We start from the raw sequence: 45,723 nt of genomic DNA, 5'->3' as shown, positions 1-45,723 counted from the left end.
GCGAAGACCGATCCGAAGTCACCGATCGCCGGGATGCCGATTCTCGAAGCGTACAAGGCGCGAACGATCATCGTGAACAAGCGGTCGATGGCGGCGGGTTACGCCGGTCTCGACAACGAACTGTTCTATATGGACAAGACGATGATGGTGTTCGGCGATGCGAAGAAGGTCGTCGAAGACATGATGAAAGCCGCATCCTGATTTCAACCCAGAACCCACAAACATCCTTCCGAACGGAGACTCAAAGAACATGCATGCACTCGTCATTCACGCACCGCGCGATCTACGCATCGAAGAAGTCGCGACGCCCACGCCGGAAGCCGATCAACTTCTCGTGCGAGTTCGCACGGGCGGCATCTGCGGCTCAGACCTGCATTACTTCAATCACGGGGGCTTCGGCACGGTGCGCATCAAGGAGCCGATGGTGCTGGGCCATGAAGTGGCCGGCGTGGTCGCTGGCCTGGGGACATCGGTGAGCGATGTCCCCATCGGCACGCGCGTCGCCATTAGCCCGAGCCGACCATGTGGACAGTGCGAGTATTGTCAGCAAGGGTTGCAGAACCATTGCCTTGACATGCGTTACTACGGCAGTGCCATGCGCACGCCCCATGTCCAGGGTGCATTCCAACAGGAAGTGGTCATCGACAGGTCGCAAGCATACCCGGTTGACGATACACTCTCTGACGCTGAAGCGGCGATGGCAGAGCCGCTGTCCGTCGCGCTGCACGCCGTCCGTCGCGCGGGACCATTGCTCGGCAAGCGGGTGCTCGTCACCGGTTGTGGCCCGATCGGCGCCTTGATCGTCGCCGCCGCACGACGCGCTGGCGCGGCCCACATCGTCGCGACCGATGTGAGCGCCCTGCCCCTCGACAGCGCGCGCAAGGTCGGCGCCGACGACGTCTTCAACGTGATGGACACGCCCGACGCGCTGCAGCCGTACGCGAAGAACAAGGGCAGCTTCGACGTGCTCTTCGAAGCGAGCGGCAACGCCGCCGCCTTACGCACGGCGCTCGACGTGATCAAACCGCGCGGGGTGATCGTTCAGGTCGGCCTTGGCGGCGACGCGCCCCTGCCGATGAACACGATCGTCGCAAAGGAGCTCGATCTGCGCGGCGCATTTCGCTTTCACGAAGAATTCGCGATGGCAGTCGAGTTGCTCAACAAGGGGCTCGTCGATGTGAAGCCGCTCATCACCGGAGTCTTTTCCTATCGCGATTCGCTTCAGGCCTTCCTTCAAGCCGGTGACAGATCCAAGGCAATGAAGGTACTGATCGATTTCTCCTAGCGTCGAGGTGCCGCTTGACTTGCGCCTTGCGATATACCGACTGACAGGGGAAGCGACATCGCTGCCCTCTTGCTCACAACCGGCACCGTGCCCCGTCTATGGCCTAATCTCGCGAGCCGTCATGAGAGCCTTGCTCGCCGCTCACATTGTCTGGACCAGGACGAAGAGCTTTAATACGTTAAGCAGTAGCACGCTGTCAGACGACGAACTGACCCTATTCGATGGCGCAGCCGAGTGGAACTCCCTCCGCTGCTAATTGCGTGGCTTCGGACGCGAAATAATGCGGTCGGCTAGAACTGACCGCGCGTGAGCTATCCACCTGTTACAGCGCTTGCTTCATGCGTTTGCTTCATGCGTTTGCTTCTTTCGACCAGTTGGCGAACCACTTGCGGACTAGGTCATATTGCGTCGTTGCGTAATGTCGCTGTGCCTCGCTGAGAACATCGGCTTCGTTGAAGTGAATTGAGTATTCCTTATCGCCATTGAGAGCCATCAAATATTTGTAATACGGGACCAAGTCGGTTCCTTCATCGAACGTGGGAAGTTCGGCAAGCGCGTATTCCAACTGCGCGCCCGGCAACGCGCAGCAATGCCGCCGGTAACGGCCTTGCGGAACAAGTCGACCAATAGCAGGACTTCACGAGGCAGAGCATAGCCGAACCCGTGATAATGGATTACGCGAGCATTACGTTGCGCTATGACAGCACGGCCGTCAGCGCCACCAGCCCATATTCGGCCAGATGGCGCAGGCGCTCAGCTTAGACATGCGCCGCGAACGTTCCCGTGTTCCGGGATGAACGATACCAAACCCAACGCGTCCGAGTACCCCGCATTACCCGCGCCATCTGCCCTTGCCTACGCCTGGCGGCCGAAAGACAAGCCGCCGATTTTGCTTCAATCTCGTGCTGATTTTGAATTTCCAACCGGCACCATTGACCGCTCCGCTTTGGCCAGTCTCGCATCGGCCAACGTCTGTGCCCGAATCCGTCGATATTCCCGCGCGTCGACGGGCAAGGCACCTGGCTTACCCAGATCGTTCAGGTGCATCCGGTACGTTTCCCGCGCGCTCAGCGCCGCGAGCGCCGCAACGATCGTCGCCACAAACGTGATGGCGCCTATTGTGAGCGGAACGTTGCCCGACCCTCCCGGGGGTGCCACGGCGACAAACAGCGCCGGTAGCAACGCCGCGATGGTGATCCCGATGTTATGCCCGATCGCCACCCCCGTGACCCGATTGCGAGTACGGAACAACTCGGGATAGAAACTCGGGAAGATAGCATTGAACCCCTGGTAGGCGACGCCCCACATCAGCAGTGCCATGATGATCGCCAATGGCGTGCTATGGATGCTGATGGAATAGAGATAGCCGAACGAAAGCAGACCGGAGCCGAGTGCACCGACGACAGCGGGGAGCCTGCGGCCAATTCTGTCCGACAGATTACCGACATATGGAATCAGAATTACTGCCAGGATGTTACCGAGCACCGGAATCCACAGGTAGACGTCCGCATGGAAGCCGATTCCGTAGGCAGGCTGCACCGCATACGCCGCACCGAAGATCGTCGCCACCACCGGAATCACGGTTGTTAATGACATGCAGGCAACGCGCAAAATATTCGCCCAACTGTCGGCGAAGGCATGGATGATTGGCGATTTGGCAATCTCGCCATGCTGATCTTCTTCGACAAATGCCGGTGTTTCATCGACATCGCGTCGAATGAAATAACCCGCGATGATGATAAAGAAACTCAGGAGGAAGGGTATGCGCCAGCCCCAAACAGTGAACGCGTCCGTCGGGATGTAGTGCGCGAGCGGCAAGAAAACCGCCGCAGCCAGAATCTGGCCCGCTTGCACACCCTGCAGCGTGAAGCTCGCGAAGAAGCCACGCCGGCCGAACGGGGCGTGCTCCAGAACCATTGAGCTTGCACCCGCAATTTCTCCGGCCACCGCGAAGCCTTGAATGAGGCGCATGGCGACCAAACCGATCGGTGCCCACAGGCCCACCTGTTCATAGGTGGGCAGCAGGCCGACGGCCATGGTCGAAAAGCCCATCATGAACATACAGAGAATCAGCACGTACTTGCGCCCGTGCGTGTCACCCAAGTGACCGAGCACGAGCGCCCCGATCGGACGCGCCACATAGCCGACACCGTAGGTCGCCAGCGACGCGATGATGGCGATCTTGGGATCGCTTTTCGAAAAAAAGATCTGCGGGAAGATCAATGATGCTGCAGTGGCGTAGATGAAGAAGTCGTAATACTCCAGCATCGAGCCGATCCAACCGCTGGCGGCGGCTCTCTTCGACTGGTGCCTGCCTTTCGGCTCGTTATTCTTTCGGGTGGCCATGTGTGTCTCCAGGTTGATAGGCCGCTGCCCCCGTACCGTCGCTAGTTTGCCGTGGAAGACGGTTAGCGCGATCGCGAGATGACGTCAGTAGTGCGTATGGCCTGTGTGATAACGATCGGTTTCGAGCAGCGAGCATCTGCTCAGCTTTCCTGCTGGCTTTAGCTAGCCTCCATCCCGGAATAGGTCCGTCAATTTTCCTAGTTTCGAACCCACCGGATAGTTACTTAAGGCTCATTCTATGCCCAGTTTGGCAATCGATCAAAGAGGGTTTTCCCGCCTGCTGCTACGCGACGCTGGGGCCTTTCCCGCCTTGGCAGAGGTGCGCCCGAACGTTATGCCGGAGCGATGAGTCCCAGAAATGCCGCCATCGCTTCGACGGAATTCTCGAGCAAGTAACGGCCGGGGTGCACGGCAAGGCCACGCGCCTTCGCGTTTTCCAGAAGGCGTGTTTCTGCTGGTTTCATGATCAGGTCAGCGATGACGGCGTGTGGAGCGGCCTCGGCGAGATCGATCGGCACGGGGTCGTCGGGACGCATCCCGCACGGCGTCGCATTGACGACAAGATCATGCTTCGCTTGCGCACACGCCTGGCTTTCGCCGATGACCGCTTCGCTCCCGCGCGCCCGCAATGCCCCCGCAAGCCGCTGCAACGACGTCGCATTGGTGTCGAAGAGATCGAGCGAGGCGATGCCTGCATCGATCAACGCATGCGCCACCGCCACGCCCGCTCCGCCGGTACCGACGATCAGTGCGGACTTACCGCGCACGATGTGTGCGCGCCCTTGCAAACCCTTGACGAAGCCGACACCATCGAACATGGCGCCCGTCCACGACCCATCGGCTTCAAGGCGCAGACAGTTGACCGCGCCCGTTTGCTGCGCCGCGTCCGATAATTGCGTCGCATACGCGGTCGCATGCAGTTTGTGCGGCACCGTTATAACCACGCCGGCAAGGTTGGCTGCGCCGCGCAGCCCTTCGAGGACCCTCCCGAGGTTGCTTGCCGGCACATGAAACGGTACGAGCACCGCGTTCACGCCGTGCCGTTCGAACAAGGCATTGAAGAGTTGCGGGGATTTCGCCTGTGCAATGGGATCGCCGAGAATCGCGACGATCCGTGTTTCCCCATCTATGCGTGTCACTGCCGGTGTCCTTTGCTGGTGGTGATGCGCTCGATCAGTCGCTGCACGCGCAGCGCGTCGTCGCCAGTTAGCAATGGAGCGCGATCCTCACGAATGGCGGCGAAAAAGTCCTTCAACAGATCGCGATGGGCCGTGTGCGCAAAGTCCATGGGCTTCGCACCAAAGCCGGACGACGAAGGGTCACTGAAGTCATCCACACGGCCGTCTTGGAAGAACACGCGCAGGTGTCCGCCATCGAGCACCGCCGTTGCGTTTGCGCCAATCAACTCAATGCGTTCAGGAAACCCGGGAAACGCCGCCGTCGTCGCGAGGACTTGACCGGCAGCACCGCTCTCGAACGTGAGTGCGGCGCTCGCGAAGTCTTCCGCTTCCATCGAATGCAGCGTGGTCGTGGCGGTTGCCGCTACGACCGAGGACACGTCGCCCGCCAGCCACATCAGGATGTCGAGTGAGTGAATGGCCTGCGTCATCAATACGCCGCCACCGTCGCGTGCATACGTGCCGCGGCCGGGCTCATCGTAGTAGGACTGCGGTCGCCACCAGCGCAGATCGACACCCGCATAGGCGAGTGGCCCGAGTGCGCCACTCTTGGCCAACGCCGCGAGCCGCTGGACAGCGGGACGGAAGCGGTTCTGGAAGACGACGCCGAGATTCACGCCGGCCTCTCGACAGACCTGGACCGCCCGTTGCGCGCGAGCTATCGATATATCAAGCGGCTTTTCGAGCAGTACATGCTTGCGTGCGGCAGCGGCCTTTTCGACGAGTTCGAGATGCGTATGCGGCGGAGTGAGCACCAGAACGCCATCGACGCTCGAGTCGCTCAACACGGCGTCGATGGACTTACCAACAGGAAAGCCGTAGGTGCTGGCGAAGCGCTCAATCCGTTCTGGCGAACGACCGACCACGCCTACCACGTCTACTTCGTTACTGAGTTCGCTCAGGGCAAGTGCGTGAGGCGTGGCTGCGAGGCCGGCGCCAACGATTGCGATTCGGGGTTTGCGCATCCGTGTGTGCCCTCGAAGACGATCGTTCAGATGAGCGCTGTCAACTCGGGAACTGCTTGGAACAGATCCTGAGCCAGACCATAGTCCGCCACGCTGAAAATCGGCGCTTCCAGGTCCTTGTTGATCGCGACGATCACCTTGCTGTCCTTCATGCCGGCCAGATGCTGGATCGCGCCCGAGATGCCGACGGCCAGATACAACTGCGGCGCGACGATCTTGCCGGTTTGACCGACCTGATAGTCATTCGGAACAAAGCCCGCATCGACTGCGGCGCGCGACGCGCCCAAGGCCGCGCCGAGCTTGTCGGCCAGCGGTTCGAGCACCTTCGTGTAGTTCTCCCCGTTGCCGAGTCCCCGGCCACCCGACACAATGATTTTTGCACTCGTCAATTCCGGTCGATCGGTTTGCGTCAGCTCACGGCTCACGAACTGCGAGATGCCCGCGTCGCCCGGCGCGTTAACCGTCTCTACCGTTGCGTTGCCGCCTTCGGCCGCTGCCGCTTCAAATCCGGTCGCGCGCACCGTGATCACCTTGACCGGATCGGACGATTGCACCGTAGCGATCGCGTTTCCCGCGTAGATCGAACGTTCAAAGGTGTCCCCGCTGTTCACCGCCGTGATATCGCTGATCTGCGCGACGTCCAGATGAGCAGCGATACGCGGAGCGATGTTTTTGCCGTACGCAGTAGCGGGCGCCACGATGTGGGAGTAGTCCTTCGCCGGATCTTGCACCAGCGTCAGCACCGTACCCTCCACGTTTTCTGCCAATCCTTCGGCAAGTTGCGGCGCGTCGGCGAACAATACTTTCGTTACACCCGCAATCTTTGCGGCCGCCTCGGCCGCGCCACGTGCATCGTGGCCCGCCACCAGAACGTGAACGTCCTGTTCGCTGAACGTCGCGATCATCGCAGCAGCGGCCACTGTGTTGAGCGTCGCCGCTTTGATCGACGCGTTGTCATGTTCCGCAATCACCAGAATCGTCATTTTGTGCGTCTCCCTACAGGACCTTGGCTTCGACTTTGAGCTTCTCGACGAGCGTCTTTACGTCCGGCACGAGCACGCCGGCGGAGCGCTTTGGCGGCTCGGCGACTTTCAGCGTTTTCAGACGCGGCGCAACGTCGACATCGAGATCAGCGGGTTTTAACGTCTCAAGCGGCTTTTTCTTCGCCTTCATGATGTTGGGCAACGTCACGTAGCGCGGCTCGTTCAGGCGCAGATCGGCGGTTACCACCGCCGGCAACGTCAGCGACAGCGTTTCAGCGCCCCCATCAACTTCACGCGAGACCGTTGCCTTGCCATCCGCCACCACGACCTTCGAGGCAAACGTTGCTTGCGGCAAGCCGGCCAAAGCGGCCACCATCTGACCGGTTTGATTCGAATCGTCGTCGATGGCCTGCTTGCCAAGGATCACAAGCCCAGGTTGCTCTCTGTCGATCAACGCCTTCAAAATCTTCGCGACCGCCAGCGGCTGCAATTCGTCGGCCGACTCAACCAGAATCGCGCGGTCCGCGCCGATGGCGAGCGCGGTGCGCAGCGTCTCCTGACATTGCGTCACGCCGCAGGACACCGCAACGACCTCAGTCGCCACGCCCGCCTCGCGCAAGCGCACAGCTTCTTCAACAGCGATTTCATCAAACGGATTCATCGACATCTTCACGTTCGCGATATCAACGCCGCTGCCATCCGACTTCACGCGCACCTTGACGTTGTAGTCGACAACCCTCTTTACCGTCACCAGAATCTTCATGTGCAAACCCTTCCTTCAACAATAGCCCGCGCGATACGGGCCGGATCGAAACTCACTTGATGACCAGCACCTTCGAACGATCGAAAGCAACGGTCACCGCGACGATCAGAATCAGCCCGAACACGATCTGCTGTGCGAACACGCTGATGCCGACGAACGTCATGCCCACACGCGCCACCGACACAAGAAGCGCGCCCACCAGCGTCCTGCCGATACCACCGGCGCCACCCGTCAACGCCGTGCCGCCGACGATCACGGCAGCGATGGCCGGAAGCAGAAATTGGTCCGCCAGCGTGGGTGAGCCGCTTCCCAGCCGCCCCGCCATCACGACCCCCGCCAGCCCCGCGAAGAACGACGACGTTCCGAACACGAGGCATTTGGTCACCGACACGCGCACGCCCGATGCAATCGCCGCCGGTTCGCCTGCGCCAATCGCATCGGTTTGACGGCCGAAGACTGTCGAGCGATGCAGGAACACGCAGAAGGCGAACACCGCGATGCCTAGCAAGATTTCGTGCGGCACGCCGAACGAAGAGCCGGTGGTCCAGCCCAGCGACGCGTTGCGCATCTCATCGCTGATACCGATCGAGCGGGTGCCTGAAAGCGTCAACGCCGCCGCCGATGCAATTCCGCCCACCGCCAACGTCGCGATGAACGACGGAATCCGCAGCAAGGTTTGGATCACGCCCGAGAGCAGACCAATGCCGAACGACGCCGCGAGCGCGACGACAGCCGCTATCGCCCCATAACGCGGCAGCAACATTGCGACAATGACGCTCGACAACGACGCCACCGCCTGCAGGGAGAGATCGATACTGCCGAGCAACACGACGAACGTCGTGCCGGCGGCCATGATGAAAAGCGTCGAACTGTCGGCGAGCAGGCCGAGTTGCGTCGACGGTGCAAGGAAGCTCGGCTGTGCGACTTCAATGAGCACGTACAGCACGATGAGAGCGAGGAAGGGCGCGTTGTCGCGCAGCTTCGTCGCGATGGATGCGTTCAGTTGTGGCATGTTGACCTCAGACCATGTGTTCGACGATCTCGACCTGCGAGGGTTTGCGACCCACTTCGCAAGGGAGAATTCTCTCAGCGCGGCCGTCACGCATGACCATCACGCGATGACTGAGCCCCAGAATCTCTTCGAGCGTGTCACCCGTCAGCACCACAGCGACGCCTTCCGCTGTCAGTTCGCGGATGAGCTGATAGACCTCTTCCTTCGCGCCGACATCGAGACCGCGCGTCGGGTGATCGAGCACGAGAATTCGGCTGCCTGCGAAGCGCCACTTGGCGAGCACGACCTTTTGCTGATTCCCGCCCGAGAGATTGCGGCACGATGCGTCGGGCCCCGGCGTTTTGATGTGCAAGCGCTGGATCCAGTCGTTGGCGAGCGCGCGTTCGCTTGCCTTGCGCACCACGCCGGCACGGCTGACTGCGCCGAGACGAGGCAGCGTAAGATTTTGCGCGACGCTCATCTGCGTGACGAGTCCTTCGATCTTGCGTTCACGCGGAACGTATCCGATGCCGAGTGAAACCGCGTGATTCGCCTGCGGCTTGAGTCGCGTGTTTCCCACCATCACTTCGCCGCGATCGAGACTTTCCAGGCCCGCAATCACCCGGCACAGTTCCTCGCGCCCGGACCCGACCACGCCCGCCACGCCGAACACCTCGCCGCAGTGGACGTCGAAGGAAACGTCGTTGAGCACATGACCAAGCGTTGCGTTTCGCACCGACAGCGCCACTTCCGCGCGGCACGGCTTCTGCAGATTCTCGCGGTAATACTCGCTGTGCAGCGAGCGGCCGACCATCAGCTCATGAAGCTTCGCCACTGACGCCATTCCCGAAGCCATCTCGGATACGACCTTCCCGTCCTTCATCACATACACGCGATCGCTCAGCGACAGCAATTCATCGAGCCGATGCGAAACGAACACGAATGACGCGCGCGACTTCAACTCACGCACGAGGCCGAACAAAATCTCGATCTCCCCGGCTTCGAGCACGGACGTGGGCTCGTCGAGCAGGATGATCGGCGTGCCGCCGGTGCGGCTCGCGAGCGACAACGCTCGCGCGAGTTCCACCATCTGCCGCTGGCCGAACGACATGTCCTCGCACAGCGTCAGTGGATCGACGTCCAGATGCACCGTGGCAAGCTCCTTCTTCGCCGCGCGCTTGAGCTTCGTCCAGTTCACCCGCCCGAACGTGACGAACTCTTCCTCGCGCCCGAGAAACAGGTTCTCCGCAACCGTCAGGTTGGGCAGGATCGACTGCTCCTGATAGACCATCGCGATGCCTTTGGACGTCGCGTCGCGCGGATTGCGGATCACGAGAGGCTTGCCGCCGAGCTCGATGTCGCCGGTGTCCTGGCGATATGCGCCGGTCAAAAGCTTCATCAGCGTGGACTTACCCGCGCCGTTCTCGCCGATCAAGCCGACGATTTCATTCGGACGGACTTCGATCGATACATTGTCCAGCGCAAGCACGCCCGGGAAGCGCTTGGTGACGTTCTTGAGTGAAAGCATGTCTGTTCTCCTCACGCTCACTTGACGATACGCCGGCGCGAGCGATTCAGCGCGAGCGTCACGGCGGCGATGATCAACACGCCCTGGATGCCCTGCTGCACATAGGGCGGGACACCGAGCAGCACCATGCCATTGCCGAGCACGATCACGATCAGCGTGCCGATCAGCGTGTTCATTGGGGTGCCGTTGCCGCCTGCAAGCGACGTTCCGCCCACCACGATCGCGGTGATCGCAACGAAGAGCTGGCCGTCGGCGATACGCGCATGCCCCTGGCCGAACTGCGCCACGGCGAGGATGCCCGCAACGCCATAGAAAGCTCCGGCCAGCGAAAATATCGCAATGCGCACGCGCGAAACCCGCACGCCGCTCAGTCGCGCCAGATCCTCGCCGCCGCCGATCGCCAGCGTGTGACGGCCGAGGAGCGTGTGCTTGTAGACGAACCAGGCGACGCCGAGCATCAACACCGCGATCCAGACGGACAGCGGCAACCCCAGATAACGCGTGATCGAGATGGCACGTAGCGAAGCGTCGCTCACACGGATCGTGTTCCCCGACAGCCAAGCGGTCCCGATCCCCGTTGCGACAAAGCCGATCGCCAGCGTCGTGATGAACGAAGGAATGCGCAGGAACACGTGCAGCACGCCGTTGACGAGGCCCAGTATCGCGCCAGCGGCCAGGGCCAAGGCCAGCACCCAGAGGCCGAAGTGGTTGTCGTTATACGAGTTCTCGACCAGCGTCGACACCGCGATCGCCGCAACCGCGACGATCCCTTCGGCCGACAAATCGATGCTTCCCAGTTGAATGACAAATGCGGCACCGAGTGCGATCGTGAGCGGAATCGCGGCACCTACCGCGATCCGCGACAGGTTCATTGGATCGAAGAAGTCGTGGTTGAGCGCGCCGATGCAAAGACCGAGCGCCACCAATACGAGCAACGGTGCAAAACGCCGCACGAGTGCTTGCTTCGATACGATTGGAGTCCCGGTTGTTCTTCTGGATGTGGCCTGCCGAGTGGGCGCTGCGGTCAGCTTGTTCATCGATACACCACAGGACCCGCGACGCGGGCATAGAGGTTGTTCCAATCGGCGTTGGGCGCGCTCGCGCGCTTCATGACGTCCTGGATGTTCGCTTTGGTCACGAACGTGGCCTTGCAATACGACTCGCGGCGGTCCTTCGGCAGCGTCGCCACATCGATCTTTTTCTGCTTCGCCTGCAGACCCATCGACAGGCCGATACCGCCGAGCCAATACGGGTCCCAATCGACCGACGCGATCAGCTCACCCGCCTTGATCGCGCTGAGTCCGGGCGGCGTGCCATCCATGCCGGTGACCGGCATCTGGCCCGCCAGGCCTTCCGCGCGCAGCGCCTCGATCGCGCCGAGCGCCATGTCGTCGTTCGCGGCCCACACGCCCTTGATCTTCGCGTTGAAGCGCGTCATCCAGGCCTGCATGATCGGGAACGCCTTCTGCGAATTCCAGTCGGCGACCTGGAAGTCAAGCAACTGGATGTCGGGGAACTTCTTCAGCGCTGCGTCGAGACCGGCTTTGCGCTCGATTGCCGGCACGTTGCTGAAAATGCCGCCGAGCGCAACCACGCCGCCCTTGCCGCCCATCGCCTTGAACAGTTGCGTCGCGGCTTCCTCGCCGTAGGCCACGCCGTCATAGGAAAGATGCGCGACATAGCTCGGGTTGTGGTCCCACGGATGCAGGTCTTTCGGCTTGTTCCAGATCGTGGTGACGAACGCGCCCGCCTTCGAGCACGCTTCGACGATCACGCGGGCGTCGGCGGAATCGTTCGGATCGACGTTGAGCACGAGGTTGCCGTTGGTCCTTTGCAGCAGCGCACGAATATCGGCGATGCCCTTCTCCGAGCTTCCTTCGGTCGTCAGCGGCACGTACGGCAGGCCCACGCTCGTCGCGAAGGCTTGCGCACCCTTGTTAAAGGCCGCGTGATACGGGTTGGTGAGCGAGCGGAAGGAGCAGGCGAGCGTGGTCTGGTCCGCGCCGAGCGACAGGCGCGAGAGACCGCCGCCGGCCACGGCAAATGCCGCGCCCGCGCCAAGCTTGATGAAGTCACGACGTGAAAAGGCCGGGCAGTGTTCTTGTCTGGACATGGTGTCTCCTGCAATGAGCGGGCTATCGCCCTTGTTGGTTAATAAATATGCAGATAGTTACTATTTCAACGAGGCTTGCATTGCCGGGCGATCCTTGGCGTGCCCCTCGCGCCGGTCTTACGCTGCGGTCGTGGTGGGGTCGCGCACCACTCGACCTGAATAGCTGGCCAACTGGCCGGCAACCGGCGTCTGACTCGCCACGCGCCCGCGAATCAGGTCGGCCGCTTTCTCTGCGATCATCAACGTCGGTGCATTGGTGTTCGAGCTGACGATACGCGGCATGACGGAAGAATCCGCGACGCGCAGCCCTTCGATACCGCGCACCCGCAACTGCGGATCGACCACCGACATCTCGTCGACACCCATCTTGCAAGTGCCGACCGGGTGATAGCCGGTGCGTCCGTACTGCTGCGCGTACTCCTCGTATTGCGCCTGCGTGCGCACGGTAGTTCCCGGGAAATGCTCGCACTTGATGTACTTGGAGAGCGCGTGCTGGCTCATGATTTCGCGGCTTTGGCGAATGCCTTCCACCGCTACCTTCAGGTCATACGGATCGCGAATGTAGGCGGGATCGATGATGGGCGCATCGGCGGGATCGGCGCTGTTGAGCGTGACGCTGCCACGGCTCTTCGGGCGCAGGAAGTAGGAGTTGAGCGTGCACCCTGAGCCGGAAAGAACCGGCGGCACACCAGCCTCGACCCCGGCGCCGGGCAGGAAGTGAAATTGCAGGTCGGGGGTCGGCACGCTGCTGTCCGAGTACCAGAACGCCCCACCCTCGGCAATGTTCGACGTAACCGGTCCCTTGTTAAACATTTTGTATTCAAGGCCGGCGAGTAACATTAGGTGCTTCTTCGCGTACTTGTCGAGGCTGTAGGGGCCGTTCAGTTCGTACACGATATCGATGTCGAAATGATCCTGCAGATTCTCTCCAACGCCATTGAGCACATGCAAGGGCTTGACACCCGCGCGTTCGAGATCGATTGCGCGACCGATGCCGGAGAGCATCAGCAGCTTGGGCGAGCCGATCGCGCCGGCCGTCACGATCACTTCGCGCTCGGCCCGTGCAACCTCAACGTTCGAGCGCACATTCTGATCAGCGAATTCAACGCCCACCGCGCGTCCATTTTCCATCACGATGCGCGACACCAGACAGTTCGTCTTGACGGTCAGGTTGCTGCGCGAGCGCGCCTCACGAAGATAGCCGACCGCCGCGCTGCAACGGCGTCCGCCACGCTGCGTGACCTGATAAACCCCGACGCCCTCTTGCTGCGCGCCGTTGAAATCGTTGTTGTAGGGCAAGCCCGCTTCCTGGCCAGCCAGCACGAAGGCTTTGGTAACTTCATTGACGCTGATGAGATCCGATACGCCGAGCGGTCCGCCCACGCCGTGATATTCGTTGCACAAGCGCTCGTTGTCTTCCATCCGGCGCAGATAAGGCAGCACGCCCTCGCGAAAGCCCCAACCGGTGCAGCCGTCGCGCTCCCAACCGTCATAGTCTTCCGGCTGGCCGCGGGTATAGACCATCGCATTGATCGAGCCGCCGCCGCCGAGCACGCGGCCCTGCGCGAACGGAATCTGCCGGCGTTGCGTTTCCGGGGCCGCCGCCGTGCGATAGCCCCAAGTCAACGGCCCGCCCGTCATCTTGAAGAAGCCGACCGGCATATGGATGTAGGGATTGGTGTCGGCGGGTCCAGCCTCAAGTAACAGTACCCGGTTGCTGGCGTCTTCGCTCAGACGCGCGGCCAGCGCACATCCCGCCGCGCCACCGCCCACAATCACATAGTCATACATTGCTGTCTCCGGTTCTTCGTTCCATCGCCTGCTTTGCGTAGGCAGGCTTTTCCTGCGGCTCTTTGTGGCCGCTTCGTTGAAAGTAAATTGCTTTACGCGATCCAGCGCGGTCGGTTGCCGAGTTGGACATGCACCGACTTGAGTTCCGTGTATTCCTCGACGCCATAGCGCCCTGTCTCGCGGCCGATCCCCGATTGCTTGACGCCGCCAATTGGCAGCTCAGGGCCCCCAGTGATCGTGCAATTGACCCAGATGCGCCCGGCCTGCACGTCGCGCAGGCTCTTGAACGCGCCCTGCAAATCGCGCGTCCAGATGCTCGCGGCGAGCCCGTAAGGCACGCCATTCGCAAGTTGGATCGCCTGATCGAAGGTGTCGAACGCAGTAACCGAGAGGACCGGCCCAAAAATTTCTTCCTGCGCGAGCGTGCTGCCGGGTTGCACGTTGCGAAACACCGTCGGTTGAATAAAGTAGCGCTCGCCTTCGCTGCTTGTAGTGCCGCCGCAGACGAGCTGAGCGCCGTCGCGCGTGCCGGCGTCGATGAAGCCACGAATCTTCTCGAATTGACGCGCCTCGACGATCGCGCCGACGTGATTCGACGCATCGAGCGGGTCGCCGACGCGCACCTTCGCGAGCACCGCCTGGACACGCTCGACGAGTTCCTGCTCGACCGAGCGGTGCACGACGAGCCGGCTGCCCGACACGCAGCACTGGCCCGCATTGAACGCAATCCCGAAGGCGATGGCATCGGCAGCATCGTCAAGATCGGCGTCGGCGAAGACGATCTGCGGATTCTTTCCGCCCAACTCCAGCCCGACCTTCTTCATGTTGCCGCCGGCGGCAGTCAGGACCGAGCGGCCGACCGGCGTCGAGCCAGTGAACGAGATCATGTCGACGTCCATGTGTTCCGCGAGCGCCTGGCCGACCACCGAGCCGAGCCCCGTCACCACGTTGACGACGCCATCGGGCAGGCCCGCTTCGGTCAGCAGTGCGGCGAGCTTGAGCGTTGTGCTGGACGTGAGCTCCGCGGGCTTGACAACCACCGTGCATCCCGCCGCGAGGGCAAACGGCAGGCGCTCCGACAGGATGAAGAACGGAAAATTCCACGGCGTGACGATGCCCACCACGCCGACCGGCTGCCGCACGACCAGCCCGAACATATCGGGGCCGAGCGTGTCGTGCGAGTCGCCGTGCACGACACGGGCGAGGCCCGCGGCGTATTCCCAGATGCCTGCTGCCGCGGTGACTTCGCCGCGCGACTGGCCGATGGGCTTGCCACTTTCGAGCGTCTCGAGATAGGCGAGCGTTTCAACGTTGTCGCGGATCAGTTGTGCTGCCTTGAGCAGCACCGTCGCGCGTTGCTCGCCCGTGAGCCGCGACCAGCGGCCGTCATCGAATGCGCGCCGGGCCGATGCGACCGCGAGGTCTAGGTCGCTACTCGACGCCCGCGTCGTGGCAGTTACCGGAACGCCATGGCCGGGACTCTTGCGTGCCACCCACTCGCTATTCGCGCCAGCATAGTCCTTGCCGTCGATGAACATCGGCGTGCGCAACGGCTGGGTGGGTAGGCGCAGCGCGGCTGCCAGTTCGCTCAAATCCGTCATCCCTGTCTCCAAAAAAACAATTCTTTACGGTCGACGCTTAGAACCCGTTATGTATCGAGCTCAACGCGCTTGATCTGTATCAAGCCTTTTATCCACCATACAGTTACTTACTGACGCGGTATTTTTTTATTTAAAGTCAGTGACATGGCATGCGATACGTCGCATATTCTCAACAGCGTTGCCGTTCCGAATCAAGGCTTCATTCTGCACCACCCGGTTACTTCCTGGCAACTATTTTTTGGTTTATAGTTACCTCCATGGCGTCGGCGAGATTGACGTCCCGTTCCCCCTCTTTTTTCGACGACCCTATGCCCCCAGAAGCAATCCCACAAAGTCGCGCATCAAAGCCCGCCGACGCGGCAGTCACGCGCCAGCCGAGGCAGCGAGATCCGGAGGTCACGCGCGCTCGCATCCTCGAGGCCGCGAAGAAAGAATTCGCGAAGCTCGGTCTCGCCGGTGCCCGCGTGGAAGCGATTGCGACCCGCTCCAAAGCCAACAAGCGGATGATCTATCACTACTTCGGCAGCAAGGAGGAGCTGTTCGTCGCAGTGCTCGAGGACGCCTACGCCGATATCCGTTCCGCCGAACAGAAGCTGAACCTCGATCACTTGTCGCCCGAGGACGCGATCGTCGCGCTCACCACGCATACCTGGAACTACTACCTGCGAAACCCCGAATTCATGACGCTCGTGAACAGCGAGAATCTTCATAAGGCACGCCACGTCAAGAAGTCTCAGCGGTTTCACGAACTGCACAAAGGGTTCATCTCCATGCTGCAGGGCATACTTGATCGCGGCGTCGAAGCAGGCGTATTTCGAAGCGGCGTCGATGCACGGCAACTGCACATCACCATGGCTGCAATCGGCTACTACTATCTGACGAACCGCTTCACGAGCGGTGTGATCTTCGACATCGACTTCATGGACAAAGCCGCCCTGAAAAGCCGTCTCGACTTCAACATCGACACCATCCTGCGGCTCGTACGTCCCTGATATCCACGGCGCATGGAAGGAAGCGTGGACCACTCCACGCGCCGCGGTTTCAGACCACCTTTTCCTGAGTCGGGGACGCGCTTGGCTGGGTTCTCGCGAGCAACGCTTCATCGACGAGCGGGCGGAATGCCATGCGCGCGAGTACGTCTCGCTCGACATCGACTCCCTCCGCAACCTCGATCAGACGTACTCCGTCTGCCTCCAGGCGAAACACCGCGCGCTCGGTCACGTACAGCACTTCCTGCTTCGAGCGCCGCGCCTGCTCGCCGCTGAAAGTGATGTGCCGCACCCGCTCGACGAGCTTCGGCACGCTCCCCGCCGAGACGATATTCAGACGCGTTCCAACTTGTTCGACCTCCAGCCCCTTCGCCTCGAAGCTGCCGCAAAACACGATCTTGCGTGCACCCTGCGTGATGTCGATGAAGCCGCCCGGCCCCACCACCGTCGCACCAAGCTTCGACACGTTGATGTTGCCCTCGCCGTCCATTTCGCCCATGCCGAGGAACGAGACGTCGACACCGCCACCGCTATAGAAATCGAACTGATCGACGCTTGAGAGGATCGCGTCGGCGTTGCGCGCGGTACCGAACATCGGACCGTCGAGCATTGCGCCGTTGTGGATGCCCTGCTCGACCGAGCCCCAGAACGTGCCGAGCCGTCCTTGTTCCGCCAGCAAGGCAGGGATGCCGCCGGGAATGCCGAAACCGAAATTCGCCGACTGCCCCTCATGCAATTCGATCGCTGCCCGCGCGGCGATGATGCGGCGAATACCCGTCGGCACTTCATAAAAGCCTTCACCGATTGTGCATAGCGACTCGCCGCTCAACGCCGGGTCGTAGTCCGATACGGCGGATTGGACCTGATCGGGCGTATCCACGAGCGTATCGACAAGAATTCCTGGAATCCGCACGAGGCGCGCGGGCACATAGCCCTTGGGTTCGCGTTCCTTCACCTGCACGATCACGCGGCCGCCGCAGTTGTGCGCTGCGAGTGCGGCGGCATAGACGTCGAGATCGGCCGGTTCGCGGCGCAGCGTGACATTGCCGCTCTCATCCGCCGACGAGCCGCGCAGAATCGCAAAATCGACCTTGAACGGCTTGTAGCGCAGATATTCGCGCCCATCCAATTCGACCAGTTCGACCAGGTCCTCGGTAGCGCGCTCGTTGATCTTGCCGCCATCGATACGCGGATCGACGAACGTGCGCAGGCCCACGTGTGTAACAAGTCCAGGCCGGCCGGCACCGATTTCCCGCAGCAGCGTGGAGATCGCGCCAGCGGGAAAGCTATAGGCTTCGAAGGCGTTTTCCTTTGCCAGTTTCTGCATCGCAGGCGCCCAGCTCCAGTGCCCGCCGATCACGCGCTTCACCATGCCCGGATGGGCAAAACGGCCCAGTCCGCTGCCTTTCGCGTCACCGATGCCGAGTGCGTGTACCACGGTCAGATCACGCGGATAACCGGTCTCGAGGAAACGCTGCTCCAGCTTCGCAAGCACAGCATCCGCTTCCAGCAAGCCGCCTCCGGAACCCGCCAGCGCGATGGTTGCACCGTCGAAAATCTGCTCGACCGCATCTGCAGCCGCCGTCCATTTGCTCACACTACCCTCCGTTCTGATCGGCCGCAAACCCATTGACAGCGGCCATTCATTGGTTTTAAATAACCCACCAGATGGTTACATGCTGCGAATGTTGGCATACGAAACCTCTGAATTCAAGGCCTATTGCGTGGCGCTCGGGTTTACCTGAACCGGCGTGTTGAACCGCAAAAATCAGGTATGACGATTACATACGGAGACAGCATGAGACTCTCGGAAACCCACGAGCAGATCCGCGATACGACGCGGCGTTTTGCGCAGGAAGTGATCCGCCCCCTGGCCGAGGAACTGGATCGCGAGGAGCGCTTTCCTTCCGAGATTTACAAGCAGATGGGCGAACTCGGCTTGTTCGGCATCACGGTGCCTGAGGCATTCGGCGGCGCCGGGCTCGATGTCACTGCTTATGCGCTCGTGATGGAAGAGTTATCGCGCGGCTACGCGTCGGTGGCGGACCAGTGCGGCCTGCTCGAGCTGGTCGGCACGTTGCTCAGCGTGCACGGCTCCGGCGAGCAGCGCGCGAAATACATGGAACCGCTGCTGCGCGCCGAATTGCGGCCGGCATACTGCATCACCGAATCGGATGCGGGTACCGATGTGTCCGGCATTCGCACCACCGCAACGCGCACCGCCGAAGGATGGGAACTCAGCGGCGCGAAGCTCTGGATCCACAACGCACCGGTCGCGGATCTCGCCTTCGTGCTCGCGCGCACCGACCCGACAGCCGGCAAGCGCGGCATGAGCATCTTCATCGTCGACTGTCATCTGCCGGGCGTATCGAAGGGTCCGAAGGAACACAAGATGGGGCAGCGTGCATCGCAGGTCGGCGAACTGCATTTCGACCGCGTGAAGCTCCCGCATGACGCCTTGCTCGGTCAAGAAGGCCGAGGCTTTCACATTATGATGAGCGCGCTCGACAAGGGCCGCGTAGGCATCGCCGCGCTGGCCGTCGGGATCGCGCAGGCAGGTCTCGAAGCCGCGCTCGAGTATGCGCAGACTCGAAAGCAGTTCGGCAGCCACATCGCCGATTTCCAGGGAGTCCAATGGATGCTCGCCGACATGGCGAAGGACATTCAGGCCGCGCGCCTGCTCGTGCACGACGCGGCTGAACGACTCGAAACCGGCGACCGCGCGAGCATCGCCTGCTCGATGGCGAAGTGCTTCGCCGGCGACACGGCGGTCAAGCACAGCGCCAACGCGGTACAGATTTTCGGTGGCAGCGGCTACATTCGCGGCTACGAAGTCGAGCGTCTTTACCGCGATGCGAAGATCACACAGATCTATGAAGGCACGAACCAGATCCAGCGCACGATCATCGCCCGTGACCTGATCGCCAATGGAGCGCAGTTATGAGCGGCCGCCCCGTTGCACTCGTCACCGGCAGCCGGCGCGGCATCGGGCGGGCGATTGCGGTCGAACTCGGCCGCGCTGGCTTCGACGTCGCATTGACAGACGCGGTGGCGTCCGACGAGCTCGACCAGGCGGTCGCCGAAGTCGAACAGACCGGCGCCCATGGAATTGCGGTCGTCTCCGATCTCGCCGATATTGGCTCGCATCAGGTCACGCTGCTCGATATCGAAGCTCGGCTCGGCGGCCCGATCGATTGCCTCGTGAACAACGCGGGCGTATCGGTAATGTCGCGAGGCGATCTGCTCGACGTGACGCCCGAAAGTTTCGACCGCTGCATCGCCGTGAATACGCGCGGCACGTTCTTTCTGACCCAGACGTTCGCCAAACACTTTCTCGGCCGCACGCAAGCCAGCATCGCGCCTCACCCGAGCGTCATCACGATTACGTCATCGAACGCGGTCGCCGCGTCGCCTTTGCGCGGCGAATACTGCGTGTCGAAGGCAGGCCTCTCAATGGCGAACACGCTGTTTGCGCTGCGCCTCGCCGAGAACGGCGTCGGCGTTTATGAAGTGCAACCCGGCCTGATCGAAACCGAGATGACCGCGCCGTCCCGCGCGCGTTACGACGCCCAGATGGAACAGGGTCTCACGGCCATCAGGCGCTGGGGCACGCCTCAGGAAGTCGCGACCGCCGTGCGTACGCTCGCGACCGGCGGCCTTCCGTACAGCGCCGGACAGGCTATCCGTGTCGACGGCGGCCTTCTCGTAACCAAATACTGACCAGACATATGAACTCGACAATCAAGCTGCCGACGGCCCTCGGCACGATGGACAGCTATCGCCTGCAAGGCACGCCGCTCGACGTTCGCGCGCCTGCTCGGCCGTTCAACCGCATCGCCTACTCGGCTGCTCACGTCGTGGCAGATCCGCTTCGCGCCGGCGAACTGAACACGCCTCCCGCCATCGACTGGGAACGCACGCTCGAATACCGCCGCTACCTCATCAAGCAGGGTCTCGGCATTGCTGAAGCGATGGACACTGCGCAACGCGGCATGGGCCTGCCGTGGCACAGCGCGCTCGAATTGATCACGCGCACGGTCGGAGGCACACGCGATATTCCTGGCGCATCGATCGCATCGGGCTGCGGGACGGATCACGTTGCACTCAGCGCGATCACGAACTGCGACCAGGTGATCCGCGCCTACGCCGCGCAGCTGGAGGCCGTGCAACGCGTCGGCGGACGCGTCATTCTGATGGCAAGCCGCGCACTCGCTCGTGTCGCTCGTTCCCCGGACGACTACCGCCGCGTCTATCGCGAAGTGCTCGCGATGTGCGATCAGCCGGTGATCCTGCACTGGCTCGGTGAGATGTTCGATCCTGAACTTGCGGGCTACTGGGGTGTGTCGGACTATGAAAGCGCGGCGCAGGTTTGTCTCGACGTAATCAGCACGAGCGTCGATCGCGTGGAAGGCATCAAGATCTCGCTGCTCGACGACTCCAAGGAAATCTCGTTCCGTCGACAACTCCCGCCCACGGTGAAGATGTATACAGGCGATGACTTCAACTACCCATCGCTCATCGCGGGAGATGAAGCAGGCTATTCGCACGCGCTGCTCGGCATCTTCGATGCGATCGCGCCGGCAGCATCGCAGGCCCTTGATGCGCTCGCCAGCGACGACCTCGAAACGTTCAATGCGCTGCTGGCACCGACGGTGCCGCTGTCGCGCCACATCTTCCGTGCGCCGACGCAGTACTACAAGACCGGCGTCGTGTTCCTCGCCTATCTGAACGGTTTTCAGGATCACTTCTTCATGCTCGGCGGCCACCATGGCATGCGCCCGCCTGCCTATCTCGCGGATGTCTTTCGTCTTGCCGATCAGGCAGGTCTGCTACGCGATCCCGACGACGCCATCGGCCGCGTGCGCAAGGTCATGGCGGTGCTCGGCTGCGGCGCGTGATCATGTCCCATTCGAACGCACCCGTGCGGCATATCGTGCTGTGTCGCTTTCGTAACGACGTCGCGGCCTCGAAACGGCTCGTGTTCTTTGAACAGATCAGACGCCTCACGGAAATTCCAGGCATCGCGTTCGCGAACTTCCAGTGCGGCGGCAATATCTCTCCCGAAGGATTCGGCATGGATTTCGCCGATGGCTTCATGATGGACTTCGAGAGCCGGGACGCATGCTTCGCTTATCTCGCGCATCCCACCCATCGCGCAATCGGCGAGCGGCTCATCGAGGCACTCGAAGGCGGCGTTCGAGGGTTGCTCGTCTTCGACATCACACTGGACAATCATGAGAAACCTGAAGGGAAAACTCGACCTGTGCTCCATCAACACCGCGACGCTCGGCCATCGCGAAGCGCTGAGCACTACGATTGACCGCATCGCGGCCGCAGGATTCGGCGGTATCGCGCCGTGGCGTCACGAGGTGGAAAACGCGAACGTCGCCGACGTAGAAAAACAGATTCGGGCGCTCGGCCTGAGGGTGACAGGCTATTGCCGTTCGACCTATCTGCCGTCGACCAACCGGGCGCAATTCGCCGCGAACATCGACGCGAACAAGTCGGCATTGCGCGATGCCGCAATCCTCGGCGCGTGCGCTTTCGTCATGGTGGTCGGCGGCCTGCCCAAAGGCAGCCGTGACCTCGATGGCGCGCGCGCTCAGGTCATCGAGGGAATCGGCGAACTGCTCGAGACCGCGCGCGATTGTGGCGTGCCGCTCGCGCTCGAACCGCTTCATCCGATGTACACGGCGGACCGCGCCGTGCTCAACACGCTTGCGCAGGCGCTAGACATCTGCGCCGAACTCGATCCCGGCCACGCCGGTCATCTCGGTGTCGCGGTCGATGTCTATCACTGCTGGTGGGACCCCGCGCTGCGCGCGTCGATCGAGCGGGCAGGACAGGACGAACGCCTGCTCGCTTTTCATGTGTGCGACTGGCTGCGCGACACACGCGATCTGCTGCTGGATCGCGGCATGATGGGCGATGGCGTCGTCGATCTCCCGGACATCCGGCGGAGCGTCGAGCAAGCGGGTTATGACGGTCTGGTCGAAGTCGAGATATTTTCAAAAGAGAACTGGTGGCGCCGCGATCCGGGCGAAGTGCTGCGCATATGCGCAGATCGCCTGCAAACGGTGTGTTGAACTTCAAGGAAAACACGATGCGTGACAAGATCCGCTGGGGCGTGCTTGGCGCCGCGAGAATCGCCGACCATTTCGTGGTACCTGCCATCCAGCGTTCGGCGAATGGCCGTGTGACGTGCGTCGCCGCCCGGGACCGTGAGCGCGCAGCCGCGTTCGCCGCACGGCATGACATCGCGGCAACCCATGCAAGTTACGAAGAAGTCGTCGCAAGTGATGATGTCGATGCCGTATACATTCCTTTGCCGACGGCCAGTCACTTTGAGTGGTGCCGGAAGGCGCTTCTTGCCGGCAAGCACGTGCTGTGCGAAAAGCCGATCGCGATGACCGCCTCACAGGTTCATGAGTTGATCGCGCTGCGGGACGCGACCGGTTTGATCTGCGGCGAGGCCTTCATGGTTGCGCACCATCCGCAGTGGGCATTTGTGAGAACGCGCATCGCAGACGGGACACTCGGCGAATTGCAGCGCGTGGAAGGGTCCTTCACTTATTTCAACGATGATCCGCGCGCGCTCAAGAACGATCTGGCGCTGGGCGGTGGAGGTGTGCGTGACATCGGCGTATATCCGGTGGTCACGACGCGCATCGCGACCGGTCTGGAGCCTGTCGCGATCCACGCCGACATCACCATCGATCCGCGCTTTGGCACGGACAAGCTGGCAGTCTGCGAACTGACATTTCCGGGCTTCGATCTTCACTTTTACTGCGGCACTCAACTCTCCCGCCGTCAGCAGATGATCTTCCATGGTTCGAAAGGCTGGCTCTCGCTGGATGCGCCGTTTAACCCCGGCGTGTACGCCGACGCAAGAGTTCACATTCGTTCGGATCACACGGGAAAAATCGAAACCATCGAGTTCGGAAACGCCGATCAGTATCAGTCGATGGTGGAAAACTTCAGTGCGGCGGTGCTTGGGCCAGATAAATCTATCGTATTTGCGCTCGAGAATTCGCTGGGCAACCAGCTTGTCATCGATGAGGTGCTGTCTCATGCCAGCCGCTAGCGCGACCGCAAAGAAGAAGGCCACGTCGATGATCGATGTTCAGCAACTTCGCGAAACCCGCGCGCTGGCGGCGGCTGGCGCCAACGCGGAGGACGCGTCCTTATGGCGATGGTTTTCGGCCCTGATGGACGGTGGCAAGATTCGCTGGTGTCTCTCGGACGAGGGATGGCTCGTCAGCGTCAACCATCGGCATGTGGCGACCGCCTCGTCTTTCGATGAAGCCATTCGCATCGCAAAGGCAAGATCCAGTTTTTCGCTCATATGATGACCTCGACCCAGACCCCGAAATGACCACAGATACGGCCTTTCATTGCGACAAGCTCGTGCGGTTCCAGCACTGCGACCCCGCGGGTATCGTGTTCTATCCGCAATACTTCGTCCTGTTCCATGAGGTACTCGAAGACTGGTTCAACCATGGACTGGGCGTCGACTACGCGCGCTTTATCGGCACGGAGAGACTGGGCATTCCGACGGTGCGCATTGGGGCGGATTTCGTGGCACCGAGCAAACATGGCGAGACGCTCCGGTTCGCTCTGGAGGTCCGCGAGATCGGAAGGAGTTCGATCAAGCTCGGTCTGACGGCTGCCGTGGACAATGAACTGCGCGCGAAGATCGAGCAGACGGTGGTGCTGTTTTCGCTTGAACGTCGGGCTAGGGTCGCATTGCCAGAAGAGTTGCGGCAGCAAATGATGCGGTTTGCGGCTCAAGAAGTCGGCCCTTCGTAACCTCTATCTGAAGCCTTGACGAGGGCAGACTCCAGAGGCTGATCGTGCGCCGATGAGAGGCCGCTCACGAACGCGTCGAGGCGCGCGCGTGCGGCGCGGGATTGTCGATCGCGTGCAGCCGGTTGGGATCGGCGGTGGGGACGTTTCTGTTGCCTATCGGCATTGCGCAGGCCGGCGTGCAAATGACGATGCTCGCGCTCGCAGCCGTGCTGCTCGTCGGGATGCTGGTCTCGATTGCCTGGGCGCCGGAAACGAAGCATTTGACGTTGAATCAGGCGAGCGGCGGCTGATCGTCCGTTACGGCTGCGCGCCCTTCGCCCCTTCGGCGCGCAGCCATTCCGCAAACGCCTGCACGCTATCCGCGCTCGCGAACGACGGCGCGATATCCAGCCAGTAGCCATACGGCCCGGTCAATTCCACCGGCGACAGCAAGACCAGCGCGCCATGGTGCAATTCATCGGCGATCATGTTGCGATCGACGACCGCCAGCCCCGAGCCCGCGGGCGCCGCATGAATCGCCTGATGGAGCGTCGAGAACTCGATGCCGTTTTCGGCGAACGCGAGCGGCAATCCCGCCGCATCGAGCCAATTGGGCCACAACGTGAGACGCGCGCCGTTGTGCAGCACATGCAGCGCAGGCAGCCGTTCGCAGCGCTTCGACGGACTGCCCCGCGAACTTCATCGCGCCGACGAGCACATGCCGCTCGATGAACAGCAACTCCGACCGATGATCCGCCCGCGCCTCGTAACCGAAGCGAATGGCGCATTGACGGTCATCGGTGGCGTCGGTGCGCACGGATAGATCGATGTCGGGCACCGCCTCCATCAGCGAGCCGAGTCGCGGCGACAGCCAGCGGGTCGCGAACGTCGGCGGCGCGCTCACGGTCAGGCGCTTGCGCTCGCTGCGCTGCACGGTGGAAAGGGATCGGGTCACGCGCTCGATCGAATCGAACGCCTCGGACAGACACGCAAGCAGTTCCGCGCCCTGCTTCGTCAGGCGGATGCCTTTGTGATCGCGATCGAAAAGCTTCGTGCCGAGCGCATCCCGAGCAGCCGAATCTGTCGGCTCACCGCGCCCGGCGTCACGCACAGCGCCGCCGCCGACTTGTTGAAGCTCATATGGCGCGCGCTTTCCTCGAAGAAGCGCAACGCGGTCAAGGACGGCAATCGCCGCACGACCTTTTCCCCTATTTCCGCGCACCCTGTCTGCCGCCCTCTTTCTCGATCTCGGCGCGCAGCCACTCGCGAAAGAGCGCGACTTGCGGCGCATCGTCCTGGCCGGTCCGCGTGACGAGCCAATAGGACTGATGCCCGTCCACCTCGACATCGACGATCGGCACGAGCGTGCCCTGCTGCAACTCCGGCGCGATCATGTGACGATCGGCAATCGTGACGCCGAGGCCGTCGACGGCGGCACGGATCGCGTGATCGAGCAGATCGAACTCATAGCCGCCGCGCGTATCGACGTCATCGATATTCGCGGCCTTGAGCCAGTGCTGCCATGTGAGATAGCGTTGATCACTGGCCGCGAGCACATGCAGCAGCGTGTATTCGTTGAGATCGATGCTGGATGTATCGCGCCCGCCGATCAGCGCGGGCGAGCATACGGCGATATGCCGCTCGTTCATCAGCAACTGATTGTCGAGGCCGTCCCATTCGCCGTTGCCGAAGCGAATCGCGCAATCGAGCGCGCCGGATTCGACGAGATCGTCCTTGCGGCGCGTAGTCAGCGAGAGTTCGAGGTCCGGCGCGGCGGCGCGCAACGATTGCAGACGCGGCATCAGCCAGCGGCTCGCGAACGTGGGCGGCGCGTTGATGCGCAGCCGCGTCAGATGCGTTCTTTCCTGAATGCTGCGCACCGTCAGCTCGATGCGGTCGAACGACATTCTGAGCGCCTGCAACAAGAGCCGCCCCGTCGCGGACAACTCCAGATGATGATGCCGGCGCAACAGCAGCGTCTCGCCGAGCTGCGTTTCGAGCTGGCGCACCTGGCGGCTCACCGCGCTTTGCGTCACATGCAGCATCTCCGCGGCGCGCGTGAAACTGCCGGTATGTCCGGCGACTTCGAAGGCCCTCAGCGCGTTCAGGGCCGGCATCTTTCGCTTCAAATCGGTCTCCTTTCCTTGCGTTTCGACGCGGTCATTGAACACGCATCGACGCCGGAACATGCCGCTCTAAAGGCGACATTTTACGGATCGAGGCAAATTATGCCGCTTCGGGACGCGAGGGAATGTGATCCCTCGCGTCCCTTGCGGTCAGGCAATCGCGGCAGGCTCCGTCGGCGCCGGGATTTGTTCGACGACCGTGCGGGCGTCGTCGAGGATCATGTCGGCGCCTTTTTCGGCGACCATCATTACCGGCGCATTGAGATTGCCCGAGGTGATATTGGGAAAAATCGACGCATCGACGATTCGCAGTCCCTGCACGCCATGCACGCGCAAACGCTCGTTGACGACCGCCGTGCGTTCGTCCGGACCCATCGCGCAGGAACCGCACAGATGGTAGATCGAGCCCGACTGCTCGCGGAAGTAATCGAGCAGATCGGCGTCGCTCTTCACATCCGGTCCCGGCGAAATTTCTTCTGCGGTGATCGCGCGCAGTGCCGCCGAGTTCATGATCTTGCGCACGAGCTTGCTGCCCTGCACCGCCTCGCGGATGTCCTTCGGCGTCGTCAGCGCGTTGATGCTGATCTTCGCAGCGTCTTCGACGCGGCCGGATGCGATCTCGATCGATCCGCGGCTCGTCGGCCGGCACGGGTTGAAGCACAGCAGAAAGCCCGAGTACGGCTCGGGTTCGAGCTGCGCCTTGCTGCTCTTCGGAATGCGATACGAGAGCGGATTGAAGTAAAGCTGGAGGTTCGGCTGCGCCTCGTCCTCATCGCCCTTGAAGAAGCCGCCCGACTGATTCACGCTCATCGACAGCGGTCCCTTGCGCGAAGTCAGATAACGCATCGCGGCCTTGACCTTGCCGAAGAGCGAGCCGAGCTCGTCGTTCAGCGTCTCGACCGTCGCGCGATAGTAGAAGCTCACGCACAGATGATCTTGCAGATTCCTGCCGACGGCCGGCAATTCATGCACGAGCGGGATGCCGTGCCGCGCGAGCAACGCGGCGTCGCCGAGACCGGAGAGCTGCATCAGCTTCGGCGAATCGACCGCGCCCGCCGACAGTATCACTTCGCGCTTCGCACGGAATTGCAGCGCTTCGCCCTTGCGCGACGCCATCACGCCCGTTGCACGCTTGCCGTCGAACAGCACGCGGCTCACGCTCACATTGCGCTCCACGCGCAGGTTCTTGCGCCCGAGCGCCGGATGCAGATACTCGAAGCTGCTCGACGAACGCTCGCCTTTGCGCGCGTTGATGTCGTAGATGGTCGCGCCTTCGCAGTCCGCGCCGTTGATATCGCCGGTGACGGGATAGCCCGCCTGCCGCGCGCCTTCGAGGAACGTGCCGCAGATGGCATGCGCGCCGTCTTTCATCGACGAAACCGCGATCTTGCCGCGCGCGCCGTGATAAGGCGTGTCGCCGGCCCAGTGCGATTCGAGGCGGCGGAAATACGGCAACACGTCGCGATAGCTCCAACCTGCGTTGCCCGCGCGCTCCCAGTCGTCGAAATCGTGCGGCTGGCCGCGCACGTAGATCATCGCGTTGATCGAGCCGGAACCGCCTTGCACCTTGCCGCGCGGACAGTACAACGGACGGTTCTTCAGTTCCGCTTCCGGCTCGCTGTAGTACATCCAGTTGTATTCGGGGTTGTAATAGGTCTTCGTGAAACCGACCGGAACCTTGAACCAGAACGAATCGTCCGCGCCGCCCGCTTCCAGCAGCAGCACCGAATGCTCGCCGGACTCGGTCAAGCGATCCGCGAGAATGCAGCCCGCCGACCCGGCGCCCACGATGATGTAATCGAATTCCATGCTCTTCATGCCTTTGCCCTGCGTTCAGCCCTTCGCGGGCGCGAGATCCTTCACGTCGGCGGGCTTCGCCGCCATCTGCAAGTGCAGGCGCTCGCCCGTGTACGGCGTATGCGCGCGCACGACATCCATGTTCAGTTCGACGCCCAGGCCCGGCTCCGTCGACGGAATGATGTAGCCGTCTTCCCAGCGGATCTTCGACTTGAGCACCTCGGCGTGAAAGCCGTCCCACGTGCCGATGCTTTCCTGAATCAGGAAGTTCGGCGAGCAGGCGGCGATCTGGATGCTCGCGGCCGCGCCGACCGGACCGTTGTAGAGATGCGGCGCGATTTGCGCGTAGTACACCTCGGCGAGACTCGCGATCTTCTTCGCTTCGAGCAGTCCGCCCACGCGCCCGACGTTGAACTGCAGAATCGACGCCGCGCGCGCTTCGAGCAACCTGAAGAACTCGTACTTCGTCGTGAGACGCTCGCCCGCGGCGATCGGAATGCAGGTCTTCCCGGCGACTTGCGCCATCGCGCCTTCCTGTCCCGGCGGAACCGGTTCTTCGAACCATAGCGGATCGAACTTTTCGAGGCGTTGCGCGAGACGGATCGCCGACGACGGCACCATCTGCCCGTGCGTGCCGAACAGCAGATCGGCCTTGCTGCCGACAGCCTCGCGCACCTTGCGGCAGAACGTCTCGCAGCGGTCCATCACTTCGAGCGAAAGCTGATGGCCGGAATACGCGGTGTAGGGTCCGGCCGGATCGAACTTCACCGCCGTGAAGCCGAGCGCGACGTTATGCGCGGCGCATTCGGCGGCGAGATCGGGATCGTCGTAGTCGTATTCGCCGCGGCTGTTCATCGGATAGAGATATGTGTACGAACGCAGGCGCTCGTGCACGCGGCCGCCGAGCAGCTCGTAGACCGGCTTGCCCGCCGCCTTGCCGATGATGTCCCAGCACGCCATTTCCAGGCCGCTCACGACGCCCATCATCGTGAGATCGGGGCGCTGCGTGAAGCCGCTCGAATACGCCTCGCGATAGAAGCGCTCGACATGATGCGGATCGTGGCCGAGCAGATAGCGTTCGAACACGTCTTCGATGACCGGCGTCATCGCCTTCGGATGAAACGTCGCCGAATAAATCTCGCCGACGCCCTCGATGCCGCACGCGGTGCGCAGCTTCACGAAAATCCAGTACATGCCGCCGACATGCGGCGGCGGCACCGCGACGATATGCGTTTCCAGCGCGGCGATCTTCATTGTTGCGCTCCCAGTTTGTTCAGTCGATGTTTGAAGACGAGCCCGGCCACGCCGCCCAGCGCGGACATGCACGCGATGTAGCCGAAGTACAGCTGATAGCCGTGCGCGCCCGGAAAGTTCTGCGTGAGATAACCGTTGATGAGCGGCAGCACGGCATCGGGCGAATAGCCGATCATCGAAACGAGGCCGATTGCGAGGCCCATCGTTTCGGCGGGCACCTTGCATTCATCGAGCAGCGACCAGTAGAGGCCGCGAATCGCGTACGTCATCACGCCGATGAACAGCACGATCACCGCGATGAGCCCGTGACTGCCGATCGACGGCGCCGCCATCAATACGAGCAGCGCGCCAGCCGCCGCGAACAGCGCGAACACGAGCACGGACGTCTTCGAGAAACGGTCGCCGAGAAAGCCGCCGCCGATCCCGCCGATCGGGCGCATCCACAGCTTGGCCGTCGTGATGAAGCCCGCCGCGACCACCGACAAGCCGATCTCCTTCTCATGCAGATACGCGGAAAAGCTGTACGTCGCCCAGAACACCTGATAGCCGCAGAATACGATGGCCGAAAGCAGCCACAGTTGCGGGTTCTTCAAGAGCACGGCGAGATCGCGAAACACGTTGCGCTTGTCTCGCGCGCCTTGCACGGGCCGCGCGCCTTGCGGATCGCGCACGAGGCCGAGCACCACGCCGAGCCCGATGCACAGGAACGCGTACATGTAGACGACGAGCCGGAAACCCGCGACCGTCGATCCGCCGCGCGTTTGCGTCATCCACGCGAAGAGACCGATCGCGAACGTCGCGAGCAGCGCTTCGATCAGGCCGCGGCCGCCGTCGAGAAAGCCGAAGAAGCGGCCTTGCTCGTCGGCGGCGGCGATCATCTGCACGCGCTTGATGATCGCCGCCCAGAACGTGAGACCCGTCGTCAGACCCCATCCGCCGAAAATCGCGATCAGCGAACCGAACGACGGCGCCGTGGAATACCACAACCCGAGCGCGCCCGTCGCGATCAGCGAAAAGCTGATGAGCACGCGCGGCGCGACGCGATCCGCGAGCCAGCCGCTCGGCAGATAGCAGACAAGGAAGATCGTGCCGAGCGCGGAGTACAGATAGCCCAGTTGCGCTTCGCTGATGTGAAAGACTTCAAGCATCGTCGGCTGATAGATCTGCCGAAGATACAGAAGCGGATAGATGGCGCCGGCGGCGATCACGAGCAGCGCGAGCTGGACATAGCGATCGGCGCGCGTGCTTTCAAGCCGCGCGCTCACGCTTTGACCGGATTGAGCGGGATTCGATGACACAGGTGTGCTCCTAAAAGGGCAGCGGCGCGCGGCATGCGGATGCCGCGCGGCTGAACCTTCAATATGTTTTTGTTGAGGGGAAGCGGTTGCGGCCAGCAGCGGCCGCGAGAATCAGTACTTCATGACGACGAGACGCGTCTGCGTGAATTCGAGCATGCCGTGCTTGCCGTCGTCGCCGCCGATGCCGGAACGCTTCCAGCCGGCGTGGAAGCCCTGATAAGGATCGGCGGGCGTGCGGTTGATGTAGAGCTCGCCTGCTTCGATCGCGTTGGCGACCTTCATCGCCGTGCGGTAGTTCTCGGTATAGAGCACCGACGAGAGGCCGAACTGGTGATCGTTGGCCATCGCGAGCGCTTCGTCGATGGTCGCGTACCTGAGCACCGCGAGCACGGGGCCGAAAGTCTCTTCCTGCACGATCTCCATGTCCTGACGGCAGTTCGAGAGCAGCGTCGGCGGATAGAAGAACCCCTTGCGATTCGGCACTTCGCCGCCGGTTTCGAGCGTGGCGCCCGCTTCGATCGCGCGGCGGACCATCGCGTGAATGCCGTCGCGCGACGCCTTGTTCACGAGCGGCCCCATGTTGCTCGCATCCTCGCTGCGATCGCCGATGCGCTTCGCCCTCATCTGCTCGCGCAACATGCCGACGAACGCATCGTGGACGCTTTCGTGCACATAGACGCGCTCGATCGCCGTGCAGAGCTGACCGCTATGCGTGAGCTTCGATGCGACGAGCTCGCGCGCGGCCTTTTGCAGATCGGCGTCCGGCTCGACGATCGCGGGCGTCTTGCCGCCGAGTTCGAGCGACGGTTTCGCGATGTTGGCCTTGCAGTAGTCGAGCACCTTGCGGCCCGCGTCGACGCTGCCCGTCAACGTGATCATGCCGACCTTCGGATGCGTGCAGACGGCTTCGGCCGTCGCGTGTTCCATCGCAAGAATGTTGACGACGCCCGGCGGCAGCGCCGCGCGCTCGACGGCGTGCGCCAGCTCGAACGCAGACAGCGGCGTGTTGTTGCTCGGACGAACGACGACCGTGTTGCCCGCGATCAGCGCCGGCGCGATCTTGCGCATCAGCGTATAGATCGGGAAGTTGAACGGGATCAGGCACGCGACGACGCCGATCGGCTCACGATGCAGCACGAGATTCTCGTCGGGCGTATCGCTCGGAATGACTTCGCCTTCGATGCGGCGCGCCCATTCCGCGTGATAGCGCGTGATCTGCGCGGCGTAGACGGCTTCGTTGGTCGCATCGGTCAGGCTCTTGCCGGACTCCGCCGCGAGCGCCGCGCCGATTTCGGCGGAGGCTTGCTCGATGGCGTCCGCGAGACGCTGCATGTGCGCGCCGCGCTCGGCGGCGGGCGTCACGCGCCACAGACGCTGCGCATCCGCGGCCTGTTCGACGGCCAGAAGCGCCTGCTCGCGTGGCGCGTTGTGGACGTGCCCGATCACCTCTTCGTTCGCGGGATTCAGGATGGCGGCGACGTGATCGCTCACGGGCTCGATGAAACGTCCGTTCACAAAATTGCGTGCTGGCTTCATGTCTTGGCGGGTTCGTTGATCGCTCTGCGTCGTGCCGTACGGTTGCCGGGTTTTTCAGGCAACCGCCGCGACAAGGCAACGCATGTGCGGCTCATTCTTTCGCGCCTCGCGCTGCAACGACAAGCGAAGAATTTTCTGGAAGAACATTCAGAAAACTCGCGCTCGCTGTTCGACTAAATCCTTTTGCAGCCTTACTTCCATCGCGCACAATCCGTCGCTCGCGGTCCCGTCCGCATCGATGGTTGGGACTTCTTGACGATAAGTAAAAGACTTGAGACTTTCATGAGAATCAAAGCAATTTCCCTGGCCGCGCTCGCGTGCATCACGACTTCAGCGCATGCTCAAAGCAGCGTCACGCTGTACGGCATCCTCGACGAAGGCTTCGATTACACGAGCAACGTCGGCGGCAATCATGTCTATGAACTCACGAGCGGCTATGCGGCGGGCAGCCGCTGGGGCATGCGCGGCGTCGAGGATCTCGGCGGCGGCGCGAAGGCGGTGTTCCAGCTCGAAAGCGGCGTGAACCTGAGCAACGGCGCGGCGGGGCAAGGCGGACGCATGTTCGGCCGTCAGGCCTATGTGGGCGTGAGCGACGACCGTTTCGGCTCGATCAAGGTCGGCCGCCAGTACGATTCCGTGGTCGACTATCTCGCGCCGACGACAGCCAACGGCAACTGGGCCGGCTATCTCTTCGCGCATCCGTTCGACAACGACAACACCGACAACTCGTTTCGCGTCAACAACACGGTCAAGTATGCGAGCCCGGCGCTCGAGGGCTTGCGCTTCGGCGGCACGTACAGCTTCAGCAACGACACGAACTTCGCGGGCAACCGGCAGTACAGCGTCGGGGCTTCGTATGCGAACGGCGGCTTGCTGGTCGGCGCAGCTTATCTGCACGCCGACGGCACGGGATCGGATGCGAACGGCGCGATCGCGACGAACGACGCGAGCTTCATCGCCCGGCGCATGCAGATTTTCGGCGCGGGCGTGAACTACACGTTCGGCAACGCGACTGCGGGATTCGCGTACACAAACTCGAGTTATCGCGATCCGTCGACGAACGGTTATATCGGCGTGCCGCTCGCATCGGCGGGGAACACGTTGAAGAACCTGAAGTATCAGAACTTCGAAGTGAACGGGAAGTATCAGTTCACACCGGCCTTCTTCGTCGGCGCGCAGTACGTGTATTCGATCGAGACGTACGACTCGACCGCGGGCACCGCGAAGCCGCGCATCCATTCGGCCGGGTTGATGGCGGATTACTTCCTCTCGAAGCGCACCGACGTGTACTTGCAGGGCGCGTATCAGAAGATCGCCGGCAAGTCGACCGATTCCGTGATGGATCAGGCGTTCGTTCCGGGCACGCAGGGCTTGTCGTCGAATTCGAAGCAGTTCGTCGCGCGGGTCGCGTTGCGGCACGCGTTCTGACGTTCGGGCGGACAATCGCTCCGCGCGGGTTCGTCGTGACCGGCACGCTATGAACGGTTTCGTTCGAGGAATGCTCCTGGCACATGCAGCCCGCATGAGGACATACGCGAGGCGCATGTCGGGCGCGGGCGCGGCGTGCTATCGTCGATGCGTCCTTCCGATGGGTCATCTCGATGCCGCCATCATGAGTCAAGTCCGCTATCCCCTCGGACCCGATGACCGGGTGCATCTGTTGTGCTGGCTCACGTGCGGACTGCTCGGCGCGTATTACATCGAAGGCGACTGGCCCGATACGTCGTTTCAGGTGCGCACGGCGCATCGCTGGCTCGACCGGCATCATCGCGCGGCGGAGTGGATCGAGACCGCGCGGCTGTCGGCGGCGGCGCAGGCGCTCGCGGCGCGCGTCTCGACGACGCTCGACGCGGATGCCTCGCGCGGCGACATCGAGCGGATTCTCGAAGCCGAGGATCTCGACTACGACTGCGCGCTCGTGCAGCGCATCTATCACGAGTGCCGGATCGCATTGACGAACCGGCGCAAGCCTTCGCACTAGCGATCAATTTTCATGCCGGGCCGCGCATGTGCCCCGAAGCGTCTTGCGTTCGGGCATGCGCATTTTTTCGCCCGGCACGAATGTGCGGAACCCCACATTGGCGGACATGGCGCGGAGCTAACATCGGCGCGCCTGCTCGCACGTCGATGTTCGCGCCTCCCGGCCGCCTTGAATCGCCGGACTGAAAAGCGGCTACACCGTCAGCGGCCAAAAACGATGAAAACAATCGACACTGACCGGAGGTCGCCATGCAGCGCAGCATTCGTCCGCTCCTTCCTCGTACCCGGATTCGTCGCGCGCGTTTGCGGCCGCTCGCGATGCTCGTGCCGCTCGTCGCGGGCCTGACCTGCGCAAGTCTCGCCTGCGCCGCGCCGCCCTTGCCGGGCGGTGGCCAGTTCGTCGCGGGTAGCGGCGCGATCAGCGGCGGCGGCCGGGCGCTCACGATCAATCAGACGACGACGCGCGGCGTCATCGACTGGAACAGCTTCTCGATCGGCAGCGGACGGCAGGTCACGTTCAACAACGGAACCGGCGCGACGCTCAATCGCGTGACCGGCGGCGATGCATCGGTGATCCTCGGGCAGCTCAACGCAACGGGCGGCGTGTATCTCGTCAATCCGCAGGGCGTGCTCGTCGGACCGGGCGGGGTCGTCGCGACGGGCGGGCGCTTCGTCGCGTCGGCGCTCGATATCGGCAACGACGCGTTCATGCAAGGCGGCCCGCTCACGCTTTCGGGCGGCGGCGACGGCATGGTCATCAATCTCGGCAAGATCGGATCGAGCGGCGGCGACGTGTTCCTCGTGTCGCGCACGGCGGCGGTGAACGGCGGCAGCGTCAGCGCGCCGCAGGGCACGGCGGAAATCGCGGCCGGCAATCAGGTGCTTCTGCAGGACGCGTCGGGCGGACAGCAGGTTTTCGTGCAGGCGGGCAGCGGCGGCACGGCGATGAACGGCGGCATGATCCAGGCGGCGCAGGCCAATCTCCAGGCCGCCGACGGCAACGTGTATGCGCTCGCGGGCAACAACACCGCGATTCGCGCGACCGGCACCGCGACGCGCGACGGCCACGTATGGCTCGTCGCAGACCAGGGCACGGTGCATGCGAACGGCGCGATCGTCGCGGTGAATGCTAACGGCAGCGGCGGCACGGTCGAGACGCGCGCGAACACGCTCGACCTCGCGGGCGCGAACGTGCAGGCGCGCACCTGGAAGGTCGGCGCGCCGACCGTCACGGTCGATCAGGCAAACGCGGATTCGCTCGCCCGCAGTTTGAGCAACGGCACATCGGTCGATGTCGAAGCCAGCGGCGGCGATCTGACCGTGGGCGGCAACGTGCGGTGGAACGGCAATGCATCGCTCACGCTCGGCGCGGCGCATGGCGTGGCGATCGGCGCGGGCGCGACCATCGGCAACACGGGCAACGGCAATCTCACGTTGCGCGCGGATTCGGGCGGCATCGACAACGGCGGCAGCGTGACGAACGGCGGCACGATCGACTGGTCGAAGAGCGGCGGCATCGTCAGCGCGCTCTACGACATGAACGGCAGCTATGCGCCGGGCACGCTGCTCACGAACAGCGGATGGACTGCCGCGCCGTATAGCGGCCTCGTCACGCAGGCGACCGCGTACAAGCTCGTGAACACGCTCGCCGATTTGTCCAATGTGTCGAAAGACCTCGCGGGCGACTATGCGCTCGGCAAGGATATCGACGCGAGCGCGACCGCCTATCCGAACTACTTCACGGCGATCGGCGCGACGCAGACACCGTTCACCGGCCAGTTTGACGGCTTCGGCCACACGATCGACAAGCTCGCGACGGTGGCGAACGTCAACGACGACCGCTACGGCTTGTTCGGCGTGATCGGCGCGAGCGGCGTCGTGCGCAATCTGAATCTCACCAACGCGAGCACGGGCGATTATTCGTCGGGCGCGTTCGGCTTGCTCGCGGGTCAGAACGACGGTCTCGTCACCTACGTCAACACGACCGGCGGCGTCGGGCAGAACGGCTTCGGCGGCGCGGGCGCGGGCGGGCTCGTCGGCGTGAACAACGGGATCATCGAACGGTCGTCGAGCACGGCGGATGTCGGCTATCAGATTCCCGCGGGCGGGCTCGTGGGCGTGAACAACGGGACCATCGCGCAATCGTTCGCGACCGGCGCGACTCAGGCCGGGACGCACGGCGAGACGGGCGGGCTCGTCGCGTTCAACAACGGACTGATCACCCAGTCGTACGCGACGGGCAGCGTGGGCGGCTTCGGCGGCGGCGGAATCGTGTTCGTCAACGGCGCCAACGGCGTGATCAACGAATCGTTCGCGGTCGGGCAGGTCGGCGGCGGCGGTCCTCCGGGCGATCCGGAGGGCGGCATCGCGGCGTACAACCAGGGCGCGATTCACAACAACGTCTACTGGAACAAGGACACGACGATTCGCACGACCGCGGCCGGATCGAACTCCGGAACCGTGCCGCCCGATTCGAACGGCCTCAGCACCGCGCAGATGAGCAACGCGTCGAATTTCCTCGACTGGAATATTCCGGCGGGCGGCGTCTGGGCGATGCCGGCAGGCGCGACGCATCCCGTGTTGCAGTGGCAGCAGGCGCAGCCTTGAAGCGCGCGCAAGCGGACAACCGGACGGCGCGGCGCGTCGTCCGGCGCGCTAACTCCCGATCACCAGAAAAATCTCGCCAACCGGCGCCTTCGATCCATTCGGCACCACGGCCTTCAACGGAAATCCATACGTGCCGCGAAAGCTGACGAAGCGCCCGGCCTGCACGCGAATCCCCGTTCCGACGCTCGCCAGCGACGCGTTATTGACCTCGCCGAATTCGGCGATGCGATTCCACACGTGCCCCGCATCGAAGAACACGAACAGCTGTATCGCCGCGATGCCCGCCGAGATCGCCGGCGCGCGCAGTTCCGCCTGCAGGTTCCATCCGCGATCGCCCTGGGCGGCATACGGCTCGTAGCCGCGCACCGTGGCGTCGCCGCCGAGGCCGAGTTCCTCGCTCGGCAACAGCGTGCTGCCCGTCCACTGAACGAGCCCGCGCGCCGACACAGAAAAACCCGACTTGCCGAGCGGCATGTCGCGTTGCGCCGACAACTGCATGTACTGATAGCGCGGCTTCGCGCCGAGACGCGCGGCGTCGTAGGCGTCGTCGTTGCTGTTGCTGTCGAAATGGCCGGGACTCACGAAGAGCGATGCGTTCAGATGCGTATCGCCGGAAACATCGCTCTTTGAAAGATCGTAGGCGACGACAAACTGATGAATATGCGTGTTCGCATTGAACACCTGAAAGCCGCCGAATTCGAGGTCGTTGTTCGAGCGCTTGAAGTCGTAGCCGAGCTGCACTTGCTGTTGCCACGCGCCCGCGCGATCGAGCGGCGGCAGGCGCCAGTCGTATCGGAAGCTGATCTGCGCGCTCAAGCCCGTTTGCCCGTAGCTATCGGGCAGGCGCGGCGTGCTTTCCGCGAACACGCCGAACAATTCGACGCGATCGAGCCACGGCAACGGCGCAACCACATTGAACGCGTGGGCGATGTAACGCGGACGATCGGGCCGCCCTTCTATATCCGGATTGCCGCTCAACAGATCGTTACTCGCGGTCATCTGATAGCCGATGCGCGCGTCGATGCCGAACAGATTGCCGTAGTCGAAGCCCGCGAGAATGCGATCGCGTCCGAGATCGCGCACGCCGTCGTTGTTATAGCCGCCGTAGATGCGGAACGGAAAGCGATCCTCCGTTTGCAGCACGACATCGGTCGTATCGTGCGCGGCGCCGGGCGCATAAATCACGTCCACGCGACGATACGGATTCGCGTTGAGCAGCGCGAGCCCCGAAGCGACATCGGCCTCACGGATCGGCGCGCCGCTCGCGAGCGGCATCTCGCGCACGAGCAGCGCATCGGAGAAATAGCGATTGCCTTTGGGTATCACACGCCCCGCGCGAAACTCGGCGATGTCGATTCTCACGACGCCATCGCTCACGTCCTGCTCGGGCACGTACACGTCGACGAGCGGCTGACCCGCGTCGCGATATCGCTGCACGACCGCGCGCCGTATTTCGGCGAGGCGCGCGAAAGTCAGGGGCTTGTGGAGATCGGCGGACAAGCCGTCGAGGAATTCGGGGGTGAGCAAAGGCGCACCCGTCGACGTGATCGCGCCGCCTCCGGCCGATTGCGTGGTCGATAACGCGGCGTCCGCGCGCACGAACGCGATGCCGCGCAGATCGCGAATCGCGATGTCGTGCGAACCGTCCTCGGGCGCGGGCCGCGACGGCGACGCGCGCGGCCGCTCGACGGCGGGCGGCGCGATCGGCGCGACATCGCGATACGACTGCGCGGCGGCATCGCGCACAACGATGCAGACGATCGCGACCGACAGAATCGGCGCGGCGATGCGTGCGTGTCTCAATCGTTCAGGCGCGCGCGGCGGTCATGAAGCATGTATCCTCCGGCGTTCGTCGCGTGGGTCGGCTTCGCATGGTAGCAGCGATGTCGCGGAACGTTTCGTGCAGTGAGCGTGTTGGTCGCACTGGACGTAGAAATGACGCGGGGCGAATCATTCGGCATGTAGAAAGCACCGCCTCGCGCGCGACGCATGTATTGAACGCTCAACCCATCTATGATGCGAAAACGATCGTTTCGATGACCAGCCGAAACCGTATGACCAGGACAGGGATGGACAAAACCTCCACCGCACATATCATCGACTCGAACACGCACGATGCATCGCTCGAAGCGCAATGCGCACGCGAGCCGATCCAAATTCCCGGCGGCATCCAGCCTCACGGCGTGCTCTTCAGCGTCGACGCGCACTGCCACATACTGCAGGTGAGCGCCAACGTCGCGCAGTTCGCGCGCGTCGCGCCCGATGTCTGCTTGGGCCGCGCGCTATCGACGATTCTCGGCGAGCCCGCCGCCGAGCGCGCGAGCGCGGCGTTGAAGCAACTCTCGCGCGACGGCGCGACGATCCACGCCGGCAACGTCGTGCTCGACGGCTGGACGACGCGCGGGCCGGTTGCGATCGTCGTGCATCGGCATGACGGGCTGCTGTTCGTCGAAGTCGAACCGGCGCAGGACACCGCCGACGTATTCTCGACGATCTACCCGCTCGTGCGCTCCTTCGTCACCGACGTGCAGTCGTTGCGCACCATCGAGCAGCTTTGCCAGTTCGCCGCCGATGAAATCGCGCGCATCACCGGATTCGGACGCACGCTCGTCTATCAGTTCGACGAGGAAGGCAACGGCAACGTGCTCGCCGAAGCCGTAGAGCCGGGCTATCCGTCATATCTGAACCAGCACTTTCCGGCGTCGGACATTCCGGCGCAGGCGCGCGAGCTGTATCGCAAGAACCGCATCCGGCTCATTTCGAACGCCGATTACGAAGCCGCGCCGCTCGTGCCCGCGCTGCATCCGGCGACCGGCCGCCCGACCGATCTCACGTACGCGTCCCTGCGCAGCGTGTCGCCCGTGCATCTGCAATACATGCGCAACATGGGCACGCTCGCTTCCATGTCGATGTCCATTCTCGTCGACGACAAACTGTGGGGCCTCATCTCCTGCCATCACGCGACGCCGAAGCTGCCGCCGTTCGAAGTGCGCACCGCGTGCGAGCATGTCGCGCAGATCGTCTCGCTGCAAATCGAGGCGCGTGAGTCGCAGGGTGAAGCGCATTACCGGCTCGAACTGCGTCGCATGCTGTCGAAGCTGCTTTCGTCGATGGCCAATACCGACAGTTTCGTCGACGCGCTCGTCGAAGACGCATCCGATCTGCTCGGCTTCACGCGCTCGTCGGGCGCGGCGGTGATCTTCGAGGGGCGCACGTCGCTGGTCGGCGCAACGCCGGGCGAACATGGCGTCACGGCGCTCGTCGACTGGCTCGACGATCAGAGCGAGGACGTGGTCATGTCGGATCGCGCGTCGCAGGATTGCCCCGCGCTCGCCGATTCGCCGGACGTGGCCGGTTTTCTCGCGGTGTCGATCTCGAAGATCTACCGCAATTACGTAATCTGGTTTCGCCGCGAAGTCGTGCAGACGATCGAATGGGCGGGCGATCCGCGCGCGAAACTCACGGGCCTTGCCGACTCGCTGTCGCCGCGCGTGAGCTTCGATACGTGGACGGATGTCGTGCGTCATCGTTCGCTGCCGTGGCGCTCCGCAGAACGCGAGATCGCGCTGGAGTTTCGCGCGGCGGTGCTCGGCATCGTGCTGCGGCGCGCGGAGGAAATCGCGCAGCTCGCGACCGAACTCGGCCGCGCGAATCACGAGCTCGAAGGGTTTTCGTACACGGTGTCGCACGATCTGCGCGCGCCGCTACGGCATATCGTGAGCTTCGCGGACCTGCTCAAGCAGATCGATGGCGAGAAGCTATCCGAGCGCGGGCGCGGTTATCTGGAGCGCATCGTGACATCGGCGCGTTTCGGCGGCCGTCTCGTCGACGATCTGCTTTCGTTCGCGCAACTCGGCCGCGCGGCGCTGCGTCCGCACAAGGTCGATGTCCACGCGCTCGTCCATACGGTGATTCAGAACGATATCGACGAACACGCGTCGGCGCGCGTGCGCTGGAAGGTGGACGCGCTGCCGTCCATCGAAGGCGATCTCGTCTTTCTGCACGTGGCGTTCGCTAACATCATGTCCAACGCGGTGAAGTTCAGCGCGCAGCGCGAGCAGCCGGCGATCGAAATCGGCGCGCACGACGGCACCGGCGAATTCGTCGGCCACGTCGTCTACTTCGTGCGCGACAACGGCGTGGGCTTCGACATGCGCTACGTCGACAAGCTCTTCGGCGTATTCCAGCGCCTGCATGTGAACGAAAAGTTCGACGGCACCGGCATCGGGCTCGCGAACGTGCGGCGCATCATCGAGCGGCATGGCGGCAAGGCCTGGGCCGAAGGCACGCCCGATCGCGGCGCGACCTTCTATCTCGCGCTGCCGAAGCAATTTCGCCCCGAGAGCGGCGTGCGGCGCGACACGGCCGCGACCGCGCTGGCGCGGCTCGCAGCGGGCACGGGCGGCGCGGGGCATGACATCGGCCAGTTCATCAAGCGCTCCGAAGAGAAGAAGTAACGCACCATGCAAAACGGCCGCGATCTCGTCGATCGCGGCCGTTGCGCTTTCTTGACGCTCCGTGGCGCTTAGAAGCGGTGACGCAGACCCACCGTTGCGGCCACCTGATTCTGCGTCGACGACGGCGACAGCGTGTTGATCATCGCGACGTTCGCGCCGGCATTGCCCAGTTCGCCCGACGCGTGCTGATACACGCCTTCCACATATACATCGGTGCGCTTCGAGAGCGCGTAGTCGGCTTGCAGCGAGGCGGTATGCCACTTCGGATCGCCCGAACCGTTCGCGCCCGTCACCTTGCCGTCCGTGTACGTGTACGCGGCGTCAAGGCTCAGCGCCGGCGTCAGCGCGTAGCGGCCGTTCAGCTCGAAGTTGTTCAAATGAAGATTCGTGTTGCCCGGCAGCGCCAGCGTCGTGCCGCCTTGCGATGCGGCGAGCAGGTTGTCGTAGTGGGTGTTGGTCCACACGAACCCGACCGTCGCCGGGCCGTACGTGTAGTTCACGCCCGCGCCGAACGTGCGCTGCAATTCGGCCGTCAGATTGGCGTTGTTGCCCTGCCCTGCCGACACCGCGCCGCCCGCGTTCAGGTTGCTGCGCGAGTTGTTCGTCTGCAGATAAGCCGCGGCGAAGTTCAGCGGGCCGTTGCCATACGAAGCGCCCGCGCTCCACGCGCGGTTGTTCGCGAACTGGCCGGCGTCGTTCGAGAAGCCGTACAGACCGCCGAACTTGAAGCCCGCGTAGCTCGCGCTTTGATACTTGACCGAATTCTTGATCGAGAACGAGTGATCGAGATTGTCGTTGTCGAACGGATGCGCGGCCAGATTGTTGCCGTAGTCCGCGCCCGATTCCGCGAACGGCGACAGATAATCGACCATCGAATCATATTGACGGCCGAGCGTGATCGTGCCGAATTGATCGTGCTGAAGGCCGACATACGCCTGACGGTTGAACATGGTGCTGCTTTCGTTGAAGCGGCCGTTATTGAGGTTGAAGCCGCTCTCCAACTTGAAGAGCGCGTGCAACCCGCCGCCCAGATCTTCGCTGCCCTTCAGGCCGAAGTAAGTATCCGAAACCGAGCCGCTGCCCTGCTGCCAGTTGTTATGGCCGCCGGAATTGTTCGTATAGACGAGACCTGCATCCAGCGTGCCGTACAACGTGACGCTGCTCTGCGCATGGGCTGCTGCTGCGAACGTGCCGAGAATGCCCGCGATGAGAAGGGTTTTTTTCATGGTTCTCTAGTGTCCTGTTTAAAGCGAAAGCTTCCTGGGGCTTGCGGACGATATCGATGTCCGCCTTTCCCTCGTGAAACTGGGAGACACTTTATGCGACGTGCACTTGAATGTCGCCGCGTATCGCACGCAATAATCTTTTGCTGATTCTGCGAATCGGCGTGCAGGCGCCTTCATATTCTTTTAAGCTCAACTGCTTATACGAGGCAAGGTCCTGCCGACGATGAACCGTCTGTTGCACATCGGCGACGTTATTACTGCGTATTCCGGAGAAGTCCATTGCGCCGCGTGGCGTTAATATCGGCTGCCGGTATTTGCTAAGCTTGTTTGCGTCTACAGATCTCCGAGCAGATATTCTGAGGACACGGAGCGGTTTCGCGAGAGGAGACCGCTCCGTTTTAACTCTTCTTAAAATTCCCTTAGGGTGCGCAAACAATACAAATTAATGTGCGCGCTCTGATCTTCTTCCCTTTCAATAATCAGGCGCCCGAAGTATTTTCTGGATTTTCTTTCACTTGTCTGACAAAACGAATTGCATTCGATTCGGCGTTGCGGATGAGCGCGATATGTTCTCTCGAATATCTCGATCCTCTTGAAAAACTTGCGCGTCGCACTTGCATTCTGGGGCGACGAATTTACGACTATCGACGCCGAATGCCGGAAATTAGAGGAAAAGTCCTTAAAAAATGTAACAGCCCTGCAAACGTTTGCCACGGCGTTCGGCGGGTATGGGCCGCCCCGAGTTTCATTTCGAAACAAATTGAATAGCCTTGAATCGCCTGCTCGGAACGTTGATTGCTTTAATAGAAGCTTCTGCAAATCCAGCCGGAACCAGCGACATGAAAAGTAGTGCCAACGCAACCACCGTCCCAGCGTTTCGACAGCGACGCCCCGCTCAACTCGCGGAGGGCGAACTCCGGCATCTGGAAAAAATCCTCGCGAGTGTCGTCGAAGGCAGCACGGCTGCGGATCGCCTGCCGGCCAAATACTGGGACATGCGCATTTCGCAACTCGACGCGGACTACGATCTCGTCCCGTCGCAGAGTCATCGCGTGGCGTCGCTTCAACGCAAGCTCGCGTTACTGGATAGCGCGCTCGACACCGCCGCGAACGCGCAAGACGGACAGCAAAGCCGGCGCGCCGCCGCCTGATATCGTCCCGCACGACGGCATCACGAAGCCGCTTGCACCCATTCATCGACGAATGTGCGTGCCGCCGTATGCGCGCTCATCAGCGCGTCCTCGGCAGACGTGAAGCTCGAACAGCGCACGCTCCCGATACACAGCGGCGAGAACACCGTCACCGGCCTTCCCGACCGGCTGATGGTCACGATCGCCAGATAGCGAACCGCCCCCGGCGCAGGCACGAGCCTGAAATTCGTTTCGATGGCGACTTCGAGCACGAAGCCTTTGTGGTTGTACGAGCGGATCATCGGAGTACCCCGCCACTCTGGGACGACGCAAAGGGATGACTGTGGTCCGAGCACACGACGTACCCGTATGCAACCGCGTTCTACCTGGCGCGCCGCATCACGTTGCGTGCGACGTCGGCGGCGAGATCGGCGCGCAGTTCGGCCCATTTGCCGAGCAGCGTGGCGTCGTCGGTGAGGAAATATGGCGTGCGCACCCATTGCTCGACCTTGCCGCCCGCGACGGCGAGTTCGAAAATGCGCATGTCTTCGTCGTCGCTCACGCCCGCGCTTACCAGCTCCTGAAGCGACAGGATTTCATGCAGCGACACGGTCTGGATGCCGACGCCGTGCAGCACCGCCATCACCGTCTTGCCCACGCGCCATGCCGCCTCGCGGCTGTCCGCCAGAATGAACGCGACGCCTTCGAGCGGCGCCTCGAATTTCAAGCGGTACAGGCGAGACTTACACTGCTCACTGAGTTGCGTGTTCATCGCCGAAGGGGTGTTGTGACAGCAAACGAAGGATAGATCGCTCGCTTTGAGCATGCGATGCAGGAGTTGTTCCCGCACTCGAAGGATGCCGCACGCGCGGGTGTCTGTCCGTAAGCCTGCGCATGGGTTGGTGAAAGCGTGGCGGCCGTGGCGCCATTCGCTCAGTGATTCAGTTCCTCCAGACCCAAGCCGTTGGTCTTCGGCCCGAACAGGCCGATCGCCAGCGCGACCAGCAACATGCACACCGTAATGCCGAAGAACACGCCCGGCACGCCGAAGTCCTTCAGCAGCGAGGCGATGACGAAGCCCGACATCATCGCGCCCGCGCGGCTCGCCGAGTACACGATGTCGCTCGCACGGCAACGCACGGCCGTCGGAAAAAGCTCGGTCTGATACGCGTGATAGCAGACCGAGATGGTTTGTCCCGCGAGCGAAATCAACACGCCGCGCGCAATGAGCGAGACCGGCGATTTCATCTGTCCGAACGCGAGACCGCTCACGATCACGACGAGCGCGCCGCCGACGATCAGATACTCCCGCTGAAAGCGATCGGCGTTAAACATGGCGAGCATCGGTCCGATCGGCAAAGCGAACGCGATGACGAACGAATACAGCAAGCTCTTCGATCGCCTGACAAAAGTTGAAGACGACGAGCATGATGAGGCGCGACCGATACGGCGCTTCGAACAACTCGCCGAGCGACGCGCGCCGATGCGCCGGCTGCTCGACGACAGGCGCGGGCGGCGGCAATGCGGCGCCCGATTCGCGCTCGACCACGCGTTCAATCCCGCTCACGACACGTTCGCTTTGCTCCGTTCATACGATGCTGCAACGCGCCGCGGCGCAGGCGGGCAAGACGATGTCGTATCGCGTGATCGTGTCGAGTTTCGACGCGGCGTTTCGCGTTGTCGCGGCGGGACTCGGGATCAGCGTCGTGCCGATGGAAGTCGCGGCGACCTATCGGCAGGCGCTGGGCGTCGAGGCTGTTCCGTTATCCGATGCGTTCGCGAAACGGCGCTTCGTCGCGTGCTTCAGGAATTTCGACGCGTTGCAGCCCGCGGCGCGCCGTCTCGTCGAACATCTGGAAACGCGTGCCGCGCGCTAGCTCGGCGCGTCGCAGAAGACGGTTTGCGCGTCCTTCTTTTCGAACGTCAGATTGACGGATCGCGTGCCGCCCGGCCGCGTGCAATGCGGCTTGCCCGCGGGCACGGTGAGCAAC

General features: G+C 62.6%; 39 protein-coding genes and 5 pseudogenes (1 of these 44 running past the window's edge). 19 read left to right on the top strand and 25 right to left on the bottom strand.

Features of this window, described 5'->3' with window-relative positions; translation table 11 throughout:
• Positions 1–201, top strand: a 201-nt coding sequence (locus NCS28_RS23990; protein ID WP_250516270.1) for an NAD(P)(+) transhydrogenase (Re/Si-specific) subunit beta, incomplete at its 5' end; no start/stop codon positions are given.
• A gap of 49 nt (positions 202–250) precedes the next feature.
• Positions 251–1,285: an L-idonate 5-dehydrogenase gene (locus NCS28_RS23985; protein WP_250516269.1), complete on the top strand. Its 1,035-nt coding sequence runs from the start codon at positions 251–253 to the stop codon at positions 1,283–1,285.
• A 349-nt stretch (positions 1,286–1,634) separates the two neighbouring features.
• Here the strand turns inward: NCS28_RS23985 and NCS28_RS23980 are convergent.
• The 12 genes and pseudogenes from NCS28_RS23980 to NCS28_RS23925 all read right to left on the bottom strand — a co-directional run.
• A pseudogene (locus NCS28_RS23980) lies at positions 1,635–1,948 on the bottom strand (dihydrodipicolinate synthase family protein); the annotation flags it as partial.
• Between the two features lie 231 nt (positions 1,949–2,179).
• The gene (locus tag NCS28_RS23975; protein ID WP_250516268.1) at positions 2,180–3,631 is read right to left on the bottom strand and encodes an MFS transporter; all 1,452 of its coding nucleotides are present in this window, start codon (positions 3,629–3,631) and stop codon (positions 2,180–2,182) included.
• A 332-nt stretch (positions 3,632–3,963) separates the two neighbouring features.
• Positions 3,964–4,770, bottom strand: coding sequence for a shikimate dehydrogenase family protein (locus NCS28_RS23970; RefSeq protein WP_250516267.1), 807 nt, complete (start codon positions 4,768–4,770; stop codon positions 3,964–3,966).
• A complete protein-coding gene (locus NCS28_RS23965) occupies positions 4,767–5,774 on the bottom strand; it encodes a Gfo/Idh/MocA family protein (RefSeq protein WP_250516266.1) in 1,008 nt (335 codons plus the stop codon). The genes NCS28_RS23970 and NCS28_RS23965 overlap by 4 nt, the downstream gene beginning before the upstream one ends.
• Before the next feature lie 26 nt (positions 5,775–5,800).
• Positions 5,801–6,757: an electron transfer flavoprotein subunit alpha/FixB family protein gene (locus NCS28_RS23960; protein WP_250516265.1), complete on the bottom strand. Its 957-nt coding sequence runs from the start codon at positions 6,755–6,757 to the stop codon at positions 5,801–5,803.
• A gap of 13 nt (positions 6,758–6,770) precedes the next feature.
• Positions 6,771–7,520: an electron transfer flavoprotein subunit beta/FixA family protein gene (locus NCS28_RS23955; protein WP_250516264.1), complete on the bottom strand. Its 750-nt coding sequence runs from the start codon at positions 7,518–7,520 to the stop codon at positions 6,771–6,773.
• Between the two features lie 52 nt (positions 7,521–7,572).
• On the bottom strand, positions 7,573–8,532 hold the full coding sequence (locus tag NCS28_RS23950; RefSeq protein WP_250516263.1) for an ABC transporter permease: 960 nt from the start codon (positions 8,530–8,532) through the stop codon (positions 7,573–7,575).
• 7 nt (positions 8,533–8,539) lie between these two features.
• Positions 8,540–10,039, bottom strand: coding sequence for a sugar ABC transporter ATP-binding protein (locus tag NCS28_RS23945; RefSeq protein ID WP_250516262.1), 1,500 nt, complete (start codon positions 10,037–10,039; stop codon positions 8,540–8,542).
• A 17-nt stretch (positions 10,040–10,056) separates the two neighbouring features.
• A complete protein-coding gene (locus NCS28_RS23940) occupies positions 10,057–11,076 on the bottom strand; it encodes an ABC transporter permease (RefSeq protein WP_250516261.1) in 1,020 nt (339 codons plus the stop codon).
• Positions 11,073–12,152: a sugar ABC transporter substrate-binding protein gene (locus NCS28_RS23935; RefSeq protein ID WP_250516260.1), complete on the bottom strand. Its 1,080-nt coding sequence runs from the start codon at positions 12,150–12,152 to the stop codon at positions 11,073–11,075. Before NCS28_RS23935 ends, NCS28_RS23940 begins: the two co-directional genes overlap by 4 nt.
• 117 nt (positions 12,153–12,269) lie before the next feature.
• The gene (locus NCS28_RS23930; RefSeq protein ID WP_250516259.1) at positions 12,270–13,943 is read right to left on the bottom strand and encodes a GMC family oxidoreductase; all 1,674 of its coding nucleotides are present in this window, start codon (positions 13,941–13,943) and stop codon (positions 12,270–12,272) included.
• A 92-nt stretch (positions 13,944–14,035) separates the two neighbouring features.
• On the bottom strand, positions 14,036–15,544 hold the full coding sequence (locus NCS28_RS23925; RefSeq protein WP_250516258.1) for an aldehyde dehydrogenase family protein: 1,509 nt from the start codon (positions 15,542–15,544) through the stop codon (positions 14,036–14,038).
• Between the two features lie 272 nt (positions 15,545–15,816).
• On the opposite strand from NCS28_RS23925, the gene NCS28_RS23920 reads away from it, so the two are divergent.
• Positions 15,817–16,536: a TetR/AcrR family transcriptional regulator gene (locus NCS28_RS23920; protein ID WP_250516257.1), complete on the top strand. Its 720-nt coding sequence runs from the start codon at positions 15,817–15,819 to the stop codon at positions 16,534–16,536.
• Between the two features lie 49 nt (positions 16,537–16,585).
• On the opposite strand, the gene NCS28_RS23915 is transcribed toward NCS28_RS23920, so the two are convergent.
• Positions 16,586–18,163 (bottom strand): acyl CoA:acetate/3-ketoacid CoA transferase, encoded by a 1,578-nt coding sequence (locus NCS28_RS23915; protein ID WP_250516256.1) that lies wholly within the window; start codon positions 18,161–18,163, stop codon positions 16,586–16,588.
• A 168-nt stretch (positions 18,164–18,331) separates the two neighbouring features.
• Between NCS28_RS23915 and NCS28_RS23910 the strand changes: the two genes are divergently transcribed.
• The 9 genes and pseudogenes from NCS28_RS23910 to NCS28_RS23870 all read left to right on the top strand — a co-directional run.
• Positions 18,332–19,477, top strand: a complete 1,146-nt coding sequence (locus NCS28_RS23910; protein WP_250516255.1) for an acyl-CoA dehydrogenase family protein — start codon at positions 18,332–18,334, stop codon at positions 19,475–19,477.
• Positions 19,474–20,253, top strand: a complete 780-nt coding sequence (locus tag NCS28_RS23905; RefSeq protein ID WP_250516254.1) for a 3-ketoacyl-ACP reductase — start codon at positions 19,474–19,476, stop codon at positions 20,251–20,253. The genes NCS28_RS23910 and NCS28_RS23905 overlap by 4 nt, the downstream gene beginning before the upstream one ends.
• Before the next feature lie 8 nt (positions 20,254–20,261).
• On the top strand, positions 20,262–21,431 hold the full coding sequence (locus tag NCS28_RS23900; protein ID WP_250516253.1) for a dihydrodipicolinate synthase family protein: 1,170 nt from the start codon (positions 20,262–20,264) through the stop codon (positions 21,429–21,431).
• A 23-nt stretch (positions 21,432–21,454) separates the two neighbouring features.
• Positions 21,455–21,853, top strand: a complete 399-nt coding sequence (locus NCS28_RS23895) for a Dabb family protein (RefSeq protein WP_250516252.1) — start codon at positions 21,455–21,457, stop codon at positions 21,851–21,853.
• The gene (locus NCS28_RS23890) at positions 21,768–22,619 is read left to right on the top strand and encodes a sugar phosphate isomerase/epimerase family protein (protein ID WP_250516251.1); all 852 of its coding nucleotides are present in this window, start codon (positions 21,768–21,770) and stop codon (positions 22,617–22,619) included. The genes NCS28_RS23895 and NCS28_RS23890 overlap by 86 nt, the downstream gene beginning before the upstream one ends.
• A gap of 17 nt (positions 22,620–22,636) precedes the next feature.
• The gene (locus tag NCS28_RS23885; RefSeq protein ID WP_250516250.1) at positions 22,637–23,617 is read left to right on the top strand and encodes a Gfo/Idh/MocA family protein; all 981 of its coding nucleotides are present in this window, start codon (positions 22,637–22,639) and stop codon (positions 23,615–23,617) included.
• Positions 23,618–23,645: 28 nt separating this feature from the next.
• The gene (locus tag NCS28_RS23880) at positions 23,646–23,882 is read left to right on the top strand and encodes a hypothetical protein (protein ID WP_250516249.1); all 237 of its coding nucleotides are present in this window, start codon (positions 23,646–23,648) and stop codon (positions 23,880–23,882) included.
• 22 nt (positions 23,883–23,904) lie between these two features.
• The gene (locus tag NCS28_RS23875; RefSeq protein WP_250516248.1) at positions 23,905–24,342 is read left to right on the top strand and encodes an acyl-CoA thioesterase; all 438 of its coding nucleotides are present in this window, start codon (positions 23,905–23,907) and stop codon (positions 24,340–24,342) included.
• A gap of 77 nt (positions 24,343–24,419) precedes the next feature.
• Positions 24,420–24,632: pseudogene (locus NCS28_RS23870) on the top strand (MFS transporter); the annotation flags it as partial.
• A 7-nt stretch (positions 24,633–24,639) separates the two neighbouring features.
• Here the strand turns inward: NCS28_RS23870 and NCS28_RS23865 are convergent.
• The 6 genes and pseudogenes from NCS28_RS23865 to aldA form a co-directional block, all read right to left on the bottom strand.
• Positions 24,640–25,518, bottom strand: a pseudogene (locus NCS28_RS23865) (LysR substrate-binding domain-containing protein).
• Positions 25,519–25,529: 11 nt separating this feature from the next.
• Positions 25,530–26,438, bottom strand: coding sequence for a LysR substrate-binding domain-containing protein (locus NCS28_RS23860; protein ID WP_250516247.1), 909 nt, complete (start codon positions 26,436–26,438; stop codon positions 25,530–25,532).
• Positions 26,439–26,597: 159 nt separating this feature from the next.
• Positions 26,598–28,256: a GMC family oxidoreductase gene (locus tag NCS28_RS23855; RefSeq protein ID WP_250516275.1), complete on the bottom strand. Its 1,659-nt coding sequence runs from the start codon at positions 28,254–28,256 to the stop codon at positions 26,598–26,600.
• A 24-nt stretch (positions 28,257–28,280) separates the two neighbouring features.
• The gene (locus NCS28_RS23850) at positions 28,281–29,498 is read right to left on the bottom strand and encodes a mandelate racemase/muconate lactonizing enzyme family protein (protein WP_250516246.1); all 1,218 of its coding nucleotides are present in this window, start codon (positions 29,496–29,498) and stop codon (positions 28,281–28,283) included.
• Positions 29,495–30,796: an MFS transporter gene (locus tag NCS28_RS23845; protein WP_250516245.1), complete on the bottom strand. Its 1,302-nt coding sequence runs from the start codon at positions 30,794–30,796 to the stop codon at positions 29,495–29,497. The genes NCS28_RS23850 and NCS28_RS23845 overlap by 4 nt, the downstream gene beginning before the upstream one ends.
• A 111-nt stretch (positions 30,797–30,907) precedes the next feature.
• Entirely contained in the window at positions 30,908–32,332 is a 1,425-nt protein-coding gene (gene aldA, locus NCS28_RS23840) for an aldehyde dehydrogenase (RefSeq protein ID WP_250516244.1), read from the bottom strand.
• Between the two features lie 15 nt (positions 32,333–32,347).
• On the opposite strand from aldA, the gene NCS28_RS23835 reads away from it, so the two are divergent.
• From NCS28_RS23835 to NCS28_RS23820, 4 genes are all read left to right on the top strand, one after another.
• A complete protein-coding gene (locus tag NCS28_RS23835) occupies positions 32,348–32,509 on the top strand; it encodes a hypothetical protein (protein ID WP_250516243.1) in 162 nt (53 codons plus the stop codon).
• Positions 32,510–32,614: 105 nt separating this feature from the next.
• Positions 32,615–33,760: a porin gene (locus NCS28_RS23830; RefSeq protein ID WP_250516242.1), complete on the top strand. Its 1,146-nt coding sequence runs from the start codon at positions 32,615–32,617 to the stop codon at positions 33,758–33,760.
• Positions 33,761–33,944: 184 nt separating this feature from the next.
• Positions 33,945–34,313, top strand: a complete 369-nt coding sequence (locus tag NCS28_RS23825) for a hypothetical protein (protein WP_250516241.1) — start codon at positions 33,945–33,947, stop codon at positions 34,311–34,313.
• Between the two features lie 248 nt (positions 34,314–34,561).
• A complete protein-coding gene (locus NCS28_RS23820; protein ID WP_250516240.1) occupies positions 34,562–36,919 on the top strand; it encodes a beta strand repeat-containing protein in 2,358 nt (785 codons plus the stop codon).
• Positions 36,920–36,967: 48 nt separating this feature from the next.
• Here NCS28_RS23820 and NCS28_RS23815 read toward each other — a convergent pair whose 3' ends face one another.
• Positions 36,968–38,722 (bottom strand): ShlB/FhaC/HecB family hemolysin secretion/activation protein, encoded by a 1,755-nt coding sequence (locus NCS28_RS23815; RefSeq protein WP_250516239.1) that lies wholly within the window; start codon positions 38,720–38,722, stop codon positions 36,968–36,970.
• Positions 38,723–38,988: 266 nt separating this feature from the next.
• On the opposite strand from NCS28_RS23815, the gene NCS28_RS23810 reads away from it, so the two are divergent.
• A complete protein-coding gene (locus tag NCS28_RS23810) occupies positions 38,989–41,376 on the top strand; it encodes an ATP-binding protein (RefSeq protein ID WP_250516238.1) in 2,388 nt (795 codons plus the stop codon).
• A gap of 68 nt (positions 41,377–41,444) precedes the next feature.
• Here NCS28_RS23810 and NCS28_RS23805 read toward each other — a convergent pair whose 3' ends face one another.
• Positions 41,445–42,602, bottom strand: a complete 1,158-nt coding sequence (locus NCS28_RS23805; protein ID WP_250516237.1) for a porin — start codon at positions 42,600–42,602, stop codon at positions 41,445–41,447.
• 839 nt (positions 42,603–43,441) lie between these two features.
• Between NCS28_RS23805 and NCS28_RS23800 the strand changes: the two genes are divergently transcribed.
• Positions 43,442–43,753, top strand: a complete 312-nt coding sequence (locus NCS28_RS23800) for a hypothetical protein (RefSeq protein WP_250516236.1) — start codon at positions 43,442–43,444, stop codon at positions 43,751–43,753.
• Positions 43,754–43,773: 20 nt separating this feature from the next.
• On the opposite strand, the gene NCS28_RS23795 is transcribed toward NCS28_RS23800, so the two are convergent.
• The 3 genes and pseudogenes from NCS28_RS23795 to NCS28_RS23785 all read right to left on the bottom strand — a co-directional run.
• The gene (locus tag NCS28_RS23795) at positions 43,774–44,034 is read right to left on the bottom strand and encodes a hypothetical protein (RefSeq protein ID WP_250516235.1); all 261 of its coding nucleotides are present in this window, start codon (positions 44,032–44,034) and stop codon (positions 43,774–43,776) included.
• An 80-nt stretch (positions 44,035–44,114) separates the two neighbouring features.
• Positions 44,115–44,459, bottom strand: a complete 345-nt coding sequence (locus NCS28_RS23790) for a hypothetical protein (RefSeq protein ID WP_250516234.1) — start codon at positions 44,457–44,459, stop codon at positions 44,115–44,117.
• A gap of 206 nt (positions 44,460–44,665) precedes the next feature.
• Positions 44,666–45,317, bottom strand: a pseudogene (locus NCS28_RS23785) (MFS transporter); the annotation flags it as partial.
• Between NCS28_RS23785 and NCS28_RS23780 the strand changes: the two are divergent.
• Positions 45,316–45,609: pseudogene (locus NCS28_RS23780) on the top strand (LysR substrate-binding domain-containing protein); the annotation flags it as partial. The pseudogenes NCS28_RS23785 and NCS28_RS23780 overlap by 2 nt on opposite strands.
• Here NCS28_RS23780 and NCS28_RS23775 read toward each other — a convergent pair.
• On the bottom strand, positions 45,606–45,723 hold the 3' end of the coding sequence (locus tag NCS28_RS23775) for a cupin domain-containing protein (protein ID WP_250516233.1). Its footprint extends 221 nt past the window's final position; only the last 118 of its 339 coding nucleotides appear in the window; its start codon lies off the right edge, out of view; its stop codon occupies positions 45,606–45,608. The pseudogene NCS28_RS23780 and the gene NCS28_RS23775 overlap by 4 nt on opposite strands.

Origin of the sequence: Caballeronia sp. INDeC2 (assembly GCF_023631325.1) — a bacterium.
Classification (GTDB): domain Bacteria; phylum Pseudomonadota; class Gammaproteobacteria; order Burkholderiales; family Burkholderiaceae; genus Caballeronia.
This window is presented reverse-complemented; position numbering and strand designations above follow the sequence as displayed.

Excerpts from the sequence above, each read along its gene's own strand:
- NCS28_RS23940 (WP_250516261.1), bottom strand. The coding sequence starts at position 11,076 with ATGAACAAGCTGACCGCAGCGCCCACTCGGCAGGCCACATCCAGAAGA.
- NCS28_RS23975 (WP_250516268.1), bottom strand. The coding sequence starts at position 3,631 with ATGGCCACCCGAAAGAATAACGAGCCGAAAGGCAGGCACCAGTCGAAG.
- NCS28_RS23915 (WP_250516256.1), bottom strand. The coding sequence starts at position 18,163 with ATGGGTTTGCGGCCGATCAGAACGGAGGGTAGTGTGAGCAAATGGACG.
- NCS28_RS23795 (WP_250516235.1), bottom strand. The coding sequence starts at position 44,034 with ATGATCCGCTCGTACAACCACAAAGGCTTCGTGCTCGAAGTCGCCATC.
- NCS28_RS23955 (WP_250516264.1), bottom strand. The coding sequence starts at position 7,520 with ATGAAGATTCTGGTGACGGTAAAGAGGGTTGTCGACTACAACGTCAAG.
- NCS28_RS23805 (WP_250516237.1), bottom strand. The coding sequence starts at position 42,602 with ATGAAAAAAACCCTTCTCATCGCGGGCATTCTCGGCACGTTCGCAGCA.
- NCS28_RS23825 (WP_250516241.1), top strand. The coding sequence starts at position 33,945 with ATGAGTCAAGTCCGCTATCCCCTCGGACCCGATGACCGGGTGCATCTG.
- aldA (WP_250516244.1), bottom strand. The coding sequence starts at position 32,332 with ATGAAGCCAGCACGCAATTTTGTGAACGGACGTTTCATCGAGCCCGTG.
- NCS28_RS23910 (WP_250516255.1), top strand. The coding sequence starts at position 18,332 with ATGAGACTCTCGGAAACCCACGAGCAGATCCGCGATACGACGCGGCGT.
- NCS28_RS23900 (WP_250516253.1), top strand. The coding sequence starts at position 20,262 with ATGAACTCGACAATCAAGCTGCCGACGGCCCTCGGCACGATGGACAGC.
- NCS28_RS23820 (WP_250516240.1), top strand. The coding sequence starts at position 34,562 with ATGCAGCGCAGCATTCGTCCGCTCCTTCCTCGTACCCGGATTCGTCGC.
- NCS28_RS23930 (WP_250516259.1), bottom strand. The coding sequence starts at position 13,943 with ATGTATGACTATGTGATTGTGGGCGGTGGCGCGGCGGGATGTGCGCTG.
- NCS28_RS23985 (WP_250516269.1), top strand. The coding sequence starts at position 251 with ATGCATGCACTCGTCATTCACGCACCGCGCGATCTACGCATCGAAGAA.
- NCS28_RS23890 (WP_250516251.1), top strand. The coding sequence starts at position 21,768 with ATGAGAAACCTGAAGGGAAAACTCGACCTGTGCTCCATCAACACCGCG.
- NCS28_RS23935 (WP_250516260.1), bottom strand. The coding sequence starts at position 12,152 with ATGTCCAGACAAGAACACTGCCCGGCCTTTTCACGTCGTGACTTCATC.
- NCS28_RS23945 (WP_250516262.1), bottom strand. The coding sequence starts at position 10,039 with ATGCTTTCACTCAAGAACGTCACCAAGCGCTTCCCGGGCGTGCTTGCG.
- NCS28_RS23960 (WP_250516265.1), bottom strand. The coding sequence starts at position 6,757 with ATGACGATTCTGGTGATTGCGGAACATGACAACGCGTCGATCAAAGCG.
- NCS28_RS23925 (WP_250516258.1), bottom strand. The coding sequence starts at position 15,544 with ATGACGGATTTGAGCGAACTGGCAGCCGCGCTGCGCCTACCCACCCAG.
- NCS28_RS23875 (WP_250516248.1), top strand. The coding sequence starts at position 23,905 with ATGACCACAGATACGGCCTTTCATTGCGACAAGCTCGTGCGGTTCCAG.
- NCS28_RS23965 (WP_250516266.1), bottom strand. The coding sequence starts at position 5,774 with ATGCGCAAACCCCGAATCGCAATCGTTGGCGCCGGCCTCGCAGCCACG.
- NCS28_RS23905 (WP_250516254.1), top strand. The coding sequence starts at position 19,474 with ATGAGCGGCCGCCCCGTTGCACTCGTCACCGGCAGCCGGCGCGGCATC.
- NCS28_RS23885 (WP_250516250.1), top strand. The coding sequence starts at position 22,637 with ATGCGTGACAAGATCCGCTGGGGCGTGCTTGGCGCCGCGAGAATCGCC.
- NCS28_RS23850 (WP_250516246.1), bottom strand. The coding sequence starts at position 29,498 with ATGAAGATCGCCGCGCTGGAAACGCATATCGTCGCGGTGCCGCCGCCG.
- NCS28_RS23830 (WP_250516242.1), top strand. The coding sequence starts at position 32,615 with ATGAGAATCAAAGCAATTTCCCTGGCCGCGCTCGCGTGCATCACGACT.
- NCS28_RS23860 (WP_250516247.1), bottom strand. The coding sequence starts at position 26,438 with ATGCCGGCCCTGAACGCGCTGAGGGCCTTCGAAGTCGCCGGACATACC.
- NCS28_RS23800 (WP_250516236.1), top strand. The coding sequence starts at position 43,442 with ATGAAAAGTAGTGCCAACGCAACCACCGTCCCAGCGTTTCGACAGCGA.
- NCS28_RS23880 (WP_250516249.1), top strand. The coding sequence starts at position 23,646 with ATGATCGATGTTCAGCAACTTCGCGAAACCCGCGCGCTGGCGGCGGCT.
- NCS28_RS23950 (WP_250516263.1), bottom strand. The coding sequence starts at position 8,532 with ATGCCACAACTGAACGCATCCATCGCGACGAAGCTGCGCGACAACGCG.
- NCS28_RS23855 (WP_250516275.1), bottom strand. The coding sequence starts at position 28,256 with ATGGAATTCGATTACATCATCGTGGGCGCCGGGTCGGCGGGCTGCATT.
- NCS28_RS23810 (WP_250516238.1), top strand. The coding sequence starts at position 38,989 with ATGGACAAAACCTCCACCGCACATATCATCGACTCGAACACGCACGAT.